The 51,641-nt window shown below is 73.6% G+C and carries 48 protein-coding genes; 18 read left to right on the top strand and 30 right to left on the bottom strand.

Features of this window, described 5'->3' with window-relative positions:
- Window positions 1-3,767 (bottom strand): type I polyketide synthase (locus ACZ7JZ_RS33695; protein ID WP_470946334.1); only part of this gene is annotated, 3,767 nt, incomplete at its 3' end.
- A 105-nt stretch (window positions 3,768-3,872) separates the two neighbouring features.
- The gene (locus tag ACZ7JZ_RS33690; protein ID WP_470946332.1) at window positions 3,873-5,084 is read right to left on the bottom strand and encodes a cytochrome P450; all 1,212 of its coding nucleotides are present in this window, start codon (window positions 5,082-5,084) and stop codon (window positions 3,873-3,875) included.
- Window positions 5,085-5,379: 295 nt separating this feature from the next.
- Between ACZ7JZ_RS33690 and ACZ7JZ_RS33685 the strand changes: the two genes are divergently transcribed.
- The 10 genes from ACZ7JZ_RS33685 (at window position 5,380) to ACZ7JZ_RS33640 (ending at window position 15,560) form a co-directional block, all read left to right on the top strand.
- Window positions 5,380-6,606, top strand: coding sequence for a macrolide family glycosyltransferase (locus ACZ7JZ_RS33685; RefSeq protein ID WP_470946330.1), 1,227 nt, complete (start codon window positions 5,380-5,382; stop codon window positions 6,604-6,606).
- Window positions 6,607-6,674: 68 nt separating this feature from the next.
- Window positions 6,675-7,958: a cytochrome P450 gene (locus tag ACZ7JZ_RS33680; RefSeq protein ID WP_470946327.1), complete on the top strand. Its 1,284-nt coding sequence runs from the start codon at window positions 6,675-6,677 to the stop codon at window positions 7,956-7,958.
- Window positions 7,959-8,011: 53 nt separating this feature from the next.
- On the top strand, window positions 8,012-8,458 hold the full coding sequence (locus ACZ7JZ_RS33675; RefSeq protein ID WP_470946325.1) for a sugar 3,4-ketoisomerase: 447 nt from the start codon (window positions 8,012-8,014) through the stop codon (window positions 8,456-8,458).
- Complete coding sequence (locus tag ACZ7JZ_RS33670; RefSeq protein WP_470946323.1) at window positions 8,455-9,594, top strand: DegT/DnrJ/EryC1/StrS family aminotransferase; 1,140 nt, start codon at window positions 8,455-8,457, stop codon at window positions 9,592-9,594. The genes ACZ7JZ_RS33675 and ACZ7JZ_RS33670 overlap by 4 nt, the downstream gene beginning before the upstream one ends.
- 76 nt (window positions 9,595-9,670) lie before the next feature.
- The gene (gene rfbA, locus ACZ7JZ_RS33665) at window positions 9,671-10,576 is read left to right on the top strand and encodes a glucose-1-phosphate thymidylyltransferase RfbA (protein WP_470946340.1); all 906 of its coding nucleotides are present in this window, start codon (window positions 9,671-9,673) and stop codon (window positions 10,574-10,576) included.
- Between the two features lie 64 nt (window positions 10,577-10,640).
- Complete coding sequence (rfbB, locus tag ACZ7JZ_RS33660; RefSeq protein ID WP_470946337.1) at window positions 10,641-11,699, top strand: dTDP-glucose 4,6-dehydratase; 1,059 nt, start codon at window positions 10,641-10,643, stop codon at window positions 11,697-11,699.
- The gene (locus ACZ7JZ_RS33655) at window positions 11,689-12,282 is read left to right on the top strand and encodes a dTDP-4-dehydrorhamnose 3,5-epimerase family protein (protein WP_470946320.1); all 594 of its coding nucleotides are present in this window, start codon (window positions 11,689-11,691) and stop codon (window positions 12,280-12,282) included. Before rfbB ends, ACZ7JZ_RS33655 begins: the two co-directional genes overlap by 11 nt.
- The gene (locus ACZ7JZ_RS33650; RefSeq protein ID WP_470946318.1) at window positions 12,279-13,064 is read left to right on the top strand and encodes a thioesterase II family protein; all 786 of its coding nucleotides are present in this window, start codon (window positions 12,279-12,281) and stop codon (window positions 13,062-13,064) included. Before ACZ7JZ_RS33655 ends, ACZ7JZ_RS33650 begins: the two co-directional genes overlap by 4 nt.
- A complete protein-coding gene (locus ACZ7JZ_RS33645) occupies window positions 13,054-14,481 on the top strand; it encodes an NDP-hexose 2,3-dehydratase family protein (protein ID WP_470946316.1) in 1,428 nt (475 codons plus the stop codon). Before ACZ7JZ_RS33650 ends, ACZ7JZ_RS33645 begins: the two co-directional genes overlap by 11 nt.
- A gap of 83 nt (window positions 14,482-14,564) precedes the next feature.
- Window positions 14,565-15,560 carry a Gfo/Idh/MocA family protein gene (locus ACZ7JZ_RS33640; protein WP_470946313.1) on the top strand — a complete coding sequence of 332 codons (996 nt, stop codon included), beginning with the start codon at window positions 14,565-14,567 and terminating at the stop codon, window positions 15,558-15,560.
- On the opposite strand, the gene abc-f is transcribed toward ACZ7JZ_RS33640, so the two are convergent.
- From abc-f to ACZ7JZ_RS33620, 4 genes are all read right to left on the bottom strand, one after another.
- Complete coding sequence (gene abc-f / locus ACZ7JZ_RS33635) at window positions 15,550-17,205, bottom strand: ribosomal protection-like ABC-F family protein (RefSeq protein ID WP_470946311.1); 1,656 nt, start codon at window positions 17,203-17,205, stop codon at window positions 15,550-15,552. The genes ACZ7JZ_RS33640 and abc-f overlap by 11 nt on opposite strands.
- A 30-nt stretch (window positions 17,206-17,235) precedes the next feature.
- Window positions 17,236-18,195, bottom strand: a complete 960-nt coding sequence (locus ACZ7JZ_RS33630) for an aromatase/cyclase (RefSeq protein ID WP_470946308.1) — start codon at window positions 18,193-18,195, stop codon at window positions 17,236-17,238.
- A gap of 37 nt (window positions 18,196-18,232) precedes the next feature.
- Complete coding sequence (fabG, locus tag ACZ7JZ_RS33625) at window positions 18,233-19,021, bottom strand: 3-oxoacyl-ACP reductase FabG (protein WP_470946305.1); 789 nt, start codon at window positions 19,019-19,021, stop codon at window positions 18,233-18,235.
- Between the two features lie 84 nt (window positions 19,022-19,105).
- Window positions 19,106-21,082 (bottom strand): AMP-binding protein, encoded by a 1,977-nt coding sequence (locus ACZ7JZ_RS33620; protein ID WP_470946304.1) that lies wholly within the window; start codon window positions 21,080-21,082, stop codon window positions 19,106-19,108.
- A 139-nt stretch (window positions 21,083-21,221) separates the two neighbouring features.
- Between ACZ7JZ_RS33620 and ACZ7JZ_RS33615 the strand changes: the two genes are divergently transcribed.
- The 3 genes from ACZ7JZ_RS33615 (at window position 21,222) to ACZ7JZ_RS33605 (ending at window position 23,662) form a co-directional block, all read left to right on the top strand.
- Window positions 21,222-21,680 carry a nuclear transport factor 2 family protein gene (locus ACZ7JZ_RS33615; protein WP_470946301.1) on the top strand — a complete coding sequence of 153 codons (459 nt, stop codon included), beginning with the start codon at window positions 21,222-21,224 and terminating at the stop codon, window positions 21,678-21,680.
- Window positions 21,681-21,798: 118 nt separating this feature from the next.
- Window positions 21,799-22,875, top strand: a complete 1,077-nt coding sequence (locus tag ACZ7JZ_RS33610) for a serine hydrolase domain-containing protein (RefSeq protein WP_470946300.1) — start codon at window positions 21,799-21,801, stop codon at window positions 22,873-22,875.
- A gap of 7 nt (window positions 22,876-22,882) precedes the next feature.
- Entirely contained in the window at window positions 22,883-23,662 is a 780-nt protein-coding gene (locus tag ACZ7JZ_RS33605; RefSeq protein ID WP_470946298.1) for an SDR family NAD(P)-dependent oxidoreductase, read from the top strand.
- 128 nt (window positions 23,663-23,790) lie between these two features.
- On the opposite strand, the gene ACZ7JZ_RS33600 is transcribed toward ACZ7JZ_RS33605, so the two are convergent.
- Window positions 23,791-24,663, bottom strand: a complete 873-nt coding sequence (locus ACZ7JZ_RS33600; RefSeq protein ID WP_470946296.1) for a class I SAM-dependent methyltransferase — start codon at window positions 24,661-24,663, stop codon at window positions 23,791-23,793.
- Window positions 24,664-24,922: 259 nt separating this feature from the next.
- Between ACZ7JZ_RS33600 and ACZ7JZ_RS33595 the strand changes: the two genes are divergently transcribed.
- The 3 genes from ACZ7JZ_RS33595 to ACZ7JZ_RS33585 are packed head-to-tail and all read left to right on the top strand — an operon-like array spanning window position 24,923 to window position 27,064.
- Window positions 24,923-25,327, top strand: coding sequence for a SnoaL/DnrD family polyketide biosynthesis methyl ester cyclase (locus tag ACZ7JZ_RS33595; protein WP_470946294.1), 405 nt, complete (start codon window positions 24,923-24,925; stop codon window positions 25,325-25,327).
- Complete coding sequence (locus tag ACZ7JZ_RS33590; protein ID WP_470946293.1) at window positions 25,297-26,169, top strand: NAD(P)H-binding protein; 873 nt, start codon at window positions 25,297-25,299, stop codon at window positions 26,167-26,169. The genes ACZ7JZ_RS33595 and ACZ7JZ_RS33590 overlap by 31 nt, the downstream gene beginning before the upstream one ends.
- 10 nt (window positions 26,170-26,179) lie before the next feature.
- Window positions 26,180-27,064, top strand: coding sequence for an NmrA/HSCARG family protein (locus tag ACZ7JZ_RS33585; protein ID WP_470946291.1), 885 nt, complete (start codon window positions 26,180-26,182; stop codon window positions 27,062-27,064).
- Between the two features lie 94 nt (window positions 27,065-27,158).
- Here the strand turns inward: ACZ7JZ_RS33585 and ACZ7JZ_RS33580 are convergent, their stop codons facing one another.
- From ACZ7JZ_RS33580 to ACZ7JZ_RS33560, 5 genes are all read right to left on the bottom strand, one after another.
- Complete coding sequence (locus tag ACZ7JZ_RS33580) at window positions 27,159-28,070, bottom strand: MBL fold metallo-hydrolase (RefSeq protein ID WP_470946289.1); 912 nt, start codon at window positions 28,068-28,070, stop codon at window positions 27,159-27,161.
- Window positions 28,067-28,525, bottom strand: coding sequence for an ester cyclase (locus ACZ7JZ_RS33575; RefSeq protein ID WP_470946287.1), 459 nt, complete (start codon window positions 28,523-28,525; stop codon window positions 28,067-28,069). The genes ACZ7JZ_RS33580 and ACZ7JZ_RS33575 overlap by 4 nt, the downstream gene beginning before the upstream one ends.
- Before the next feature lie 11 nt (window positions 28,526-28,536).
- A complete protein-coding gene (locus ACZ7JZ_RS33570; RefSeq protein ID WP_470946286.1) occupies window positions 28,537-29,601 on the bottom strand; it encodes a zinc-binding dehydrogenase in 1,065 nt (354 codons plus the stop codon).
- The gene (locus ACZ7JZ_RS33565; protein ID WP_470946284.1) at window positions 29,598-30,458 is read right to left on the bottom strand and encodes an NAD(P)H-binding protein; all 861 of its coding nucleotides are present in this window, start codon (window positions 30,456-30,458) and stop codon (window positions 29,598-29,600) included. The genes ACZ7JZ_RS33570 and ACZ7JZ_RS33565 overlap by 4 nt, the downstream gene beginning before the upstream one ends.
- A 113-nt stretch (window positions 30,459-30,571) precedes the next feature.
- On the bottom strand, window positions 30,572-31,363 hold the full coding sequence (locus tag ACZ7JZ_RS33560) for a TetR/AcrR family transcriptional regulator (protein ID WP_470946281.1): 792 nt from the start codon (window positions 31,361-31,363) through the stop codon (window positions 30,572-30,574).
- A 123-nt stretch (window positions 31,364-31,486) separates the two neighbouring features.
- Between ACZ7JZ_RS33560 and ACZ7JZ_RS33555 the strand changes: the two genes are divergently transcribed.
- The gene (locus ACZ7JZ_RS33555) at window positions 31,487-32,140 is read left to right on the top strand and encodes a DUF2269 family protein (protein WP_470946279.1); all 654 of its coding nucleotides are present in this window, start codon (window positions 31,487-31,489) and stop codon (window positions 32,138-32,140) included.
- Window positions 32,141-32,231: 91 nt separating this feature from the next.
- Here ACZ7JZ_RS33555 and ACZ7JZ_RS33550 read toward each other — a convergent pair whose 3' ends face one another.
- From ACZ7JZ_RS33550 to ACZ7JZ_RS33490, 13 genes are all read right to left on the bottom strand, one after another.
- A complete protein-coding gene (locus ACZ7JZ_RS33550; RefSeq protein WP_470946278.1) occupies window positions 32,232-32,936 on the bottom strand; it encodes a beta/alpha barrel domain-containing protein in 705 nt (234 codons plus the stop codon).
- A complete protein-coding gene (trpF, locus tag ACZ7JZ_RS33545; protein ID WP_470946276.1) occupies window positions 32,933-33,667 on the bottom strand; it encodes a phosphoribosylanthranilate isomerase in 735 nt (244 codons plus the stop codon). The genes ACZ7JZ_RS33550 and trpF overlap by 4 nt, the downstream gene beginning before the upstream one ends.
- Window positions 33,667-34,383 carry a transglutaminase-like domain-containing protein gene (locus ACZ7JZ_RS33540; RefSeq protein ID WP_470946273.1) on the bottom strand — a complete coding sequence of 239 codons (717 nt, stop codon included), beginning with the start codon at window positions 34,381-34,383 and terminating at the stop codon, window positions 33,667-33,669. Before ACZ7JZ_RS33540 ends, trpF begins: the two co-directional genes overlap by 1 nt.
- A gap of 40 nt (window positions 34,384-34,423) precedes the next feature.
- The gene (locus ACZ7JZ_RS33535; protein WP_470946271.1) at window positions 34,424-35,563 is read right to left on the bottom strand and encodes an acyl-CoA dehydrogenase family protein; all 1,140 of its coding nucleotides are present in this window, start codon (window positions 35,561-35,563) and stop codon (window positions 34,424-34,426) included.
- 46 nt (window positions 35,564-35,609) lie between these two features.
- Window positions 35,610-35,984 (bottom strand): ectoine synthase, encoded by a 375-nt coding sequence (locus ACZ7JZ_RS33530; protein WP_470946270.1) that lies wholly within the window; start codon window positions 35,982-35,984, stop codon window positions 35,610-35,612.
- Window positions 35,981-36,865: a tryptophan synthase subunit alpha gene (gene trpA / locus ACZ7JZ_RS33525; RefSeq protein WP_470946266.1), complete on the bottom strand. Its 885-nt coding sequence runs from the start codon at window positions 36,863-36,865 to the stop codon at window positions 35,981-35,983. The genes ACZ7JZ_RS33530 and trpA overlap by 4 nt, the downstream gene beginning before the upstream one ends.
- Window positions 36,858-37,907, bottom strand: coding sequence for an anthranilate phosphoribosyltransferase (locus tag ACZ7JZ_RS33520; RefSeq protein WP_470946264.1), 1,050 nt, complete (start codon window positions 37,905-37,907; stop codon window positions 36,858-36,860). The genes trpA and ACZ7JZ_RS33520 overlap by 8 nt, the downstream gene beginning before the upstream one ends.
- 2 nt (window positions 37,908-37,909) lie before the next feature.
- The gene (locus tag ACZ7JZ_RS33515; RefSeq protein ID WP_470946261.1) at window positions 37,910-38,176 is read right to left on the bottom strand and encodes a phosphopantetheine-binding protein; all 267 of its coding nucleotides are present in this window, start codon (window positions 38,174-38,176) and stop codon (window positions 37,910-37,912) included.
- Between the two features lies 1 nt (window position 38,177).
- Window positions 38,178-39,737 (bottom strand): AMP-binding protein, encoded by a 1,560-nt coding sequence (locus ACZ7JZ_RS33510; RefSeq protein ID WP_470946259.1) that lies wholly within the window; start codon window positions 39,735-39,737, stop codon window positions 38,178-38,180.
- Window positions 39,738-39,883: 146 nt separating this feature from the next.
- Window positions 39,884-41,236 (bottom strand): SWIM zinc finger family protein, encoded by a 1,353-nt coding sequence (locus ACZ7JZ_RS33505; RefSeq protein ID WP_470946256.1) that lies wholly within the window; start codon window positions 41,234-41,236, stop codon window positions 39,884-39,886.
- On the bottom strand, window positions 41,233-44,094 hold the full coding sequence (locus ACZ7JZ_RS33500; protein WP_470946253.1) for a DEAD/DEAH box helicase: 2,862 nt from the start codon (window positions 44,092-44,094) through the stop codon (window positions 41,233-41,235). Before ACZ7JZ_RS33500 ends, ACZ7JZ_RS33505 begins: the two co-directional genes overlap by 4 nt.
- Before the next feature lie 89 nt (window positions 44,095-44,183).
- Window positions 44,184-45,008 carry an ABC transporter permease gene (locus ACZ7JZ_RS33495; protein ID WP_470946251.1) on the bottom strand — a complete coding sequence of 275 codons (825 nt, stop codon included), beginning with the start codon at window positions 45,006-45,008 and terminating at the stop codon, window positions 44,184-44,186.
- Entirely contained in the window at window positions 45,005-46,000 is a 996-nt protein-coding gene (locus tag ACZ7JZ_RS33490) for an ATP-binding cassette domain-containing protein (protein WP_470946248.1), read from the bottom strand. The genes ACZ7JZ_RS33495 and ACZ7JZ_RS33490 overlap by 4 nt, the downstream gene beginning before the upstream one ends.
- A 193-nt stretch (window positions 46,001-46,193) precedes the next feature.
- Here ACZ7JZ_RS33490 and ACZ7JZ_RS33485 point away from each other — a divergent pair, with 193 nt between their 5' ends.
- Window positions 46,194-46,490 (top strand): antibiotic biosynthesis monooxygenase family protein, encoded by a 297-nt coding sequence (locus ACZ7JZ_RS33485; RefSeq protein ID WP_470946246.1) that lies wholly within the window; start codon window positions 46,194-46,196, stop codon window positions 46,488-46,490.
- 114 nt (window positions 46,491-46,604) lie between these two features.
- Here the strand turns inward: ACZ7JZ_RS33485 and ACZ7JZ_RS33480 are convergent, their stop codons facing one another.
- The 5 genes from ACZ7JZ_RS33480 to ACZ7JZ_RS33460 form a co-directional block, all read right to left on the bottom strand.
- Window positions 46,605-48,251, bottom strand: coding sequence for an FAD-binding oxidoreductase (locus ACZ7JZ_RS33480; protein WP_470946243.1), 1,647 nt, complete (start codon window positions 48,249-48,251; stop codon window positions 46,605-46,607).
- A 138-nt stretch (window positions 48,252-48,389) separates the two neighbouring features.
- Entirely contained in the window at window positions 48,390-48,665 is a 276-nt protein-coding gene (locus tag ACZ7JZ_RS33475) for an acyl carrier protein (protein WP_470946240.1), read from the bottom strand.
- A 58-nt stretch (window positions 48,666-48,723) separates the two neighbouring features.
- Complete coding sequence (locus tag ACZ7JZ_RS33470) at window positions 48,724-49,989, bottom strand: ketosynthase chain-length factor (protein ID WP_470946237.1); 1,266 nt, start codon at window positions 49,987-49,989, stop codon at window positions 48,724-48,726.
- Complete coding sequence (locus ACZ7JZ_RS33465; protein WP_470946235.1) at window positions 49,986-51,251, bottom strand: beta-ketoacyl-[acyl-carrier-protein] synthase family protein; 1,266 nt, start codon at window positions 51,249-51,251, stop codon at window positions 49,986-49,988. Before ACZ7JZ_RS33465 ends, ACZ7JZ_RS33470 begins: the two co-directional genes overlap by 4 nt.
- A gap of 225 nt (window positions 51,252-51,476) precedes the next feature.
- The coding region (locus tag ACZ7JZ_RS33460) for an adenosylhomocysteinase (protein ID WP_470946336.1) at window positions 51,477-51,641 on the bottom strand (165 nt) is incomplete at its 5' end.

Genomic DNA, 51,641 nt, shown 5'->3' with positions numbered 1-51,641 from the left:
ACGCCCTCCGCCCAGCCCGTACCGTCCGCACCCTCCGCGAACGCCTTGCACCGGCCGTCCGCCGCAAGCCCCCGCTGCTGCGAGAACTCCACGAACATCCCCGGGCTCGCCATCACCGAGGCACCGCCGGCCAGGGCGAGTTCGCACTCGCCCGAGCGGACGGCCTGGGCGGCGAGGTGCAGGGCCACGAGCGAGGAGGAGCAGGCGGTGTCGACCGTGACGGCGGGGCCTTCGAGGCCCAGCGCGTAGGAGATGCGGCCGGACATGACGCTGGCCGTGTTGCCGGTGAGGAGGTAGCCCTCGTAGCCCTGGGCGTTCTCGTAGAGGCGGGGGCCGTACTCCTGGGTCATGGCGCCGACGAAGACTCCGGTGCGGGAGCCCTTCAGCGAGGTAGCCGGGATACCCGCCCGCTCCAGCGCCTCCCACGAGGTCTCCAGCAGCAGCCGCTGCTGCGGATCCATCGCCACCGCCTCACGCGGCGAAATACCGAAGAACCCCGCGTCGAACTCGCCCGCACCGTGCAGGAAACCGCCCTCACGCACATACGAACGCCCCGGAACACCCGGCTCCGGATCAAACAGGCCCTCCACGTCCCAACCACGGTCACCCGGGAACGGAGACACCGCATCCGCCCCCGAGGACACCAGCTCCCACAAGCCCTCCGGCGAACCCACCCCGCCCGGGAAACGGCACGCCATCCCCACGATCGCGACGGCGTCCCCGTCCTGGTCGGGGGCCGAGGGCGCACGGCGGGCGGGCACCGCAGCCGGTGCCGGGGCGGCGGGCTGCGCGGCCGGGGCCGCGGCGGCGGCCTCGGCGGCCGCGTCGCGGATCAGGAGGGCGACGGCCAGCGGGGTCGGGCAGTCGTAGATCAGGGTGGTGGGCAGGCGCAGGCCGGTCGCGGCCCGCAGGCGGTTGCGCAGCTCGATGCCGTTGACGGACTCGAAGCCCTGCTGCTTGAAGGTCTTCTCGGGCTCGACGGAGTCGCCGGTGGCCTGGCCGCGGACGGCGGCGGCGTGGACGCGGACCAGTTCCAGCACGTAGTCGAGCTGTTCGTCCGCGGAGCGGCCGCGCAGTTCACGGCTGAGCAGGGTCTCGTCGGCGGCTGCGGGGGCCGGGGCCTGGTCGGCGGAGCCGTCGGCGGTAAGCCAGTGGCGGGTGCGCTGGAAGGCGTACGTGGGCAGGTCGGCCAGGCGGGCGCCGGTGCCCTCGAAGACGGTGGCCCAGTCGATGTCGACACCGCGGACGAACAGCTCGGCGGCGGAGGTCAGGAACCGCTCCAGCCCGCCCTCCTTGCGCCGCAGCGAACCGGCCGTGAGCACGTCGAGGCCGGCGGCCTCGGCGGTCTCCTGGATGCCGATGCCGAGGACGGGGTGCGCGCTGGACTCGACGAAGGTGGCGAACCCGTCGGCGAGGAGGCGGTGGGCCGTGTCCTCGAAGCGGACGGTCTGGCGGAGGTTGCGGTACCAGTACGAGGCGTCGAGCGTGGTGGTGTCGGCAAGTTCGCCGGTCACCGTGGAGTAGAAGGGGATCTCCGAGCGGCGCGGGGCGATCGGGGCGAGTACGTCCAGCAGCTCGGCCTCGATGCGCTCCACGTGCGCGGAGTGCGAGGCGTAGTCCACCGGCACCTGACGGGCCCGGACCTCCTCCGCCTGGTACGCGGCCACGATCTCCACGATCGCGTCCGCGTCACCCGCCACGACCGTGCTGGACGGCCCGTTGACCGCGGCCACGCTCAGCCGACCGGCCCACTCGGGGGCCGACAGCCGCTCCTCAACTGCCTTACGTGGAAGGGGAATTGAGGCCATCCCCCCGAGACCGGCGAGCTCCCGGCCGATGACCGCAGCCCGCAGGGCCACGACCCGGGCGGCGTCCTCAAGCGACAGCGCCCCCGAGACCGCAGCAGCCGCGATCTCGCCCTGCGAGTGGCCGACCACCGCATCGGGGACCACCCCGAGGGAGCGCCACAGCTCCGCAAGGGAGACCATCACGGCCCAGGTCACCGGCTGGACCACGTCCACACGGTCCAGCGAGCGGCCCTCCCGTACGACCTCCACAACGTCGAAGTCCACGAACGGAGCCAGCGCATCCGCGCACTCCCGCAGCCGCGCCGCGAAGACCGGCGAGGACTCCAGGAGCCCCGCGCCCATCCCGACCCACTGCGTGCCCTGCCCCGGGAACACCAGCGCGCGGCGGCCGGTCTCGCCCGCGACCCCGTGGACGGCGGAGCGCTCCAGTCGGGCCAGGAGCTCTTCGCGGTCGGCGGCGAGGACCACGGCGCGGTGGGCGAACACGGTACGGGCGGCGGCCTGGGTCCAGGCCGTGTCGAGGAGGTCCTGCTCGGGCGCGTCCTGGGGGCCGTGCTCGATGCGGGCGCTGAGCCGGGCGGCCTGGTCGCGCAGGCCCTCCGCGGTGCGGCCCGTGACGACGAGGGGCAGGACGGGCAGGGTGCGCGCGGGCTCCGGGTCCCGGTCGGTGCGGTCCGCGGCGGGGGCCTGCTCCAGGACCAGGTGGGCGTTGGTGCCGCCCATGCCGAAGGAGGAGACTCCGGCCCGGCGCGGCGGCTCGGCCCCGCCGGTCTGCTGCGGGTCCTGCGGGCCCCAGGGCTCCAGGGCGGTCTGGACGCCGAGGTTGAGCTCCCCGAAGGGGATGTCCGGGTTGGGGGTGGCGTAGTTGAGGCTGGGCGGGAGCTCGCCCTCGCGGACGGCGAGCGCGGCCTTGAGCAGGCCGACGATGCCGGCGGCGCCCTCGAGGTGGCCGATGTTGGTCTTGGCGGAGCCGACGGCGAGGGGGGCGGCGCCGGGGGTGCGGGCCGCGCCGAGCACGGCGCCGAGGGCGGCGGCCTCGACGGGGTCGCCGGCGCGGGTGCCGGTGCCGTGGAGTTCGACGTACCGGACGTCCCCGGGGCGGACCCCGGAGCGCTCGTAGGCCTCGCGGAGCACGGCCTCCTGGGCGGCCTGGTGCGGGGTGGTGAGGCTGGGGCCGCCGCCGTCGTTGTTGACGGCCCCGCCCTTGATGACGCAGTGGACGCGGTCGCCGTCGGCGAGGGCCTGCCGGAGCGGCTTGAGGACGACGGAGACGCCGCCCTCGCCGCGTACGTAGCCGTTGGCGCGGGCGTCGAAGGTGTGGCAGCGGCCGTCCGGGGAGAGGGCTCCCATCAGCTCCATGGTGGTGGTGCTGTGCGGGGCCAGGATGAGGTTGACGCCGGCGACGAGCGCGAGGTCGCTCTCGCCACTGCGCAGGCTCTCGCAGGCGAGGTGGACGGCGACGAGCGAGGAGGACTGGGCGGTGTCCACGGCCATGCTGGGGCCGCGGAGCCCGAGGTGGTACGAGAGCCGGTTGGCGGTCATGGCCCGGTGCAGGCCGGCGGCGCTGTAGCCGCCGGTGGCGCCCGCGCCGTGCGCGAGGGCGGCGTAGTCGTCGGAGGCCACGCCGACGTAGACGGCGGTGCGGGTGCCGGTGAGCCGGCCGGGGACGATCCCTGCGTGCTCCAGGGCCTCCCAGCCGAGTTCGAGTACGAGGCGCTGCTGGGGATCGGTGGCCGCGGCCTGGGCGGGGCTCATCCCGAAGAATTCGGCGTCGAATTCCCCGTGGTTTTCGAGGGCGGCGCGCCAGGTGCCGTCCTCCTGCCGGGTCACGGCGTTGCCGCCGCTGCGCAGGAGTTGCCAGAATTCCTCGGGCGTTTCGGCTCCGGGCAGTCGGCACGCCATTCCCACGACGGCTATGTCGTTGTCACCCACGCGCTGCTCACCGGTCTTGGGGGTCATTAATTCTCCATAGCCAGAGATGAGGTGCGGAAAATCCACAGCAGAAGTTTGAAGGGGCCGGACATTCCGGCCGGGCGGCCGCGGAGGGCCGGCCGCCGAGGTGCGTCACCAGGTGACGGGGAGCTCCACGAGTCCGCGGACGAGCATGTCGCGGTGCCAGTCGAGGTCCTCGGCGGGGCCGGCCAGGCGCAGTCCGGGCAGGCGGGTGGTGAGGGCCTCCAGGGCGCACTGGAGTTCGGCGCGGGCCAGCGGGGCGCCGAGGCAGAAGTGCGGCCCCTGGCCGAAGGCGAGGTGCTGGTTGGGCTCGCGGTCGAGGACGACGCCGGCGGCGTCCCCGAAGACGGCCTCGTCGCGGTTGGCGGAGGAGAGGGAGTAGACGACGGCCTCGCCGGCGCGGATGGTGACGCCGCCGATCTCGAGGTCCTCGGTGGCGACGCGGGTGGGGCCGACGCTGTTCCACAGCGGGACGACGCGCAGCAGTTCCTCGACGGCGGCGGGGACCAGCTCGGGGCGGGCGCACAGCTGTTCGTAGCGGCTGCGGTCCTGGAGGAGGACGAGGACGTGGCCGGCGATCTGGCTGGCGGTGGTCTCGTGGCCGCCGATGAGCATGCCGCCGGTGAGCATGAGCAGTTCGTTCTCGCTGAGCTGCTCGCCCTCGTCGTGGGCCTCGATGAGGGCGCTGAGGAGGTCGTCCTCGGGCTGGGCGCGCCGCTTGGCCACGTATCCGCGCAGGTAGTCGGCGTAGTCCTCGGCGGCCTGGCCGACCTGCTCCTCGGTGTAGCGGCTGGCGGACATCAGGGCCTCGGTGAAGGTCCGGAAGATGTGCTGGTCCTCGTGGGGGATGCCGAGCATCTCGCAGATCACCGAGGTGGGCAGGGGCAGGGCGAGCTTCTCGACGAGGTCGGCGGGGCCGCCGTCGGCGACGAGGTCGTCCACGAGGGCGTGGGTGATCTCGGCGATGCGGGGGCGCATGGCGGCGACGCGGCGGGCGGTGAAGGCGCGGGAGACGAGGCGGCGCAGCCGGGCGTGGGCCTCGGGGGGCATCCCCATCAGGCCGACGGAGTCGAGGCCGCGGGGGGCGGCGCGGGGCACGTCCTTGTCGGCGCCCGCGTGCATGCTGAGGCGGGGGTCGGCGGAGGCCTTCTTGACGTCCGCGTGCCGGGTCAGGAGCCACGCCTCGCCGCCGTAGGGCATGCGCACCCGCGCCACGGGCTCACCGGAGCGGAGCTCGGCGTACGCGGGGTCGAGCACGAGGTCTACTCGGTCGCCGAACGGATACGCCCGGACGGATCCGGCGGCGGCATGAGGGCAGGTCATGACTGAATCTCCTCTGTACGCGGACCCTGACACCCAACAGCAGCAGCGCACCGTTGCCACCGGCGCGTTTTTCGAGTGTGTCAAGTCGTCGCGAATTGGGCGGGAAATTCAAGTCGCGGTGTAGTGGCGTGCGAGCGGCGTACGACAGGGGGTTGAGCCCTGCGCTATGCCGCCGGTCCACACTGGAGAACTGCGGGCGACTGTGTCAAGTACACCCTTGCGCCGTACAAAGGGCTGCCCGTAATTTCCGTTGCATCGACAAGCCGTATCCATTTTGCCTCGAAAGGCTGCCTCGATGGCGCATATCGCCTTCTTCATCCTCCCCGCGGCCGGCCACGTCAATCCGACGCTGTCCGTCGCGCGTGAGCTCGTCGCTCGCGGCCACCGGGTCAGCTACGCCCTGTCCGAGAACTACGGCGAGCGGGTGCTCGCGGCGGGGGCGGAGTTCCTGTCGTACCCGATGGACCAGGACCGCTTCCTGGCCACGATGGTGCCGCAGCAGGACTCCGCGGAGTACACGGACCAGCAGGAGTTCGTGAACATGATGAAGTGGATGCTGGAGCTCACCCAGCAGACGCTTCCGGTGTTCGAGGAGCACTTCGGCGCGGAGGGCGACCGGCCCGACGTGTTCGTGTGCGACCCGTCCTCCTTCTGGAGCGGTGCGATCCTCGCGGCGAAGTGGGGCGTGCCGGTGATCCGCAGCACGCCGACGTACGTGGCCAACGAGCACTGGTCCCTGCACCCGCCGGTGGACACGGCGGAGGAGCAGCAGCAGGACCCGGAGACCGGGGAGCTGTTCGGGATCGTCGCCGGGCTGCTGGCGGAGCACGGTGTCGAGAAGAGCATCGGGGAGTTCGCGCAGGACGTGCACTCGGGTCCGGCGCTGGTGTACCTGCCGCGGGCGTTCCAGTACGCGGGCGAGACCTTCGGCGAGGAGGTCAACTTCGTCGGCCCGTGCACGAGCGACAACAGCTTCCACGGCGAGTGGGAGGCTCCGGGTACGGGCCGTCCGCTGGCGCTGGTCAGCCTGGGCACCCTGTACAACAAGCAGCCGGAGTTCTTCCGGGCCTGCGTGGACGCCTTCGCGGAGCTCGACTGGGACGTGGTGATCGCGCACGCCGGCGGGGTCGCGGAGGGCGGGCTCGGCGAGCTGCCGCCGAACGTGCAGGTGCACTCGTTCGTCCCGCAGGGCGCGGTGCTCAAGCACGCGTCGCTGATGATCAACCACGGCGGTACGAGCACCGTGCTCCAGGCCGTCTCCGAGGGCATCCCGGTGATCTCGGTCCCGCAGATGGCGGAGCTGCACGCGACCGCGACCCGGGTGGAGCAGCTGGGCGTGGGCGCGAAGATCCTGCGCAAGGACGTCTCCCCGGAGAAGGTCCGCGAGACGGTGCTCGCCCTGGCCGCCGACGGGTCCGTCGCCTCGAAGGTGGCGTGGCTGCGGCAGGAGATCGCGTCCGCGGGCGGCCCGGGTGCGGCCGCCGACGCGATCGAGCTGCTGCTGGTGCCGGCCGCCGCCTGAGCGGCGCGCGCCCGCCCCTGCCCCCGCCCCCCTGACTTCTTGCCGAACTCCAGCTGAGGAAGCCGAACATGACGACACAGATCGCCGAGGCCGCGGACTCCGCGGCCGTGGAAGCCATCGCCGAGGCCGAGGCCGCCGCGGCCGAAGCCGAGGAGGCGCCGCACCCGCTGGCGCAGCCCGCCGGGGCGGGCGCCGAGGAGCTGCTGGCCTGGTTCGCCCGCGGCCGCGCCGAGGCCCCGGTCTTCTACGACTCGACGCGCTACGCCTGGCAGGTGTTCACGTACGAGGACTACAACACGGTCTCGACGAACCCGCAGATCTTCTCCTCGGACTTCTCGCCGGTCTTCCCGGTGCCGGAGGAGCTGGCGCTCCTGATGGGTCCGGGCACCTTCGGCGGCATCGACCCGCCGAAGCACGGCCCGCTGCGCAAGCTGGTGAGCCAGGCGTTCACCCCGCGCCGGATGGCCGCGCTGGAGCCGCGCATCGAGGAGATCACCCGCACCCTGCTGGCGGACCTGGGCGACCGGACCGAGATCGACGCGGTCACGGACCTGGCGTACCCGCTGCCGGTGACGGTGATCGCCGAGCTGCTGGGCGTGCCGGCCTCGGACCAGGACCTGTTCCGCGAGTGGGTCGACGTCATCCTCAACAACGAGGGCATGGAGTACCCGAACCTCCCGGACGACTTCGCGGAGACGATGGGCCCGGCCATCAAGGAGTGGGCGGCGTACCTGTACGCGAAGATCGCGGAGAAGCGCGCGGAGCCCTCGGACGACCTGATGAGCGGGCTCATCGAGTCGGAGGTCGACGGCCGCCGCCTCACCGACGAGGAGATCGTCAACATCGTGGCGCTGCTGCTGACGGCGGGCCACATCTCCAGCGCCACGCTGCTGAGCAACCTGTTCATCGTGCTGGACCAGAACCCGCAGGCGCAGGCCGAGCTGCGGGCCGACCGCTCGCTGATCCCGGGTGCGGTCGAGGAGACCCTGCGCTACCGCAGCCCGTTCAACAACATCTTCCGCCTGGTGAAGGAGGACACCGAGATCCTCGGCGTCCCGATGAAGGCCGGCCAGATGGTGACGGCGTGGAGCGCCTCCGCCAACCGCGACGCGAACCAGTTCCCGGACCCGGACACCTTCGACATCCGCCGGACCGCGAACAAGCACATGGCCTTCGGCCACGGCATCCACCACTGCCTCGGCGCCTTCCTGGCGCGCATGGAGGCGAAGGTGTTCCTCAACCTGGCCTTCGACGCCTTCTCGTCGTTCAAGGTCGACCTCGACAAGGCGGAGTTCTACGAGGCGGATCAGCTGACCGCCCGTCATCTCCCCGTCTCCGTCGTCCGCGGCTGAACCAGCCGCGCCTGAGGCAGCGGCCGGACAGGGCAACCAGGGAGCGCGATCGCATGTCGGTGGGCATCACCACAGAACCGAAGGTCGGCAGGTTCAAACCCTGCACCTTCATCGAGTTGGAGCAGCACAACGACGCACGGGGCAACCTGTCCGTCGTCGAGTCCGAGTGGACGGCGGGCTTCCCGATCCAGCGGGTGTACTACCTGCACGACCTGGACACCGGCTCCTCCCGCGGCGGGCACGCCCACCGGGCGCTGGAGCAGCTCATCATCGCCGTCCACGGCAGTTTCACGATCACCGTGGACGACGGGGTCAACCAGGCCGAGTACCGGCTCGACGACGCCGGCAAGGGCCTGTACATAGGGCCGATGGTGTGGCGGAACCTGAGCGACTTCTCGGAGGGCGCGGTCAGCGTGGTCCTGGCCTCGCTGCACTACGACGAGGCGGACTACTACCGCGACTACGAGGAGTTCCTTCAGGACGCGAGGAGGGGACTGTGACGGCTCCGACCGTGGCGCGCGGTACCCGCGTACCCTTCCACGACCTGCGGGAACTGCACGCGCTGGACGGGGTGCAGGCCGAGATCGACGCCGCCGTGCTGCGGGTGTCGCGCTCGGGCCGCTACCTCCTGGGCCCCGAGCTGGAGGCCTTCGAGGAGGAGTACGCCCGGTACTGCGGCGGCGCGCACTGCGTCGGTGTGGGCAGCGGTCTGGACGCCCTGGAGCTGACCCTCCGGGCGCTGGGCGTCGGCGAGGGCGACGAGGTGGTCGTCCCCGGGCACACGTACATCGCGACCTGGCTCGCGGTTTCGGCCACCGGGGCCGTGCCGGTCCCGGTGGAGCCGGAGGCCGGCTCGTACCTGATCGACCCCGACCGCCTGGAGGCCGCGATCACCCCGCGGACGAGGGCCGTCATGCCCGTGCACACGTACGGGCACCCCGTGGACCTCGATGCGGTCGAGGCCGTCACCGCGCCCCGGGGCATCCCGGTGGTCGAGGACGCGGCCCAGGCGCACGGGGCCCGCTACAAGGGCGGCCGGATCGGCTCGCGGTACGCGGCCGCCTTCAGCTTCTACCCGGGCAAGAACCTGGGCGCGCTGGGCGACGGCGGGGCCGTGGTCACCTCCGATCCGGAGCTGGCCGCGCGGATCCGGCTGCTGCGCAACTACGGTTCCCGGGTGAAGTACCAGCACGACGTGCGGGGCACGAACTCGCGGCTGGACGAGATCCAGGCGGCGGCGCTGCGCGTGAAACTGCCGTACCTCGACGCCTGGAACGCCCGGCGCGACGAGATCGCCGCGCGGTACGCGCAGGGCCTGGCCGGGCTGCCGGGGGTCCGCGTGCCGTCCGTCCGGTCCTGGGCGGAGCCGGTGTGGCACCAGTACGTGCTGCGCACCGCGCACCGCGCGCAGCTCCAGCGGTCCCTGACCGCCGCCGGGGTGGAGAACCTGATCCACTACCCGGTCGCCGTCCACCGGTCCGGTGCCTACGCGGGCGCCGCCCTCCCGCCGCTGCCCCGCTCCGAGCGGCTGGCGGCCGAGGTGCTGAGCCTGCCGATGGGACCGCAGCTGACCGCGCAGGACGCGGAGGCCGTCATCGAGGCGGTCCGCAACGCCACGGAGGACTTCTGTGTCTGACGTACAGAACGTGTCGAACGTCCCGAAGATCCCGACCCTCACGGCCCTGGGCGGGGGCGGCACGGCCCGCCCCCCGATGAAGGGCATCATCCTGGCCGGCGGCAGCGGCACCCGGCTGCGCCCGCTGACGGGCGCCCTGTCGAAGCAGATGCTGCCGGTGTACGACAAGCCGATGATCTACTACCCGCTGTCGGTGCTGATGCTGGCGGGCATCCGCGACATCCAGATCATCTCCTCGAAGAACCACCTGGACATGTTCCGGGCCCTGTTCGGCGACGGCTCGCAGCTCGGCATCAGGCTGGACTACGCGCAGCAGGAGGAACCCCGCGGGATCGCGGAGGCCTTCCTGATCGGCGAGGAGCACATCGACGGCAGCCCGGTCGCGCTGATCCTCGGGGACAACGTCTTCCACGGCCCCGGCTTCTCGAAGCTGATCGCGCAGGCCGCGGCCCGCCTCGACGGCTGCGAGCTGTTCGGCTACCCCGTCAACGACCCGCAGCGCTACGGGGTCGGCGAGGTCGACGCCGAGGGCCGGCTGCTGTCCCTGGTGGAGAAGCCGGTCAAACCGCGCTCCAACCTCGCGGTGACCGGCCTGTACCTGTACGACAGCGACGTGGTGGACATCGCCCGCGGGCTGACCCCCTCGGCGCGCGGCGAGCTGGAGATCACCGACGTCAACCGGGAGTACCTGGCCCAGGGCCGGGCCCGGCTGAACACGCTGGGCCGCGGGTTCGCCTGGCTGGACATGGGCACCCACGACTCGCTGCTGCAGGCCGGGCAGTACGTGCAGCTGCTGGAGCAGCGGCAGGGCGAGCGGATCGCGTGCGTGGAGGAGATCGCCCTGCGGATGGGCTTCATCGGCCCGGAGCAGTGCTTCGCCCTCGGCAGCGACCTGGGCGCCTCCGGCTACGGCGACTACGTCCGGGAGATCGCCCGCCGGGCCGCCGCGGAGGGGCCGGCCGCCGACTCCCCGGCGGCCTGAGCCCCCGGCCGCCCGACCACCCGTACCCACCGCCCCGTACCCCTCTTGGAAAGGCCTGTTGGAGATGCGTGTCCTGGTGACCGGAGGTGCGGGCTTCATCGGCTCGCACTTCGTCAGAGAGCTGCTGTCCGGGGCCTATCCGGACCTCGGGGCGTCCGAGGTGGTGGTGCTGGACGCCCTCACCTACGCCGGCAACCGGGCCAATCTCGACCCGGTCCGCGAGCACCCCGGCCTGGAGTTCGTCCACGGGGACATCTGCGACGGGGAGCTGGTCGGGCGGCTGATGGCCGGCACCGGCCTGGTGGTGCACTTCGCGGCCGAATCGCACGTGGACCGCTCGATCGCCGACGCCTCGGAGTTCGTCCGCACCAACGTGCTCGGCACGCAGACCCTCCTCCAGGCGGCCGTCGCGGCCGGGGTGGGGCGGTTCGTGCACGTCTCCACGGACGAGGTGTACGGGTCCATCGACACGGGCTCCTGGCCCGAGGAGCACCCGCTGCTGCCGAACTCCCCGTACGCGGCCTCGAAGGCCTCCTCGGACCTGATCGCGCTGGCCTTCCACCGCACCCACGGGCTGGAGGTGTGCGTGACGCGCTGCTCCAACAACTACGGGCCGTACCAGTTCCCGGAGAAGGCCATCCCGCTGTTCACCACCAACCTGGTCGACGGCCTCGACGTGCCGCTGTACGGGGACGGGCTCAACAGCCGCGACTGGCTGCACGTGGACGACCACTGCCGGGGCATCGCCCTGGTCGCCGCGAAGGGCCGGCCCGGCGAGGTCTACAACATCGGCGGCGGCACCGAGCTGACCAACCGCGAGCTGACCGGGCGGCTGCTGGAGCTGTGCGGCCGCGACTGGTCGGCGGTGCGGGAGGTAGCCGACCGGGCCGCGCACGACCGCCGCTACTCGGTGGACATCTCGAAGATCTCCCGCGAGCTGGGCTACGAGCCGCAGGTCCCCTTCGCCGAGGGCCTGGCCGCCACGGTGGCCTGGTACCGGGACAACCGCGCCTGGTGGGAACCGCTGAAGGAGCGCGCCGCACTGCCTCAGCAGGCGCAGGCGCAGGAGCAGGCCGGACCGCAGGGTGCGGCAGCGCAGCCGGCAGGTGCCCGTGCGCATTGACGAGACCGCGGTCCCCGGCACGTACCGGCTGCTGCCGGAGCGGTTCGAGGACGAGCGCGGCTACTTCTACGAGGCCGCCAAGCACAGCGAGCTGACGGCGGCGACCGGGCTGCCCTTCGAGGTGCGCCAGGTCAACAACTCGGTGTCGCGGCGCGGGGTGCTGCGCGGGGTGCACTGCAACGACGTGCCGCCGGACGCGGGCAAGCTGGTGACCTGCATCCGGGGCTCGATCCTCGACGTGATGGTCGACCTGCGGGCCGGCTCGCCGACCTTCGGCAGGTACGCCGTCACCCGGCTGTCCGCGCAGGACGGGATCGCCCTCTACATGCCCGGCAGCATCGGGCACGCCTTCCTCGCCCTGGAGGACGGCACCTGCGTCAACTACCTGCTGTCCCGCGAGTACGTGCCCGGGGCGATGGTGGACCTCGACGCCCTGGACCCCGAGCTGGGCCTGCCGTGGGAGCTCGCGGAGCCGCCCGTACGCTCGGCCAAGGACGCCGCCGCGCCCTCCCTCGCCCAGGTCGTGGCCTCCGGCCGGCTGCCGCGGTACGCGCCCGCGGCCGGGGAGCTGGTCCGGTCGTGACCGCCACCGCCGCCGCCCCCTCCGCCCCCGCCGCGCCCGGCACCGCCGACGTGTGGCTGCGCCGCTACCGGCCCCTCGCGGACCCGTCCGCGCGGCTGGTGTGCTTCCCGCACGCCGGCGGTTCGGCCACCGCCTACCTGGGCTTCGCCACCGCCCTCGCCGCCGTCGGCATCGAGGTGCTCGCCGTCCAGTACCCGGGCCGGCAGGACCGCCGCGGGGAACCCTTCATCCGCAGCGTCGACGCCCTGGTGACGGCCGTGCTGCCGGAGCTGCGGCGGTGGACGGGCGGCCGGTTCGCCCTCTTCGGGCACAGCCTGGGCGCCACCCTCGCCTACGAGACCGCCCGCCGGCTGGACGCGTACGGGGAGCGGCCCGCGCACCTCTTCCTCTCGGGCCGCCGCGCACCGTCCGTACCGCGGACGGACACCGCCCACCTGCTGGACGACCGGGCGCTGATCGCCCGGATCGCCGCCCTCCAGGGCACCGATCCGGCCCTGCTCCAGGACGAGGAGCTGCTCCGGCTGGTGCTGCCCGCCCTGCGCAACGACTACGGGATGGCGGGCGCCTACCGGCACCGGCCCGGGGCCCCGCTCACCGTGCCGGTGACCGTGCTCACCGGGGACCGCGACCCGAACGTGTCCGTGGCCGACGCGCAGCGCTGGTCCGAGGAGGCCGCCGGCCCCGTCGGGCTGCACGTGCTGCCGGGCGGGCACTTCTTCCTCAACGAGCGCTCCGAATCCGTCTGCCACATCATCGAGGAGGCGCTGGACGATGCCCGCTGACACCGCGGCCCGGGCCGCAGAGCGCACGGACACCGCGCGCCGCCTGCTGCTGTCGGCCCGTACCCCCGACAGCGCGGCCATGCCCGTGGACCGGGTGCCGGGCTGGCTGGCCGACCAGGCCCGCGAGGGCGACTTCCGGGTCACCCGGGTGCCGTTCGCCTCGCTGCGGGGCTGGTACTTCGACGGGGACGGCGGCAACCTGCGCCACGAGTCGGGCCGGTTCTTCGCCGTGGAGGGCCTGCACGTGCACGCGGACGGGCTGCCGGAGCGCGGCTGGAAGCAGCCGATCATCGTGCAGCCCGAGGTCGGGATGCTGGGCATCGTGGCCCGGGAGATCGACGGCGTGCTGCACTTCCTGATGCAGGCCAAGATGGAGCCGGGCAATATCAACATGCTCCAGCTCTCCCCCACCGTGCAGGCCACGCGCAGCAACTTCACGGGGGCGCACCAGGGCCGCGGGGTCCCCTTCCTGGACCTGTTCCTGGAGCGGGGGCGGGCCCGGGTGCTGGTCGACACCCTCCAGTCCGAGCAGGCCGACTGGTTCCTCGCCAAACGCAACCGCAACATGATCGTCGAGATCGACGAGGACATCGAGACCGGCGAGGGCTTCCGTTGGCTGACCTTCGGCCAGCTGCTGCGGCTGCTGCGGCTGGACAACGTGGTCAACATGGACACCCGGTCGATCCTGGCGTGCCTGCCGACGGCGGGCGCGGAGCCGGAGGGCGTGGACTCCGATCCGCTGCTGCGCTCCTTCCACGACCTGTCGGCCCCGTCCGTCCACGGCACCGGCGAGGTGCTCAGCTGGCTCACCGGGATCCGGGCGCTGCGCGAGCTGAACCAGCGGCGGGTGCCGTTGAACGAGGTCGCGGAGGACGGCTGGGTGTGGACCGGCGAGGAGATCGGCCACGCCTCCGGGCGGCGCTTCCGGGTGATCGGGGCGGACATCTCGGCGAGCGCCCGCGAGGTGGCCTCCTGGACGCAGCCGCTGATCCAGCCGCAGGTGCCGGGGCTGATGGCCCTGGTCGTCAAGCGGATCAACGGGGTGCTGCACGCCCTGGTGCAGGCCCGCGTGGACGTCGGGCACCTGAACGTGGCCGAGCTGGCGCCGACGGTGCACTGCCGCCCCGCCGACCACACCGGGCCGGGCACGGAACCGTACCCGCCCTTCCTCGCCGATGTGCTGGCCGCCCCGAAGGCGCGGTTCCGCTACGACGCGGTGCAGTCCGAGGAGGGCGGCCGCTTCCACCACGCCGAGAACCGGTACGCGATCGTGGAGGTGCCCGGGGAGTTCCGCGAGGAGGTCCCCGAGGACTACGCCTGGCTGACCTTCGCCCAGCTCACCGAGCTGCTGGCGCACGGCAACTACCTCAACGTGGAGCTTCGCACCCTGGTCGTCTGCGCCCACACCCTGTACTGACCGGCCCCGCGCCGGCCGCGCACCGCCCCGCACGCCCCGCACGCCCCGCACCGCCCCGCACCGCCCCCGACACCGAGGACCTCATGCCCGCTCCCCTGCGCTTCGGCCTCCTCGGCTGCGGCGACATCGCCGCGCGCCGCACCCTGCCCGCGCTGCTGCGCACCCCCGGTGCGGAACTGGCCGCCGCGGCCGCGCGGGACCCCGCGCGGGCCGCGGCGTTCGCGGACCGGTTCGGGGGCACCGCCGCGCCCTCGTACGAGGAGCTGCTCGCCCGCCCGGACGTGGAGGCCGTGTACCTGTGCCTGCCCACGATGCTGCACGCGGAGTGGGCCGCGCGGGCGCTGCGGGCCGGCAAGCACGTGCTGGTGGAGAAGCCCCTGGCGACGAACGGCGCGGATGCGCAGGCCCTGTACGCGCTGGCGCGCGAGCGGGGACTCGTCCTGCTGGAGAACTTCATGTTCCTCCACCACGGCGCCCACCGGCAGGTCTCCGCCCTGCTGGAGGGCGGGGTGCTCGGCACGGTCCGCAACGTCTCCGCGGCCTTCACGATCCCGCCCCGCCCGGCCGGCGACACCCGCCTCGACCCGCAGGTCGGCGGCGGGGCCCTGCTCGACAACGGGGTCTACCCGCTGCGGGCCGCCCTGCGCTTCCTCGGCTGCGGGCTGACCGTGGCCGGGGCCGTCCTGCACACGAGCCCGGAGCACGGCGGCGTGGACCTGTCGGGGTCCGTGCTGCTGTCCGCCCCGCAGGGGGCCACCGCGCAGATCCGCTTCGGCATGGAGCACCACTACCGGTCCTGGTACGAGATCCAGGGCAGCGCCGGGACCCTGTCCGTGGACCACGTGTACACGACCGCGCCGGACCACGAGCCGGTGATCCGGCTGACCGTGGGGCTGGACTCCTCCGAGCTGCGGGTGCCGGCCGAGGACCACTTCGAGGCCGTCCTGCGCTTCTTCGCGGCGGCCGTGCGCGATCCGGACGCGCAGCAGCCCGCCCTGCCGCTCCTCGGTGAGGAGTCGCGGCGGCAGGCCGGGCTGCTGGACGGGATCCGCGCGGCGGCGGTGCGCGTCAGCCGGTGACGGGGGCCTCCGGGCCCATCTCCAGGTGGGAGCCGACGAAGGCGCGGCGCATCCGGCGGTCGTGGGTGACGATGACGACGGTCCCGGTGTAGTCGGTCAGGGCCTGCTCCAGCTCCTCGACGAGCAGCGGGGACAGGTGGTTGGTGGGCTCGTCGAGCAGCAGCAGGTCGACGGGCCGGGTGACCAGGCGGGCCAGGTCGATGCGGCGGCGCTGGCCCACGGACAGCGAGCCGACGGGCAGTTCGAGCTCCGACTCCCGGAACAGGCCCAGGGACAGCAGCTGCTCGGTGTACTCGTCGGCGTGGCCGGGGCGGCCCTCGGCGAACTCGGCCAGGACCGAGCGCTTCGGGTGCTTGGGCAGCTCGTCCTGGCGCAGCCAGCCGATCCGCTCGGCGCGCCGCACGGTGCCCGCGTCGGGCTCCAGGTCGCCGGCGAGCACCCGCAGGAGGGTGCTCTTGCCCGCCCCGTTGGGGCCGGTGATCAGCAGCCGCTCACCGTGGGCGAGGGACAGGGAGTCCAGGCTGAGGCGGCCGTCCACGCGCAGCCCGGACGCCTCGGTGATCGGGCCCTCGGGGACCGGTGCGGCCTCGTCGCCGACGGTGATGGCGGCGGTGAAGCGCAGCGGGTCCGGGGGCCGGGGCACCGGGTCGGCGTGCAGCCGGCTGAGGCGCTCGTTGGCGTTGCGGGCCTTGCTCGACGTGGAGGACGAGGAGGAGCGGGCCCGGTGGTGCTCCGAGCCGCTGAAGGCCCAGGGGCCCTTCTTGGCGATGGTCGCCAGCATCCGGCCCGCGTTGGCGGCGAGGGTCTCCTGCCGCTCGATCTCGGCGATGTGCTCCTCGTACTCCCGCTCCCAGCGGGCGCGGGCGGCGGCCTTGGCGGTCAGGTAGCCCTGGTAGCCGTTGCCGTACCGGTTGACCGTCTTGCGGTCGGGGTCGACCTCCAGGATGGCGGAGGTGACGGCCTCCAGGAAGGCGCGGTCGTGGGTGATGACCACGACGGTGCCGCGGTGGTCCTGGAGCCGCTTCTCCAGCCAGTCGACGGCCTGGTCGTCCAGGTCGTTGGTGGGCTCGTCGAGGAGGAGCAGCTCGGGGGCGGCGGCCAGGGTGGCGGCCAGGGCGAGCCGGGAGCGCTCGCCGCCGGAGAGGGTGTCGACGGGGCGCTCGCGGTCGAGTCCGGGCAGGCCGAGCCCGTGCAGGGCCGCGTCCGCCCGGGCGTCGGCCTCGTAGCCGCCGCGGTCCTCGAAAGCGGCGAGCAGGTCCCCGTACTCGGCCAGGAGCTGCGGATCGTCGTCCACCAGCGCGTCTTCGACCTCGTGGAGGCGCTTCTCCAGCTCGCGCAGGTCCGCGAAGGCGCGGTCCAGCACGTCCCGGACGGTGGCGCCTTCCGGCATGTCGAGGCGCTGCGGCAGGTAGCCGGTGCCGCCCGGGGCGGTGACCGTCACCTCCCCGTTGTCCGCCGCCTCGGCCCCGGCGATCAGCCGGAGCAGGGTGGATTTGCCGGAGCCGTTGTCACCGATGATGCCGGCCTTCTCACCGGGTTTGACGGTGAGGGACACCCGGTCGAGTACGACGTGGTCGTCGTACCGCTTGGTGACCTCCTCCAGCGTGAGCTGGGAATGCACCCGAGAGGCGGTGGGTGAGGACATTCGCATATGCATGCTCCTGGGTGGTGCGGGTCAGAGAGCGGGGACGGCGCTCTCCGCGAACTGCTTGGCGAGCTTGAGGGTGGCGGTGCTGTTGCGGCCGAGTGCCTCCCGTACGTACGTGCGTGCCCGAGCGGTGTCGGCGTCCTCGCCGAGGATCTTCTGAATGGGCTCCTCCCGCAAGACGACGCCGTGTTGGGAGGTGGCGGTGACCCCGCCGCCCTCGGCCGGCACGATCGTCCAGCGGCCGGTGTGCGCCGCCATCAGGGCGGGGGTGGCGGTCTGCTTGTAGACGATCCGCAGGTCGTCGGGGAAGCAGACGCGGACGGACTCGGTGGTGTGCACGGAGCCGTCGGCGGTGCGGGTGTCCATGGCCATGACCTGGACGCCCGGCTCGTCCTCGGTCAGGTCGAGGCGGTCGACGTGCGCGACGCGCTCGGGCCAGTCCTGCACGCGGTAGAGGAACTCGTAGACGAGCTCGGCCGGTGCGTCGATGTGGACGGAGTCCTCGAAGTCGAGGACGAGTTCGTCAAGTCCGCGCCAGCCGGCGGCCAGCTTGCGCAGGTTCTCCAGCTCGGCGCGGCTGTTGGTGTCGGTGGCGCGCTCGACCCACTCGACGTCCTCGGCCCGGTCGCCCGCGACGGTGAAGTCGTGCAGCAGGGTCAGCTTCGAGCGCTCCCCGCCGAGGTCCTCGACGATCCAGGTGCCGCCCATGGACTCCACGGGGGCCGCGGAGACCTCCTGGCGGAACTCGATGCGGCGCTGCTCCGGGTCGAGGACGCGGCGCGAGGTCCAGGACTTGACCTGGCCGTTGGCCGTGGCCCACATGCGCAGCCGCTCGGTGTTCCCGTCCCGCTCCAGCTGCTCGACGTGCACGTTGGGCGGGAAGTACAGGGGCCAGGTGGAGGTGTCCGCGATGAAGCCGTACACCACGTCGGCCGGGGCGTCGGTCTCCACCTCGTGCACCGTCCGGTGCACCTGCTGGTTCGCCATCGGAGTCTCTCTTCTCCCTAGGTCGCTGGGTTGGTGCTCAGAAGTTGCCGAGGCCGCCGCAGACGTTGAGCGCCTGGGAGGTGATGGAGGCCGCGTGGTCGGTGGTCAGGTAGCCGACGAGGCCCGCGACCTCCTCGGGGGTGGCGTAGCGGCCGAGGGGGATCTTCGCGGTGAACTTCTGCATGACCGCGTCCTCGGTGGTGTCGTAGGCGGCGGCGTAGCCGGCGCGCACGCGCTGGGCCATGGGGGTCTCGACGTACCCGGGGCAGACCGCGTTGACGGTGATGCCGGTGGGGGCGAGCTCGTTGCCGAGGGCCTTGGTGAAGCCGACGACCCCGTGCTTGGAGGCGGAGTACGGGGCGCCGAGGACGACGCCCTGCTTGCCGGCCGTGGAGGCGATGTTGATGATCCGCCCGTAGCCGGCGCCCTCCAGGCCGCCCTTCTTGAGGACCTCGCGGGTCAGCAGGAAGACGCTGTTGAGGTTGGTGTTGATGACGTCGTACCAGGTGTCGTCGTCGATGTCGGCGGTGACCCCGCCGCCGCTGCGGCCGGCGTTGTTGACCAGGACGCTGATCGGGCCGAAGGCGGCGACGGCGGCCGCGACCAGGGAGGTCACCGACTCGCGGTCGCGGACGTCGGCGGCCCGGCCGTCGGCCTCGATGCCTTCGGCGCGCAGCTCCGCCACCGTCTCGGCGACCTTCTCGGGCGTGCGGGCGCAGATGAACACCCGGTGCCCGCGGCTGCCCAGGTCGCGGGCCACGGCCAGGCCGATGCCGCTGGTCGCACCGGTGATCAGGGCCACCGGCTTCGTCGGTGCCGTCGTCATCGTTCATTCCTCCAGAGCGCAGTTGGTGTTCCGACCGTGTCCCCCGCCGCTCGATATCCGGCGGACGGCGGGTGGAGGCGGCCGTCAGGCGGCGACGGCGGCGGGGGCCTGGCCGGCGGCGGCCTCGTCGGCGACGGTCTCGTACAGGCCCGGCTCGGGGGTGGCGAGCGCGGCGAGGCCCTTGACGAGCTTCTGGAAGCCCTCGCTGGTGACGGCGGCGCGGTGGGCGGCGGCGTCCTCCCAGACGGCGAGCTCGACGAACACGTTGGGGGCGCCGACCAGGCGCAGGGTCTGGTGGCTGACGTAGCCGGGCTGGGCGCTCATGTAGGCGGTGACGCGGGCCTTGGCGGCGAGGAACTCGGTGATGTCGCCGTGGACGCTGAGCTTGTTGACGAAGGTGACCATGGTGGCTGCTCCTGTGGAAGGCGGGACGGGGGCGGAGGGGGCGGGGGCGCGGCCCTCGGCGGCTTCGGCGGCGGCGCGGGTGCGGATGCTCTGGCGCAGGGCGCCGCGGGCCGGTTTGCCGACCGGGGTGCGCGGGACGGCGTCGAGGAGTTCGGCGCGGCGGATCCGCTCGAAGTCGGCGAGGCGCTCGTTGGCGCGGGCGGTGACCTCGGCGAGCACGTCGCCGGGCTCCGCACCGCCGGTGTCGCGCAGGACGACCCCGGCCCAGGCGGCGGCGCCGTGCACGGGGTCGGGCCAGCCGACCACGATGCACTCGGCGACGCGCGGGTCGGCGCCGAGGACGCGTTCGACGGCGGTGGGCGAGACGAGTTCGTTGTCGTACTTGAAGACGTCGCCGAGCCGGTCGACGAGGTAGAGGACCCCGTCGGCGTCCACGCGGCCGATGTCGGAGGTGGAGAACCAGCCGTCGGCTCCGGCCGGGTGGCCGCTCTCGCCGAGGTAGCCGGCCATCAGCTGGGGGCCGCGCACCTGCACCTCGCCGACGGAGCCGGGGCCGAGCGGGCGCCGGGTCTCCGGGTCGACCACCCGGCAGCCGGTGCCGGGCACGGGGCTGCCGACGGAGCCGGGGCGCGGGTCGCGGGGGTCCTGGGAGTGCGTGAGGGGGGAGAGCTCGGCCATGCCGTAGCCCTGGACCACGGGGACGCCGAGCCGCTCGCGCAGGACCTGGGCGGCGTCCGGGTTCAGGGCGGTGCCGCCGGAGAGCACGGCCCGCAGGGCGGGGTGGGCGGGGACGCCGGCCAGGGTCTCGTGGTGCAGCCGGGGGTCGGCGGCCAGGGCGTGCAGGCGGGCGGGGAGCCCGTAGTAGTGGGTGGCTGCGACCTCCTCGGCGAGGGCCAGGGAGGCGACCGGGTCCGGGTGGGGGCACAGCACCTGGAAGGCCCCCGCGTACACGGCCGAGTTGAGGTGCATGACGTGGTAGAGCGGCAGGTGGTTGACGGTGACGGAGTCCTCGTCGAGCCCGTGGGCCGCGGCGGTCTGGGCGGCGTTGGCGACCAGGTTGCGGTGGGTGAGGCGGACGCCCCTGGGCTTGCCGGTCGTACCGGTCGTGAACTGGATGCAGGCGTCGGAGTCGAGGTCCGCGGGGGTGCGCGGTCCGGCCTGCTGCGGGTCGGGCACGGCGGTGGCCACGGCGTCGAGTACGAGGTCCAGGGGGACGGCGTCACCGGGGACGATGCCGTCCTCGGCGTCGGTGGCCACGACCAGGCCCAGGCGGGGCAGCCGGTCGGACATCTTGCACAGCAGCTCGGCGGTGCGGGTGGGCACGAAGGCCAGCTCGACCCCGGCGGTGGCCATCACGTGGGCCAGCCCGGCCTCTTTGACCAGCGGGTTGAGCAGGACGACGGTGTTCCCGCTGCGGACGGTGCCGTAGTAGGCGGCGGCGAAGGACGCGTCGAGGGTGTTCGCCACCCCGATCCGGGCCCCCGTGCGGCCCACCGAGCGCTCCAGGAAGCCGGCGATGCGGTCGGCGCGGGCGTCGAGTTCCGCGAAGGTGGTCGTGCCGCTGCCGTCGCGCAGGGCGGGGGCGTGCGGAGCACGTTCGGCGGCCCTGCGCAGCAGCCCGTCCAGCGGCAGTTCCGGATAGGCGAGTGTCGGCACGGCTCTGTTCCCCCTCGGCGGTCTCGGCCCCCGCTCGCCGGGGGCGCTGCCCATCGTCGGCGGCCGGGCTTGAGGAATCTTCGAAGGGGGCTCGATGGGAGGTGCGGACAGTGGCCGCAACACGAAGATCGGAGACCCCGTGACCATCCTGGCCGAGACCCCCACCGCCCGGTTCTCCCCCGCGGAGAGCGCCGTCCTGTACGCCGAGGTGCAGCAGTTCTACTCCCGCCAGATGCAGCTGCTCGACCTGAACCGGCCGCAGGAGTGGGCGCAGACCTTCACCGAGGACGCCACCTTCGACGTGCCGACGCTGCCCGAGCCGGTGCGCGGCCGTACGGGCCTGGTCGCCGCGACCTCGCGCAGCCACGCCCAGCTGGAGGAGTCCGGCGAGCGCCACCGCCACTTCATCGGGATGCTCGACGTGCGCCCGCAGGAGGACGGCACGGTGCACGTGCGCTCCTACGCCATCGTGTACGCCTCGACGGTCGGCAAGGACTCCCGGGTGCACCGGGTGTGCGTCTGCGAGGACGTGCTCGTGCGCGAGGACGGCGCCCTCCAGGTCGCGACCCGCCGGGTGACCCGCGACGACCTGGCCTGAGCGGCGTCGAGCTGCGCTCCACCGGCTCCCGGCCGCGCCGCTATCGCGGGCGGCAACGCTCCCCGTACAAGACCGACCGCGTACAAGAACCGACTGCAACCCATGGGGGTTTCCCGATATGACCCAGACGACGATCGCCCGGCCGGAGGTCTCGGCCCTTCAGACGGCCGTGCAGGGCGCCGCGGACCGGCTCGTCGAGCTCGGTGCCGGCGGCGTCCAGTTCCGGGTCACGCGGGGTGAGGAGTCCTTCGTGGTGACGTCCGGCATCGCCGAGCTGGGCACGGACCGCCCGGTCCCCGCGGACGGGCGCTTCCGGATCTCCTGCATCACCAAGCCGTTCGTCGCGGTCGTGGTGCTGCAGCTGGTCGCCGAGGGCAAGATCGACCTGGACCGCACGGTGGAGAGCTACCTGCCGGGCCTGCTGCCGTACGGCGAGAAGATCACGATCCGCAACCTCATGCAGCACACCAGCGGTCTGTACAACTACATGGACTCGTTCCAGAAGCCGGGCGACCGCTTCCTGCGCGACCGCTACAAGCACTACGAGCCCACCGACCTGATCGCCATCGCGGCCGCCAAGCCGCTGGAGTTCGAGCCGGGCACGAAGTTCGCGTACTGCAACACGAACTACTTCATCATCGGCCTCCTCATCCAGCTGGTCACCGGCCGCTCGTACCGCGAGGAGATCACCGAGCGCGTGCTCGAGCCGCTGTCGCTCACCGAGACGGTGCTGCCGGGCGACGACCCGAACATCCCGGAGCCGCACGCCCGCGGCTACATGCAGATCGGCGGCGAGCCGGTCGACGTCACGCTCATGAACCCGTCCGAGGCGGGTTGTGCGGGCGAGATCATCTCGACCACGAAGGACCTGGACACCTTCTTCGCCGGCCTGTTCAGCGGAAAGCTGCTGAACGAGGCGCAGTTCAAGGAGATGACCACCCCGCTGCCGCCCGAGATGATCGAGAACCTGCCGATGGGCATCGGCTACGGCCTCGGCATCATGAAGCTGGAGAACGACGACGACCTGGACCTGTGGGGCCACGGCGCCGGCATCCCCGGCTACGCCACCCTCGCGGCCACCACGCGCGACCTGAACGCCCGCGTGCAGCTGTCGTTCACGATCGGCGACAAGGACTTCGGTCCCGAGGCCGAGCAGGCCGTCATCCGCGGCATCAACACCGCCGTCTGCTTCTGAGGCCCCGGTGACGGATTCCGTGGAGGAGACGGTGGAAGCGGTGGAGAAGGCCGTCGTCGTCACCGGCGGCGGTACGGGGATCGGTGCGGCGACCGCCCGTGCGTTCGCCGACTCGGGCGCGCACGTGCTCGTCGTCGGGCGCAGCGAGGGGACCCTCAAGGAGACCGCCGACGGGTACGGGGACCGCATCCGGATCCTGGCCGCCGACATCTCCGATCCGGGTGCGCCGGACCTGGTCGTCGAGACGGCGCTGCGGGAGTTCGGGCGGCTCGACGTCCTCGTGAACAACGCGGCCGTGACCGGGTTCGTCGCCCTGGACGGGCTCGACCGGGACTCCGTGGCCGCCCAGCTCGGCACCAACCTGATCGCCCCGGTCTTCCTGGCGCAGCGCGCGCTGGACGCCCTGGAGGCCTCGGGCGGGGTCGTGGTGAACGTGAGCTCGGCGGGTTCGCTGGGCCGCCGTGCCTGGCCGGAGAACTCGGTGTACGGCATGGCGAAGGTGGCCATGGACTTCCTGACGCGCACCTGGGCCGTGGAGCTCGCGCCGCGCGGCATCCGCTCGGTGGGCATCGCGCCGGGCGTGGTGGACACGGGTGTCGGCGTGCGGGCCGGCATGCCGCAGGAGGCCTACGACGGCTTCCTCGCGCAGATGGCGGGGCGCATCCCCTCGGGCCGGGTCGGCCGGCCGGAGGACATCGCCTGGTGGATCGTCCAGCTGACGCGCCCGGAGGCGGCGTACGCCAACGGGACCGTGTTCGCCGTGGACGGTGCGCTGTCCGTCACCTGAGGCGCGCAGCAGTGCGCAGGGCCCGCCGGGGAGATCCGGCGGGCCCTGCGCGTTGCGGTGGCGGCACGTGCGGGCGGGCGGGTGCGGGCGCCGCGCCGGGCCGGCCGCCGGAGCGGCCGGCGGCGGGTTCAGCGGGCGACGGTGGCGGTGACGTAGCGGACCGGCACCTCGAAGCGGACCCGGCCGCCGTCGGTGCGCAGCGCGTCCAGGGCGGTGACGATGCGCTCGCGCAGGGCGGCGGCCTCGTCCTGGGGCAGGTGCTGCCACAGCAGGCGCATGCCCTGGGTGTGCGACCAGTCGACCCAGGCCTCGCCCGAGGGGGCGGTCTGGATGACCGGCTCGTCGGTGATCTGCACGTCGGTGAAGCCGGCCTTCTCCAGGGCGGCGGTGAGGTCCGCCGGGTCCTCCAGCCAGGAGTGCAGCTGCTTCTGGAGGTTCTCCGGGTGCCAGGCCTCGGGCAGGTGCTCCAGCAGCGACATCGGGATGAGCTCGGTGAACAGCGGCGGCAGGAAGGGGAAGGTGTCGCGGGTGAACACCGGGCTGGTGAAGCCGATGCGGCCGCCGTCGACGAGGAGGTCGGCGTAGCGGGCGAGGGCCGCGCGGGCGTCCGGCAGGAAGATCACGCTGTAGCTGCCGAGGACCAGGTCGAAGGAGCGGGCCGGCAGGTCGGGGTGCTCGCCGTCCATGACCTTGAGGTCCACGTTGGCGATGCCCTGGCGGGCGGCCTCCTTGCCGGCCTCCTCGATCATCGCCTCGGCGATGTCGATGCCGAGGGCGCTGCCCTCCCCGCCGATGAGGCGGGCGGCGGGCAGCAGGGTGGCGCCGAGTCCGCAGCCGACGTCGAGGACGCGCTCGCCCCTGCGGGGGCCGGCCAGTTCGACGAGGCGGCTGCCCATCGGGGTGAAGAACTCCACGTCCAGCCGGTCGTACGTGGCCGCGGCCCCGTTGAAGGCGGCGGTGACCTTGGTCTTGTACGTCGCGGTTGCGGTGTCGGTACTCAAGTCAGCTCCCTGGTAGTCCGGAGCTCGGGACGAGCATCCGGATCCCATCGTCGGCGCAGCGCCCGGTGGTCCGCTGGAGCGTCGATGGACGTCCGGTCGCGGTCGGTTAGCGGGAACTTCGGGCTCCGTTCGGGGATCGGTTTTCGGCCTTGCCCGGGGGAAAGGCGGCCGCCCAGGATGGCCGGGACGTCCGGGGCGACGCGCCGGAAGACCCCGTGGAGGGAATGGGATGAGCAGTCAATTTGAGACTGTGCGCCGAATGATCGAGGCGTACAACACCGGTAACACGGAGGACGTCGCGGAGTACATCCACCCCGAGTACCTCAACCCCGCGACGATGGAGCACATGGACCTGCGCGGTCCCGACTCCTTCGCGATGGCGGTCAAGTGGCTGAAGATGACCTTCTCCGAGGAGGCCCGCCTGGTCGAGGTCTCCCTGGAGGAGAACGGCGAGTGGGTGCGCGCCAACCTGGTGCTGTACGGCCGCCACGTCGGCGAGCTGGTCGGCATGCCGGCCACCGGCCGCGAGTTCTCCGGCGAGCAGATCCACCTGATCCGCCTCGTCGACGGCAAGATCCGCGACCACCGCGACTGGCCCGACTACCAGGGCACCTACCGTCAGCTCGGCTCCCCGTGGCCGACGCCCGAGGGCTGGAGGCCGTGACCGTGATCCTGGTGACCGGAGCTACGGGCAAGGTCGGCCGCGAGGCCGTCGAGCAGCTGGTGGCCCTGGGGCGCGACGTGCGCGCCCTGAGCCGCAAGCCCGAGGAGGCCGGCCTGCCGGAGTCCGTGGAGGTCGTGGCGGGCAGCCCCGGCGACGCGGACTCGCTGGCGGTGGCGCTCAAGGGCGTCGACGCCGCGCTGGTGGTGCTGTCCGGCGATGTCGCGGGCGAGGCCCGCACGTTCGCCGCCGCGGCCGCCGAGGCGGGCCTGGGCCGGATCGTCTTCCTGTCCTCGGCAGGTGTCGAGCACCCGCTGCCCCACGGCATCGCGGACGAGCACCGCGCCGCCGAGGAGGCGATCCGCGGGGTGGACGCCGAGTGGACGTTCCTGCGTCCCGGGCCGTTCCACGCGAACACCTCGTGGTGGATCAAGACCGTCCGCGAGGAGGGCCGGGTCCGCGACTGGATCGGCAACAACCCCGGTGCGCCGATCGACGAGTACGACATCTCGTCGGCCGCCGTCGCGGTGCTGACCCAGGACGGGCACGCGGGCAAGACGTACCTCCTGACCGGTCCGGAGGTGCTGACCTCCGAGGAGCAGGCGCGGATCCTGGGCGCGGCCATCGGCCGCGAGCTGGAGTTCTCCGTGGCCCCCCAGGCCGAGGTCGTCGAGGTCTTCGCCGGCATCACGGGCGACCGCGAGGCCGCGGTGACGAACGTGGCCGCGCTGCACAGCCCCGAGGTGCCCTGGTCGAAGGTCAGCCCCGTGGTCCGCGACCTGACCGGTCGCGAGCCGCGCCCGTACCGCGAGTGGGCAGCGGCCAACGCGCCGCTGTTCGGCTGAGGAGGCCCGCATGTCCGTAGAGAACCCGAAGTCCGGCCCGGTCCTGGTCATCGGCGCCACCGGCGCCCAGGGCGGCGCGACCGCCCGTGAGCTGGCCGCCCGCGGGGGCCGCGAGGTGCGGGCCCTGGTCCGCGACCCGCAGGCGCCGGCGGCGCAGGCGCTGGCGGAGCTCGGCATCACCCTGGTGCAGGGCGACCTGAACGACGAGGCCTCGCTGCGCGCCGCCATGGCGGGCGTGCACGGCGTCTTCAGCGTGCAGAACTTCATGACCCCGGCGGGTCTGGGCGGCGAGGTCCGCCAGGGCCGCGCGGTGGCCCGCGCGGCCCGCGACACGGGTGTGGCGCACGTGGTGTACAGCTCGGTGGGCGGGGCGGAGCGCCACAGCGGCGTGCCGCACTTCGACTCGAAGCGGCACATCGAGCGCTACCTCGACGAGCTCGGGGTGCCGAACACGGTGCTGCGGCCGACGTTCTTCATGGACAACTTCGCCGCGCACGGCCCGCAGGAGGTCGAGGGCACCCTCGTGGTCCAGCTCGGCCTGAAGCCGGACACGCTGGTGCAGTTCATCGCCGTCGAGGACATCGGCTGGTTCGCCGCCGAGGCCTTCGACAAGCCCGCCGAGTACCTCGGCCGGCAGGTGGAGATCGCGGGCGACGAGCTGACGGCCGCGGAGGTCGCGGGGGCCTTCGCGGCGCGTACGGGCAAGCCCGCCCGCTTCGAGGAGGTCCCCCTCGACGCGGTGGCCGGCAACCCGTACATCCCGAACGCACCCGAGATCGCCCTGATGTTCGAGTGGTTCCAGGACCACGGCTACCAGGCGGACATCACCGCCCTGCGCGCGGTGCACCCGGGCCTGAAGTCCTTCGAGGCCTTCCTCAAGGGCATCGAGGCCTGATCCCGCGTACGGAGGCACGGAAGAAGGGCCGGGCGCCATCCCCTCGGGGGTGGTGCCCGGCCCTTCCCGCTGTTGCTGCTGCTGCGGCCCGCGCTCAGGCGAGGGAGACGGGGTGGCGGCCGTGGTGGACGATCATCTCGTCGAACAGGGCGCCGATGTCGAGGGGCGAGCCCTCGGGGAGGCCGTGCTCCTCGGCGTAGCCGCGGTGCAGGTTCGGGACGATGCGCTCGGAGTCGAGGAGGTCCGCGTACGGGCCGAGGTCGGCCTCGCGGGCCAGGTCCAGGGGGCTCAGCCCGGCGGCGACGCCCTCCTTGGCGAGCTGCTGGATCCAGCGCAGGTAGGACTCGTTGGCGTCGAGGAGCTCCGGGCCGCCCACCGGGCCGTGCCCGGGTACGACGACGGTGGCGCGGAGGGCGCGCAGCCGGTCCAGGGCGCGCAGGGAGCCGGCCACCGAGCCCATCACGCAGAAGGGCGTGGCGCCGTTCATCACCAGGTCGCCGGTGAAGAGCACGCCCTGTTCGGGCAGCCAGACCACGGTGTCGTTGGTGGTGTGCGCGGCGGGGCCGATGTGGATCAGCTCGGCGCGGATGCCGCCCACGTGCAGGGTGGTGCGGTCGCGGAAGGTGAGCTCCGGGGGCGTGATCTCGATATCGCCCCAGCAGACGTCGGGCCACAGGCCGGTCAGGTGCAGTCCGGCCGCCTCGACCAGGGTGCGGGTCTGCTCGTGGCCGATGGTGAGGGCCTCGGGGAAGACGAAGTTGCCGAAGGTGTGGTCCCCGTGGAAGTGGGTGTTGACCACCGCGCGCGGCGGCCGCGGGGAGATCCGCAGGGCCGCCTCGCGCAGCTGCCGGGCGCGGGCCTCGGTGGCCGCGGTGTCCACGAGCGCACTGTGCCCGCCGTCGGCGATGATGCCCGCGTTGTTCAGGCACCAGCCGCCCTCGGGCTGGACGTACGCGTGGACCCCGTCGGCCACCTCGGCGACCACGGCTCCGGGCGTGGAGGTCACTGGCCGTCCGCCGGGATGAAGCCCAGCTCCTTCAGCATCGGGATGTAGTTGAACACGTCGTAATGCTCGATGATCTTGCCGTCGGCGTCGAAGCGGAGCTCCTCGAGCATCCACCAGGTGACCTTCTTGCCGGTCGGCGCCTTGCCCATGAACTCGCCGAGGTGGGTGGCGGTCACGGTGATGCGCAGGATGACGGTGTCACCCTCGGAGACGGCGCTCTTGACGTCGAGGTGCAGGTCGGGGAAGGCCGCGAGGCCGCCCTTCATCGCGCCGATCATCTGCTCGGTGTCGACCTGGCGGTCCTCGGAGAAGTGGCGGATCTCCGGGTGCCAGTGGGTGAGGATGCCGTCCAGCTCCCAGCGGTTCCAGGCGGCGGCGCAGTCGAGCGCGATCTGCTTGTTGCGCTCCTGGATCGTCAGCCCGGCGGCGGGGGTCTCGGTGAGCGTGGCGGTCATGGCGTTTCCTTTCAGGGGACGAGGACGTACTTGCCGACCGCGCGGCCGTCGAGGAGGGCGCGCAGGGCCGCGGCGGACTCGCCGAGCGGGAGGCGGCCGGCGATCTCGGGGCGCAGCACGCCCTGGGCCAGCAGCTCGTACATCGCTCCGAGGTCGGCGTTGAAGTCCTTGCCGGGCTTGACGTAGTACATCTTCATCCGCCGGCCGCCGGTGCGGCCGAAGAGACGGGCGAGTGCGTGGGTGAGGGTCCGGCGCAGGGCCGGGACGTGCGGGCGGAACCACTGGCCGGGCCGGTATCCGGCGACGGAGGAGTCGAAGGACACGAGGGTGCCGCCGGGGGCGAGCATGGCCCAGCCGTCGTCGAGGCCCTTGCCGCCGATGTGGTCGAACACGGCGGCGACGCCCTCGGGGGCGAGCGCGCGGACGGCCGACGGCAGGTCCGGGGTGCGGTAGTCGAGCGGCTCGGCGCCCAGGGCCCGTACGGCCTCGTGCTTGGCCGGGGAGGCGGTGCCGATGACGCGCAGTCCGCTGTGGACGGCGATCTGGGTGAGCAGGGTGCCCACGCCGCCGCTGGCCCCGTGCACGAGCACGGTGTCGCCGGGCCGGGCGCCGGCGAGGCGGTGGACCATCTGCCAGGCGGTGACCCCGTTGGTGACCAGGGAGACGGCCTCGGCCGCGTCCAGGGCCGCGGGGACCGCGGCGAGGGTCTTGGCGGGGACCTCGACGTAGCGCTGCCAGGTGCCGTAGCGCGGCATGGCGGCGACGCGGTCGCCGGGCTGCCAGTCCGTGACCCCCTCGCCGACCTCCGTCACGCGGCCGACGAGGTCGTAGCCGGGGACGAAGGGGAAGCGGGGCGGGAAGGGGTGCAGGTGCTGGAGCATCTGCACCTCGGCGAAGGAGACGCCGGCGGCCTCGACCTCGACGACGACCTTGCCGCGGCCCGCGGTGGGCCGGCCGGCGTCGGTGAGCTCGATGCGCTGCTCGGGCTCGCCGCTGCCGGTCATGGTGACCGACGGGTTGGCGGGGGCGGGGGCGGGGGTGCCGGTCTGCGCGGCGCTGCCCGTGGTGACGGTCATGCCGCGGCCCGTTCGGCCTGCGGCGCGAAGGCGGCGGCGTGGTCGGCGGCCCACTGCGCGAAGGTCAGGGCGGGGCGGCCGGTGACCTTCTCGACGGTGTCCACGGGCACCGGCGGGTTCTCGACGGCGTCGGCGAGGTAGCCGAGGACCATCTCGACCACGGGGGCCGGCATGAAGTGGCCCATCTGCTCGCGGGCCTGGTCGGGGGTGATCTCCTCGAAGGGGATCTCCCGGCCGGTGGCGGCGGCGATGGCCTTGACCTGGTCGGCCTGGGTGATGGCCTCGGGGCCGGTGAGGACGTACGCCTGACCGCCGTGGCCGTCCTCGAGGAGGGCGGTGGCGGCGACGGCGGCGACGTCCTTCTCGTGGATCAGGACGCGCGGGGCGTTGCCGTAGGGGGCGCGGACGACGCCCTCGCTCTGGATGGAGTAGCTCCACTTCCACAGGACGTTGGTGGCGAACTCGTCGGCGCGGACGAAGGTCCACTCGATGCCGGACTCCTCGACGGCCTTCTCCACGGTGCGGTGGTGCTCACCGCTGTGGTTGGTGCCGGACTCGTCGAGCACGGAGGAGGACGACAGCACCACGATGCGGCGCACGCCGGCCTCCTTGGCCGCGGCGACGACCTCCCGGGCGGTCTCGGGGACCGGGAAGAGGTAGAGCTTCTCCACGCCGCGCAGGGCGTCGACGACGGTCTGCGGCTGCGTCAGGTCCCCGGCGAAGACCTCCACCTGCGGGGGCAGGCCGGCCTTCTGCGGGTCGCGGGTCAGGGCCCGTACGGGCACCCCCGCGGTCACCAGCTGCGCCACCACGTGGCGTCCTACGGATCCCGTCGCACCTGTCACCAGAACTGTCACGCCTGCTCCACCCTCGTCACGCTCGGTCTCAGCCAGATGAGACTTCTCGGCCAGTTGTGGTGTCAGCGTCGGCGGCGTGCCTGGAGGGCTCCCGGAGAGCCGGTGGACCGGTTTCAGCGGGCGGCCGGCCGCCCCTCGACGTAGGTCTGGATCCCGTCGAGCACGCGCTGGAGCCCGAAGGCGAAGCCCCCGTCGGCGCCGAAGCCGGAGCCGGGCTCCTCGAAGACCCCGGACATCCACACCCGCGTGAGCGCGGGGTAGCGGGTGAAGGGGATGAGGCGCTCCAGCTCGGGGCCGGTGCGCTCGTACCACTCCTGGTGGCTCAGCCCGGTGCGGCGCTCGTCCTGCCCGGCGTCGGACTCGACCAGGGTGGCCCCGCGGACGTAGCCGTTGACGAGGTTGACCACGGCGAGCATGTCCCGCTCGTCGAGCCCGGTCTCCGAGACGGCCCGCAGCACCCCGTCCCAGACGGCGGTCTCGTGGGGGCCCATCAGCATCCGGGAGGAGACGAGGGGCGGCACCCAGGGGTGGCGGCGGGCGATGTCGAAGGCCCCGCGGGCGTACAGCTCCAGGGCCCCCCTCCAGCCTCCCTCGACCCCTTCGAGCGACGGTGATTCGGCGAGGACCTTGTCGAACATGCAGTTCACGAGCTCGGCACGGCCGGCGACGTAGGTGTAGAGCGACATCGTGGAGACCCCCAGCGGTTCGGCCACTTTGCGCATGGACAGGGCGCTGAGGCCCTCTTCGTCCGCCACCCGGATCGCGGTGTCCACGATCTGGTCAATGGTCAGTCCCTGCTTGGGTCCCCGGGCGGTCCGGGCGGGTCCCTGGTGGTCCCTCCAGAGCAGGGCGAGGGTCCGTCCGGGATCGGCCTTCGCATCCGTCCGACCGTCATTTTTGGCCATTCCCTTGACAACCCCTTCGCATCGGCGGCATTAGCTCTGTACTCTGTACGGAGTTTCACCTTACGGCATACAGAGTTTACGGGTCTATGCCCTCGCCGATGATCCCCCCAGTCCGCAGGAGGCATGAACTTGTCCGCACCGTCCCTTGAACGCCCGTCGGAGACCACTGCCGCACCGGCCCCCACCGCGAGAGGGAAGCAGGCGAAGGACCGGACCGAGAAGACCCGGAAGAAGTTCGAACTCAGCCGCCGTGCCCGCAAGCTGACGCTCGCGGTGCACGTCGTGACCTCGGTCGGCTGGGTCGGGCTCTCCCTGGGCATGGTCGTCCTGGCCGTCATGGGCTACACCACGGACGACCCGGCCGTCGCCAAGGGCGTCTACAAGGCCATGTACGTCTTCGACGACACCAGCGTCACGGTCTTCAGCATCTCGGCCGCCCTCAGCGGCATCCTGCTGTCCTGGGGCACGGCCTGGGGGTTCATGCTGCACTTCTGGATCATCGTGAAGTGGGTCATCACCCTGTTCATGACCTTCTTCGCGTGGTTCGTCATCCACCCGATCGTCATGAAGGCCACCGAGAACACGGCGAACGCGAAGGTCGCGGCCGCCGACCCCGGCTGGCCCGCCGAGTTCCTGCTGTGGAGCGTGCCCGGCCTGTTCGTGATCCTCACCGTCGCCGCCGTGGTCTCCGTCTACAAGCCGTGGGGCCGTACGGCCCGCGGCAAGCGCAACTCCCCGGCGGCCCGCCGCAAGGCGGCGGCTGCCGCCCGCGGCTGAGCCGCTCCCTTCGGCTCCCCGCCGATCCGGTGCCCCCGCCCGGGGGCACCCCCGAACTCCGGGCCGGTCACACCCCCGCGGCCGGTCCGGATCAGCCGCCCGCCGGCACCGGGCGCCGGGCCGCCTCGAAGTCCGCGCACCACTGCGCCGGACTCGCGGCCCGCAGCAGCCCGGTGCCGACGAGCAGCCCGGCGAAGCCGCCGTCGACGAGTGCGGCGGCGGCTCCGGGGCTCCCGATGCCGCTCGCGCTGACCGGGTACCGGGTGCCCGTGGCGCGTACGGCGTCCAGCAGGCCCGTACTGCGGGACAGGTCGCCCGCCCCCCGCTCCCGGGTCGCGATGTCCTTGTTGTTCACGGCCACCACGCACCGGTCGCCGTACCGCACGGCCGCGGCCTCGGCCGCGTCGGCCACCTCCACGAACGGGGTCAGCCCCAGGTCCAGGGCCTGCCCGGTCAGCCGCTCCAGCACGTCCGCCGAGAGCAGCCGGGCCGTCAGCAGCACCGCGGAGGCGCCCAGTTCGGCGGAGCGGCGCAGCTGGCCGCGGCTGGTGACGAAGTCCTTGCGCAGCAGCGGCAGCCGGGTCAGCGCGGCCACCTCGGCGAGCAGCGCCTCGGTGCCCCCGAACCAGCGGCCCGTGACCACGGAGATGCAGGGCGCGCCCGCGGCCTCGTAGGCGGCGACCACCTCCGCGACCGGGCGGCCGCCGAGCAGGTCCTCCCCCTCGGCGCTGCGGCACTTGACCTCCATGACCAGCGGCAGCCGCGCCCCGGCCAGGGCTTCGGTGAAGGCGCTCACGCCGCCTCCCCCGCCCGGTCCGGCGCGGTGTCCGCGGCCCGGCCCGCCCCGTCCCGCCGCCAGGCGGCGGCGACGGCCGCGGCCGGTGCGGCCTCGATGAGCCCGGCGGCGCCCCGGGCGGCCGTGTCCACGTCGATGCCGAGGAACCGCGGGTGGGCGACGACCTCGTCGAAGGCCCCGCGGTTGTCCGCGGCCAGCCCGCCGGCCAGCAGGAAGGGCAGTTCCGTACGGTCGGCCAGCGCGGTGACGGCGGCCGGGTCCAGGGTGCGGGCGGTGCTGCCCAGCCGGCCGCCGGGGCCGACGGCGTCGAAGAGGAAGAGGTCCGCGCCCGCCTTCTCGTAGCCGCGCACCAGGGCCGACTCCAGGCACCGGCCCTCGGCGTCCACGTGCAGCACCTTGACGATCCGCAGCCCCGCCGGCCCGGAGCGGCGGAGCCTGCGCACCACGGACGGCGGCTGGAAGCCGTGCAGCTGCACCCAGCGGACCCCGCCCGCGTCCATCGTGCGCAGCAGGTCCCCGGCGTCGTTCGAGAAGGTGACGAGCACGGGCTCGGTGCGGCCGCCGGACGCGGTGCGCACGGCGGCGGACAGCTGGGCCAGCCGCCCCGCGGGCAGCTCGGCGGAGCCGCCGGGCACGGCGTACCAGAGCCCGAGCAGATCGGCCCCGGCGGCGGCCGCGGCCGCGCCCTCGCCCTCGGTGACGGCCCCGCAGAACTTCACGAGCACGCCCACTACCCGGCCACCGCCTGCGGTACGGCGGCCCGCGCGGCCGCGTCCGTGCCGGCGGCCGCGTCCGCGACCAGCGAGCCCGCGGCGAAGGAGGCGGCGGCGGGGTCCGCGAAGAGCCCGGGGTGCGCGGCGCGCAGGTCGGCCAGCACCCGCTCGTAGGGCAGGTCGTCGAACTCCCCGTGGACGCGCAGGAACTCCATCTGGCGGCGGCCCTGCTCGTCGAAGGGGTGGTGGAGGCTGTCCGCGGTGCCGTCGAACTCCAGCGGCGCCATCCGGTAGAGCCGGCACAGCTTCTTGTTGAAGACCGGGGTGGCCTTCACCCAGCGCCCGTCCAGCTGGACGGAGGTCAGCCCGTGGTGGGTGAACACGTCCCCGCCGAGGAGCTGCTTGAGCTTCTCGGAGGCGAGGTGGTTGCGGACGTCCGTGAGGACGAGCCGGGCCGGGATGCCCAGGGAGCGCAGCGAGGCGGCGTACAGCACCGACTTGTGCAGGCACATGCCGGATCCGGTGCGCAGCACCTGGCTGGCGCGCAGTCCGCGGCGGGACAGGTCCGCGCCGTAGACCTCGTAGCGGATGCCGTCGCGCACGGCGTAGTAGAGGGCGGTGGCGGCCTCGCGCGGGGTGGGGTCGCCGGAGGGCAGGGCCCCGCGGACGAACGCGCGGACCTCCGGGGACTCGTGGTCGAGGAATTCGGTGGGGCGCAGGTCGTGCGGGTCCATGCGGGGGGTTCCTGTCGGCTTCGGTGGGGGTGCGGCCCGGTCAGAGGCCGAGCATCGAGGCGATGCGGTTGCGCTGGATCTCGGAGGTCCCCGAGTAGATGGTTCCGGCGACGGAGTTGCGCAGCTCCTTCTCGATGCCGTACTCGGCCATGTAGCCGTTGCCGCCGAAGATCTGGACGGCGGCCAGCGCGGAGGCGACGTTGGCCTCACTGGTGACGATCTTGGCGATGGCGATGTCCTCGGTGACGGTCTCGCCCGCCGCCATCTTCTCGGCGGTGCCGTAGAGCAGGGCGCGGGAGCTCTCCAGGCCGATGCGCATGTCCACGATCTTGTGGGAGACGGCCTGGTTGGACCCGATGGGCCGGCCGAACTGGGTGCGCTCCGAGGCGTACGCGATGCAGCGGTCGAGCCGGCTGCGCATCTCGCCCGCGTTGACCACGAAGGAGAGCAGGATCTCCCAGCGCATCACGTACTCCATGACCAGGTAGCCGCCGCCGACGCGGCCGAGCACCCGCTCCGCGGGGACGCGCACCCCGTCGAGGAACAGCTCGCACAGCGGCGAGGTGCGCAGACCCATCTTGGGGACGGGGGCGCCGAAGGACAGTCCGGGGGTGTCGCGCTCCACGAGGAAGGCGGTGTAGCCGAGCGGGCCGGGGCGGTCGCTGGTGCGGGCGTACACGGTGAACAGGCCGGCGACGGGCCCGTTGCTGACGAAGGTCTTGCTGCCGCTGAGGACCCAGCCGTCCCCGTCGCGGCGGGCCCGGGTGCGCATGGCCAGGGCGTCGGAGCCGCTGTCGGGCTCGCTGATGGCGTGCGCGGTGATCAGTTCGCCCGAGGCGATGCGGGGCAGGTACCGCTCCTTGAGCCCCGGTGGGCCGAAGCGCTGGAGCGGTACCCCCGTGCTGACGAGCTGGGTGCACGCGGAGAAGTTGAGTCCCGCGTCGCGGCACCCCTCGCCGAGGCCCTCGAGCACGTACATCGTCGTCAGGAGGTCCTGGCCCAGGCCGCCGTACTCCTCGTCGAAGGGCAGTCCGAGGATCCCGGTGGCGGCGAGGAGCTCCCACTTCCCCTTGGGGAAGGAAGCCGCCGCGTCGTCCTCGACGTGGCCGGCGCTGAGCTCGTCGAGGTAGGGGCCGAGGCCTTCGCGGAGGGCCTGCTGGTCACCGTTCCACTTGATCATCCGACTGCTCCTGTGCGTACGTGTGCGTGGCTCGGGCCGGGTCTGCTCAGTAGTGCGAGAACTCGGGCGAGTCGAGGGAGTGCCGCTCGTCGCCGCGCAGCGCCGGGGAGAAGACGCAGACCAGGCGCAGGTCCTCGTCGGGGCTGGCGACCAGCCAGTGCGCGTCGTGGTGGTCGAGGGCGTAGAGGGTGCCCGGGGTGATCGGGTGGGAGTTGCCGGCGGTGTCGATGACCTCGCCGCTGCCCTCGATGCAGTAGCAGGTCTCCAGGTGGTTGCGGTACTCCAGGCGGGAGCGGGTGCCGGCGCGCACCACGGTGTCCGTGACGGAGTAGCCGACGCCGTCGGCCTGGGTCAGGAACCGGCGGCTGAGCCCGTTGCCCCACTCCACGGTGGTGACGTCCTCGAGCTTGCGAACGATCATGATGCGTTTCCCTTCTGGGGCGTGGGGGAGCCGGGCGCGGTGGGGTCGCTGCGCAGCTCCCGGATGAAGGCCGCGAACTCCTCGACGGGGTCGCGGCGGTGGGCGAGGGCGTGTTCGATGCGGTCCACGCCCGCGCTTCCGACCACCACGGACTGGGCGCCGAGCTCTTCGAGCCGGGCGATGTCGGCGGCGGTGCGGACTCCGAATCCGACGGCGACGGGCGCGGCGCAGGCGCCCTGGAGCCGGTGGACGGCCTCGGTGAGCTTCTGCTCGTCCAGCGGGGCGGCGGTGCCGCTCCGGCCGTAGTGGGCCACGAGGTAGAGGTAGGCGCCGGCGTGCGCGGCGGCCTCGGCCTGTACGAGCGGTCCGGAGACCGCGTAGCAGGTGGTGACGACGGGCAGCCCGGCTGCGGCGGCGGCCTCGTAGTAGGGCTCGCGGAGCTTGGGCGGCAGCCCGTGCAGCAGCAGCCCGTCGCAGCCGGCGGCGGCCGTGCGGCGGGTGAACCCGTCCAGGGGGGTGCCCTTGACGGTGTGGCTCCAGTCGGCGAGCAGGGCGATGCGCAGCCGGCGCAGCGAGGGGCGGGCGGCGGCGACGGCCGTGAGGACGGCGTCGAGCGTCACGCCCTGGCTGAGGGCCCGGTTCGCGGACCGGCGGATGACCGGGCCGTCGGTGACCGAATCGGGGAAGGGCACGGCGAGTTCGAGGCAGTCGACCTCGCTCTCGTCGAGCATCGCCAGCAGCTCGGGCAGCAGGTCCAGCGGCGGGTCGCCGGCGTTGAGGAAGACGGCGAGCCCGGGGCGGCCGGGGCGGCGGTGCGCGAAGAACGGCGATACGCGGGGGCCGGCGGCCGCGAGGGCGGGCCGGTCGAGGGTCTCAGACAAGCGACACCGCCCGGGCGCGGAGCCGTTCGACGCGGGCGCGGGCCGAGCCGTCGCGGATCGCGGTCCGCGCGGCGGCGAGGGCCCCGTGCCAGTCGGAGGTGAGCCGGCCGGCCACGGCGAGCGCGGCGGCGTTGAGGCACACGGTCTCCTCGGCCACCGGGTCGCCCTCGCCGGACAGCAGCGCGAGGAAGTGCTCCACGACGGCCCCGCTGCCGCCGGCGGCCTGGCGCAGGTCCCCGAGGTGGCCGGGGCGCAGGCCCAGGGCGTGCGGCTGGAGGGTGAACTCGTCCTCGCCGTCGTACTCGTGGACGTGCACCCGGTTCTCGGCGAAGCCGACGAGTTCGTCGGCGCCGAGGTCGTTCGCACAGACCCACACGGTGCGGCCGGTGCGGCGCGCGGTGTGTTCGGCGGCCTGCCGGACGGCGGCCAGCATCCGCGGGTCGGAGACCCCGGTGAGCTGGGCGCTCGCGGGCATCCCGGACAGGAAGGGCCCCAGGACGTTGACGAACCGGCCGATGTCGCGCATCTCCAGGGGGATGATGCTGCGGGCGAGCCGGCCGAGCTCGGCCGGGTACACGAAGTGCCCGGCGAAGGCGATGCCCTCGCGCTCCAGCACCTCGTGCGTCTCCTCGTACGAGGAGGTCAGGCCGACCCCGAGGAGTTCGAGGAGGTCTACCGAGCCGTAGCCGCTGGTGTAGGCGCGCGAGCCGGTCTTGACGACCTTCGTGCCCATGGCGGCGGCGGTGAAGGCGGCCGCGGTGGAGATGTTGAAGGTGCGGGGGCCGCCGCCGGTGCCGACGATGTTGACGGTGTCGCGGAACTCCCCGGCCGCGGCGTCGCGCTGCGGGCGCCGCTCGTCGAAGGAGTCCAGGAGCGCCGTGAGGGTGGCGCGGTCGGGCATCGCGCTGGACAGGGAGGACAGCAGGGCCACCGCCTCGCCCCGGCGCAGCCCACCGTCGTGGAGCCGGTCCCAGAAGGACCGCCAGGTCTGGAGGTCGACCGGCTGGCTGCCGCCGATGAGCGCTACCAGGGCCTCGTGCATGGCTACGCCGCCTCCGCCCGCTGGGGGGAGACGCTCTCGACGAAGGCGCCGATGGCGGCGACCGAGCGGAAGGCGTCCGGGTCGAGGTCCACCTCGTCGGTGTCGATGTCGTAGGTCGACTCGATCCACGCGATGACCTTGAGCAGGCCGAGGCTGTCGATGACGCCCTCGTCCAGCAGGTCGAGTTCGGCGTCGAGCTCCTGGGGGGTGACGTCCGGCAGGAACTCCTCGACGACGAACCGCTTGACGGCGGTCAGGGTGTCTGGCATGTCAGTTCTCCTTGCTGGTACGGGCGCTGGAACCGGTCGGGGCGAGCCGTTCGCGGTCGACCTTCCCGGTGGAAGTCCTGGGCAGCGGCTCGTCGGTGATCCGCACGGTGGAGGGCACGGCGGCGCGCGGCAGCCCGCGGGCCAGGTGGCGGCGCAGCGCGAGGCTGTTGAGCCCGCTGTCCCCGGCCCGCCGCACGAAGGCGTGCAGCAGCCGGCCCGCCACCGGATCGGGCAGCGCCAGTACGGCGGCCTCGGTGACCTGGGGGTGCTCGAGGAGGACGTGCTCGACCTCCTGGGGGTTGATGCGCACCCCGCGGACCTTGACCTGGAAGTCGGTGCGCCCTTCGAGGGTGTGGACCCCGTCGGCGTCGCGGCGGACCAGGTCTCCGGTGCGGAACCAGCGGCGTCCGTCGCCGTCGCCGCCGCGCGGATCGGGGCCGAAGGGGCCGGGTGCGCCGGGGGCGGCGGGGCGCCCCAGGTAGCCGGGGGTCTGGAAGGGCGTGGACACGTACAGTTCGCCGGCGCCGGGGCCGTCGAGCACGGTGCCGTCGGCGGTGACGACGAGGGCGCCGACCCCGGGCAGGGGGCGGCCGAGGGGGGCGGGGACGGAGGTGTCGGCCACCTCGTGCAGGAAGCTGTCGTTGGTCTCCGTGCACCCGTACACGTTGGCGAGCCGGGCGGCGGGCAGCAGGGCGGGCAGGGCCTGGAGGACGGGCACGGGCATGGTGTCGCCGGTGAACACCGCGTGCCGTACGGAGGGCAGGGTGCGGGTCCCGGCCCCGCGGGCCGCGTCGGCGAGCAGCCGCCAGAACATGGGGACCGCCTGGACCAGTTCGGGCCGGTGGCGGACGGCGAGGTCCAGCAGGTACGGGCCCTGGAGGGCGCGGTCGGGGTCCACGAGGACCGCGCGGCCGCCGCGGGCGAGGGTGGTCCACACGTCCAGCAGGCAGAGGTCGAAGTTCAGGGGCGCGTAGTTGAGCACGGTGGTGCCGGGGCCGATGCCGAAGTGGCCGGCCGCCCAGTCGGTGAACGCGCCGATCGCGGCCGCGGTCAGCGGCACGATCTTGGGGAGTCCGGTGGAGCCGGAGGTGGTGAGCAGCAGGGCGGGCGCGGTGCCGGTGTCCGTGTCCGCGGCGGCCCGGGTGCCGGTTTCGGTGCCGGTGCCGGTGTCCGTACCGGCGGCCGCACCGGTCTGCGGGCCGGGCTCCGGGGGCAGCGGGAGCAGGACGTGCCGTACGCCGGCCTGCCCGTGCAGCCGCTCCAGGGCCTCCCGGCCCAGGGTCGCGGCCGGCAGCAGCACCGGACGGCGCTCCGCCATGCAGGCGAGGACCAGGGCCACGGTCCCGGGCGATTTCACGGCGGGGACGGCGACCGGTTCGCCGGGGGCGGCGGGCAGGGCCGCCAGGCGGCGGCGCTCCGCACTGACCAGGTCCAGGAGCTCCCCGTACGTGGTCTCGGCGTCCTGCCAGACCAGTGCCGGGGCCTGCGGCCGCGTCCGGGCGTGCGCGAGGAACGCATCGGCCGGTGTGGGCGCGTTCCGCCCGCTGTCTGCGCCTGCCATGCTCCCCGTCCCTCCGGCCGTTGCTTCTGCGACCGATGGTGGTTTTCGCACCTGGAGAACTGTTCGAGCCTCGGTGTACGGGGCCGTTGCAGGTGCGCGGACGGGGGGCGGGAAGGGCTGCGGACAGCGGGCGCAGGGCACCCGCCTCAGGCGTCGAGGAGCTCGCCGAGGGCCGTGACGGGGTCGAAGGACGGGCCGCCCGCCGGATGCCAGGCCTCCCCCTCGCGGCGGTAGGGGTGCCAGCGGCCGTCGCGGGCCAGGCGCAGCTGGAGCCCGTGCCCGGCGAAGGTCCAGCGGTTCTCCTCCACCACCGGCTCGGGCAGCTCGTCCGCCTCCCAGCCGGCGGCCAGCGCCGTGCGGGCCCGCGCCACCTCCTGCGGGGACGGGCTCCAGGGCTCCTCCAGTACGGCGAGGCCCTCCGCTCCGGCGAGCCGCCAGGCCGCGGCGGCCCGGGGGAGCTCGGCGGCCCGCCCGGTGGCGGCGCCGAGGCGGTCCGCGGTGCGCGGATCGGCGTAGGCGGCGATGCGCACGGCGTCCTGCCAGGGCGTGAGCGGGGCGGGCGGCCGCGCGGTGCGGCCCAGGGCGTACGCGAGCAGGGCGCGGGCCCGGTCCGCGGCGTCGTCCGCGAGGCGCTCCATGGGGTCCGTCTCGGGCTCCGCGAGCGGGTCCTCGGGGGCGGGCGGGGCCTCGGGCAGCGGGGGCGGAGCGGGCAGCGGCTGCGGGGGCCGGGCGTAGGCCTCGCGGGCGTCGGTGCCGGGGGCGCCGGGATCCGGTGCGGACTCCCCGCCCTCCGCGCCGTCCCCCTCCCCGGCGGCTCCGGCGGCTCCGGCGGCTCCGTCCTCGCCGTCTTCGTCCGCGCCGTCTCCTTCCTCGTCCTCGCCGAACCCGGCCATCGCCCCCATCAGGACGCTGGTCTTGAGCTCTTCGAGGGCCTCCTCCCGGTCCCGGCCGCGCATGAGCAGCAGCAGGAAGGGGTCCTCGTCCAGCAGCCAGGAGGCCTGGTAGCAGAGGGCGGCGGCGTGCTCGCAGGGGTGGTCGAAGGAGTCGCAGCCGCACTCGGGCTCCAGGTCGCCGTAGCCGGGCAGCAGGCCGACCCTGGCGTCCTCGGCGGCCTCCAGCAGGTCGGGCGGCAGCTCCCCGGCGAGCAGGGCCTCCAGTTCGGCGGGCCGGGCGGCGGTCTTCTCCCAGAGCAGGTCCCACTCGTCGTCTGCGAACACGGCGAGCGAGATCTCGACGGTGCAGGGGGCCTCCCCGCCGTCGTACACGGGCGCGGCGATCCGGCCCGGGCTGACCGTGATCGGCCCGAGCCGTCCTGAACGGGCCACCGCACGGCCCTTCTTGAGCGGTTCGGGGTCGAGGGAGGTGTCCTCCATCGCCCCGGTCCACGCCTTGGCCCACCAGGACTGCCCGCGGGCCCGGCCGCCCTTGCGGGCGGGGAAGGCGGGGAAGCCGCGCGCCTGGTCGCCCGCTCCGCCGCCGGGGTGGTCCTGCCCGCTCATTCCGCGCTCCTCAGCTCGACCAGGTTGGCCAGTTCGTCGTTGGTCAGCTCGGTCAGGGCGCCCTCGCCCGCTCCGAGCACGGCGTCCGCGAGCTCCTTCTTCGCCTGGAGCATGGCGGCGATCCGGTCCTCGATGGTGCCCTCGGCCACCATCCGGTGGACCTGGACCGGCCGGGTCTGGCCGATGCGGTACGCGCGGTCGGTGGCCTGCGCCTCGACGGCCGGGTTCCACCAGCGGTCGAAGTGCACGACGTGGTCGGCGCGGGTGAGGTTGAGCCCGGTGCCCGCCGCCTTCAGGGACAGCAGGAAGACCGGCACCTCGCCGTCCTGGAAGCGCTGGACGAGCTCCTCGCGGCGCGGTACGGGGGTGCCGCCGTGCAGGAGCTGCGCGGGGACGCCCCGGTCGGCCAGGTGCCGTTCGAGGAGCCGGGCCATGGCGACGTACTGGGTGAAGACGAGGACGGCGCCGTCCTCGGCGACGATGGTGTCGAGCAGTTCGTCCAGGAGCTCCAGCTTGCCGGAGCGGCCGGTGAGCTGGGCCCCGGCGTCCTCCTTGAGGAACTGGGCGGGGTGGTTGCAGATCTGCTTGAGGCCGGTGAGGAGTTTGAGGACGAGGCCGCGGCGGGCGATTCCCTCGCTGCCCTCGATCTCGCCCATGACCTCGCGGACGAGCTTCTCGTACAGGGCGGTCTGCTCGCGGGTGAGCGTGACCGGCCGGTCCGTCTCCGTCTTGGGCGGCAGTTCGGGCGCGATGCCCGGGTCGGTCTTGCGCCGGCGCAGCAGGAAGGGCCGGACCAGCTCGGCCAGCCGGTGGGCGGTGCCGGGCTGCGGGTCCGCCCCGTCGGCCGGCTCCCCCGCGCCGGCGCGCTCGGCCTCGATGGGCTTGGCCCAGCGGGTCCGGAAGCGGCCGTGGGTGCCCAGGAGGCCGGGGGTGGTCCAGTCGAGGACCGCCCACAGTTCGGAGAGGTTGTTCTCGACGGGAGTGCCGGTGAGGGCGATCCGCGCGTCGGCGGGGATCTCGCGCAGGGCCTTGGCGGTGCCGGAGAGCGGGTTCTTCACGTGCTGGGCCTCGTCGGCGACGGCCATGCCCCAGCGGTGGCCGCCGAGCCGCCCGGTGTCGAGCCGCATGGTGCCGTAGGTGGTCAGGACGAAGCCCGCGTCGGCTCCGTCCAGGCTGCGGCCGGGGCCGTGGAAGCGCCGTACCGGCGTGCCGGGGGCGAACCGGCGGACCTCGCGCTCCCAGTTGCCGAGCAGCGAGGCCGGGCAGACCACGAGGGTCGGGCCCCGGGTGTCGGCGTGCTCCTGGCGCAGCAGGTGGAGCGAGATCAGCTGGACGGTCTTGCCGAGGCCCATGTCGTCGGCGAGGCAGCCGCCGAGGCCGAGCGAGGTCATCCGGTCCAGCCAGCGCAGACCGCGCAGCTGGTAGTCGCGCAGGGTGGCGTCCAGGGCGGCGGGGGGCCGCAGGGGCTCGCTGCCGCCCTCCGGGTCGGACAGCCGCCGGCGCAGGGCGAGGAGCCAGTCGGTGGGGGCCACGGCCACCTGCTCGCGGCCGACCTCGGCGCGGCCGGTGAGGGCGGCGCCGAGGGCCTCGATCGCGGTGAGCGGGGCCAGTTCGGGTTCGCGCGCCTTGCGGGCGAGGGCGGCGGGGACCAGGAGCCAGCGGCCGCGCAGCCGGACCACGGGCCGGGGGGCCCCGGCGACCTGCCGGGCCTCCTCCGCGGTGAGGGGTTCCCCGTCGAGGGTGAGCCGCCAGCGGAAGTCGACGGTGGACTCCCCGCCGAGGAAGGACCGCATGTCCTCCGGCGGGGTGAGGGCGGCCCCGACCACGGCTTCCGCGGCGAGCCCGCGGGAGGTCTCCCCGGGCCAGTTCAGGTCGATGCCGTGGGCGCGCAGCCGGGCGGCGCCGTCGCCGAGGAGCTCGTTGATCTCGGCGTCGGAGAGGTCGAGGTCGGAGGGTACGGGCAGCAGCCGCGCGAGTGCGGGCCAGACGTCGGCGGCGCGCCGGACGGCCTGCGCGGTGTCGGCGGCGGCCCGGTAGCCGAAGGCGGCCCCGCCGCCGTCGAAGACGGTGCGGGCGGGGGCGGAGAGCGTGGGGTCGGCCAGGCTGTGCACCCAGGGCACGAGCCGCAGGACGGGGGGCCCGTCCCCGTCGGCGGCGAGTTCCAGGTGCAGGGACAGCCGTACGCCCGTGTCGAGGCCCGCCGAGACCTCCTCCGCCCAGGCCCTCAGCTGGGGCACGTGCTGCGGGGCGGCGGCGGCGAAGGCGGCGCGGCCGGAGGCGGCCTCGGCCGCGGGGCTGCGCGGCAGGGCGTCCGCGACCGCGTCGAGGAAGGCCCGTACGAGCCCCTCGGCGTCGGGGAGGCGGGGGGCGCCGGGGCCGGGCAGCGGCAGGGCGCGGGCCTCGGGCGGTACGGCGGCGGCCAGTTCGCGGATGCGCCGTACGTCGTCCAGGTCCAGGGGGCCGGCCCGCCAGGCGTCGTATCCGGCGGGCGAGACCCCGGGGAGCAGCCGGCGGCGGGCGGCCAGGTGGAGGGCCAGGGTGGTGGCGGCCCCCCAGAAGGCGGCCGCGGGGTGCGCCTGCGCGCCGGCCCCGGCGGCGTGCGCCAGGGCCGGCAGCGCGTCGGCGACCGGGAGCCGGAGCACGGGGACGGTGCGGGCGGCGGGCCCGCCGTCCCCGGCGGTGACGAGCACGGCTTCGGCGCGCTCCCCCGGCAGGCCGGGCAGTTCGGGCGGGGCGCTGCCGTCGGGCTGCCAGAACAGGAGGCGGCCGGTGCGGGCCGGGTCGTCCGGCTCGAAGACCACCGCGCACCGGGCGAGTCCGGCTTCCGGGAGGGGCGTTGTCGTCACTGCCTGTGCCATGGGTTCCGGTTGCTCCCCGTCGGTGCTGCTGTGCTTCGGTCGTTCAGGTGTCGGGTTCGGTCGTTCGGTGCGTGCGCGCCGGGACGCGGTCAGCGGCCGAGCCGCTGGTAGCGTCGCACGGCCAGCGGGAAGAAGATCGCACAGATCACGACCGGCCAGAGGATTCCGAGCAGGACGGCGTGCTCGGCGGCCCAGGAGCTGCCCTCCCAGCCGGGGTTGCCGAACAGCTCGCGGGTGGCGGTGCCGGTGGCCGAGAGCGGGTTCCACTCGGAGATCGCGGCGAGCCAGCCGGGCATGGTGTCGGGGGACACGAAGGCGTTCGACAGGAATCCGAGCGGCCACACGAGGGTCTGGACGGCGGTGACGGCGGCGGTGTCGGTGAAGACGAGGCCGAGGTAGATGCCGACCCACAGCAGCGAGAAGCGCAGCAGGAGCAGCAGGCCCACGGCGGCCAGGGCGTTGAGGACCCCCTCGTTGGCCCGCCAGCCGACGGCGAGCCCGCACAGGATCATGACGGCGAGGCCGAGGACGGAGTTGAGCATGTCGGCGATGCTGCGGCCGGTGACCACGGCGGCGGAGGAGGTGGGCATGGACCGGAAGCGGTCGGTGACGCCCCGGGAGGCGTCGGTGATCACGGCGAGCATGGTGACCTCGATGCCGAACACCATGGTCATGGCGAACATGCCGGGCACCAGGAACTCGCGGTAGTTGCCGCCGCCGGGCACCTGCATGGCCCCTCCGAAGAGGTAGCCGAACATCAGCACCATCATGATCGGGAAGAGCAGGCCGATGATGACGGGCGCGGGGTTGCGGGCCCAGTGGGCGAGCGAGCGCCCGGTCAGCACCCAGGAGTCGGACAGGGCCCAGCCGAGACCGCCCGTGCGGCCGTCCGACTGGGGGTTCGCGGTGGTCACACCGTCACCTCTTCCTTGGTCTCTTCGCTCTGTCCGGCGCGCTCACCGGTGAGGTGCAGGAACACCTCGTCGAGGGTGGGGCGGCGCAGCGCGATGTCCTCGACGTCCACGCCGGCCTCCTGGAGGGCCCGCGCTGCGCCGGTGAGGGCGGCGACGCGGTCCGAGACGGGGGCTCCGGCGCGCCGGTTGTCCTCGTCTGTCTCGACGGCCGCGCCGGTGACGGAGGCGAGGACGCCCGCCGCCGCCGCGAGGTCGCCCGCGTGGCGCACGGTCACGTCGATGCGGTCGCCGCCGATGGCGGACTTCAGCTGGTCGGGGGTGCCCTCCGCGATGACGCGGCCGCCCTCCTTGTGGGGGGAGGCGATGACGGAGATGCGGTCGGCCAGCTGGTCGGCCTCGTCGAGGTACTGGGTGGTCAGCAGGACGGTGGTGCCGTCGTGGACCAGGGAGCGGACGGCCTCCCAGACCTCGTTGCGGCTGCGCGGGTCCAGGCCCGTGGTGGGCTCGTCGAGGAAGAGCACCCGGGGGGCGAGGATCAGGCTGGCGGCCAGGTCGAGGCGCCGGCGCATCCCGCCCGAGTAGTCCTTGACCTGCTTGGTCCCGGTGTCGGCGAGGCCGAACTGCTCCAGCAGGGCGTCGGCGCGGGCGCCGGCCTCCTTCTTGCCGAGGTGGTAGAGCCGGCCGAACATGACCAGGTTCTGACGGCCGCTGAGCACCTCGTCCACGGCGGCGTACTGCCCGAGGAGGCCGATGCGCGAGCGGACCTGGGCGCTCTGGCGGGCCACGTCGAAGCCCGCGACCTCGGCCCGTCCGCTGTCGAAACCGGCGAGGGTGGCCAGGATGCGGACCGCGGTGGTCTTGCCGGCGCCGTTGTGCCCGAGGAGGCCGTGCACGGTGCCGGCGGGGACCTTGAGGTCGAAGCCGTTGAGGGCTGGGGCGTCGCCGTACCGCTTGCGCAGGTCCTCGGCGTGGATCGCGTACTCGGCTCCCATGGTGTCCTTCCTCGGGGCTTCGCTGGCCGTTCTGGGCGGGCCGGCCGCCGGGAACTTGCAGCAGGTGCAGGGACGTGGGCACGGCCTGCGAGGCAGTGTGGCCGGGGCGGCTCGGCTGCCGTTCGAGCACGGGTCGAGCCGGGCGCGGGACCTTCGCAGCGCGGACCGTCCGCACGAGTCCCGGAGGCAAGAAGTGGTCACGTTCGTCAACAGGTTCACCGTCACCGGCCCGCCGGAGGAGTTCGAGCGGCTCTTCGAGGAGACCTCGGCCTTCTTCGTCGCCCAGCCCGGTTTCGTCTCGCACCGCCTGGTGCGGCACGGCCAGGAGCCGGGCAGCTACGTCAACGTGGCCGAGTGGCAGGACGAGGAGTCCTTCCGCAGCGCGGTCACCCACCCGGAGTTCGCCCCGCACGCGGCCGCCCTGCGCGGGCTGAGCACGAGCGACCCGAACCTGTACCCCACCACGGTGCTGGAGCGCAGCGCGGGCTGACCCGCTCGGAGCGCACGGAGTGCGAAAGGGCAGGGCCGGGGCGTCTTCGCCCCGGCCCTGCCCTGTGTCGCCGTCTGCCGCCCTCGGGCCGGCGGTCCGCGGTTCCCGGTCCGGTCAGCGGCCGGCCGGGCGGATGCCGAGCGCGTGCCTGAACACGTCGCGCGGGTCGTAGGCGGACTTCACGGCCTGGAGCCGCGGGTAGTTGCCCTTGTAGTACAGCGTGTGCCACGGGACGCCCGAGGTGTTCCACTTCGGATCGGCCGTGTCCACGTCGGGGAAGTTGATGAAGCAGCCGTCGCCCTGCCCGTCCGGGACCGGGACCCCGCCCGTGCGCGCGTACACGTCGGCGTACAGGCGGCGCAGCCAGTCCAGGCTCGCCGCGTCCTGGGCCGGGTCCTGCCAGGTGTTCATGAACAGGGCCTTGAGGACCGAGTCGCGCTGCGCCGAGGCGGTGGCGCCGGGCGCGAGGGCGTTGACGCGGCCGCCGTACGACTGGATGGACACCGACGCCGTCTCGTGGGCGTGGTCGGTGCCGGACAGCCGGTCGAAGAGCACGTCGATCTGCTCGTCGGTGAACGAGCGGCGCAGGTAGGAGCACTTGATCTTCTGGCGGCCGGTCTCCGCGTCCTGCGCGTCGGCGAGCGAGTTGACCGAGGCCAGCCACGGCAGGGTCTCCGTGGGCATCACCCAGGGCTCCGCGGCCACGCCCGCGGTCAGGGCGTCGATGTGGTCCTGGAGCAGCTTCTCCGCGTTCGGAAGGGTCGCGTCGAGGTGCGTGAAGGCGATCGCGGCGAGCCCCTGGTCGTTCTGGTGCTGCCTGCCCAGCAGCACCAGGCCGCTGAACAGGCCCCGGTACGGGGAGTCGGGGCCGCTGTTGCGCTCGTGCCAGCGGCCGTGGTTGCCGACCAGGGTCCGGAAGGCGGCCTTGTCGAGCCCGTCCCGCGGGAACATCACGGTGGACGTGAGGACGCTGCCGGGCGGGCGGGGCAGCAGGTGCTGCGGGTCGCTGCCGGTCGCGCCGGGGCTGCGGAACCAGTAGCGGGTGACGACGCCGAAGTTGCCGCCGCCGCCACCGGTGTGCGCCCACCACAGCTCGCGGTTCGGATCGCCGGCCTCGCGGGTGGCGATGACGGCGCGGGCCCGGCCGGCGGCGTCCACCACGACGACCTCGACGGCGTACAGGTGGTCGGAGGAGATGCCGTGGCGGCGGGAGAGCGGACCGTAGCCGCCGCCCAGGATGTGCCCGCCGAAGGCGACGGAGGCGCTGGCACCGCCGGGGATGGTGACGCCCCAGCCGTAGTAGAGGGTGCGGTAGACGTCGGCGAGGCGGGCGCCGGCACCGATCTCGAAGGCGCGGCGGCCCGCGTCGTAGCGGATGGTGTTCAGCTCGGCGAGGTCGAGCACGACCTCGGCCCCGTCGCCCACGAAGTTCTCGTAGCAGTGCCCGCCGCTGCGCACCGCGATCCGCTTGCCCGCGCGGACGGCGCCGCCGACCACGGAGACGGCCTGCGCCGTCGAGGAGACCACGTGGAAGGAGTCCGGGCGGACGGTGAAGCGCTTGTTCGCGCCGCGTACGGCGAGGTCCTCGTAGCGCGGATCGGCCTTCCCGACCGTGACGGGGCTGAACCCGGCGCCCGCCTCGGCGCGGCGGGCGTGGGCCGGGGTTGCGGAGACGGCGGTGAGGCCGGCTCCCGCGGCGGCCGTGGCCGTGGCCGCGGCCACCGTGCTCGTGACGAACCGTCGGCGGCTTGGATCAGTCATCGTGAACCTCTCGTACGGGGGGGGCGGCCGCGGGCGGCGACGGCCGGGGCTGGGGAAGGCCGGGGCGGATCAGGCGGCGGGGGCGTGCGCGTGCATGCGGGCGCCTGCGTGCAGGCGGGTGGCGGGGCGGTACGGGTCTCAGGCGGCGAGGCGCTCGGAGGCCTGCTCCTCGATGGCCCGGTTGACGACGGCCAGGTACTGGCGGGGGGTCTCGGCCTCGTCGATCGCCTCCTCGTCGAGGGTCACGTCGAAGTCGCGCTCGATGCGGCCGGTGGTCTGGAGCACGGCCAGGGAGTCGTAGCCGAGGTCCGCGAAGGCGGTGTCCAGGACGTCGCCGTCGAGGTCCACGCCCTCGCCTTCGCCGGCGCACTCGCGCAGCAGGGTGGTCAGGTCGCCGATTTCAAGCCGGTCCACGGTGGTACCTCTTTCTGTGCTGATGGGGAAAATGCGGGGGTGCTGCGCCGGGCGCCGCCTAGGCGGCGCGGACGACGGCGGCGGAGTTGAAGCCGCCGCGGCCGCGGGCGAGCACGAGGGCGGTCCGCAGGACGGCGCCGGTGCGCGGGGACCCGGTGACCAGGTCGACGGGGCAGTCGGCGGCGGGCGCCCGGGTGCCGGTGGTCGGGGGGATCACCTGGTCGCGCAGGGAGAGCAGGGCGGCGGCGAGGTCGAGGGCGGCGCCGCCCGCGGAGAGCCGGCCGGTCATGGTCTTGGGCGCGGTGACGGGTACGCCGCCGGGGCCGAACAGCTCGGCGAGCGCCGCCGCCTCGGCGCGGTCGGCGGTGCGGCTGCCCGCTGCGTCGGCGAAGACCACGTCGACGTCCCCGGGGACCAGCCCGGCGTCGGCGAGGGCGAGCCGGGCGGCGTCGGCGAGGCGCGGGGCACCGCCGGAGCCGGGCGCCGGGTCGAAGGTGGCGGCGTACCCGGCGACGGATCCGTAGACGCGGGCGCCGCGGGCGCGGGCCGCCCCGGCGTCCTCCAGGATGAGCAGCGCGCCGCCCTCGCCCACGACGTGGCCGGCCGCGTCCTCGGCGAAGGGCAGGTAGGCGCGGGCCGGGTCGGTGCCGGTGCTGAGGTCGCCGGCGGCGGTGTACGCGGCCCAGCCCCAGGGGCAGACCGCGGACTCGAGGCCGCCGGTGATGACGACCGAGGCGCCCCTGCGCAGCTGGCGGCGGGCGTGCGCGACGGCGTCGAGGCCGCCGGCCTGCTCGGAGACGATGACGCCGCTGGCGCCGCGCAGTCCGTGCTTGATGGAGATCTGGCCGGAGTTGACGGCGTAGAACCAGGCGAAGGACTGGTACGCGCTGACGTGCTGGCCGCCCTTGCTCCACAGGGCCTCCAGCTCGCGCTGGCCGAACTCGAAGCCGCCGGCGGAGCTGGCGGTGACCACTCCGGCCGCGTACTCGGGCAGTTCGGCGGGGTCGACCCCGGCGTCGTCCAGGGCCTCCTTGGCGGCGGCGAGGGAGAGCCGGGTGACGCGGTCGGTCTGCGGGAGCAGGCGGCTGGAGACGTGGTCCTCGTCGACGAACCCGGGGACCTCGCCGGCCAGGGTGGCGGGGTAGCGGGAGGCGTCGAAGCGGGTGACGGGGGCGATGCCGGTCTCGCCGCGCAGGGTGGCGGCCCACCAGGCCGCGGTGCCGAGCCCGTTGGGGGCGGCGACGCCGATGCCGGTCACGACGGCCGGGGCGGTGCGGCCCGCGGGTCGGGCGGCCGGCTGCTCGCGGGTGATGGTGGTGGTCATGCCGCTTCCCCCAGAGACGGACGGGTGAGGATCATGGCGCTCTGGAAGCCGCCGAACCCGCTGCCGACGGTGAGCACCGTGTCGGTGCGCTGCTCCCGGGCCGTCAGCGGGGTGTAGTCGAGGTCGCAGGCCGGGTCGGGCTCGTGCAGGTTGGCGGTCGGCGGCACGGTGTTGTGCTCGATCGCCAGGGCGCTCGCGGCCACTTCCAGGGAGCCGATCGCCCCGAGGGAGTGTCCGATCATCGACTTGATGGAGCTGACGGGCACCTCGTAGGCACGGGCGCCGAGGCTGAGCTTGAAGGCCTCGGTCTCGTGCTTGTCGTTCTGCTTGGTCCCCGAGCCGTGCGCGTTGATGTAGTCGACGGCGGAGGGGTCGAGCCGGGCCTCGTCCAGGGCGGCGCGGATGGCCTCGGCCATCTCCTTGCCGTCGGGGCGCAGGCCGGTCATGTGGAAGGCGTTGCTGCGGGAGGCGAACCCGGCGATCTCGGCGTAGACGTGGGCGCCGCGGCGGCGGGCGTGCTCGTACTCCTCGATGACGAGGACGGCCGACCCCTCGCCGAGCACGAAGCCGTTGCGGGTGCGGTCGAAGGGCCGCGAGGCGGTCTCCGGCTCGTCGTTGCGCGGGGAGGTGGCGCGGATGGCGTCGAAGCAGGCCACGGAGATCGGGGAGATCGGCGCTTCGGTGGCGCCGGTGACCATGACGTCGGCGGAGCCCTCGCGGATCAGTTCCACGGCATGGCCGATGGAGTCCAGGCCGGAGGTGCAGCCGGTGGAGACCATCGAGACGGGGCCCTGCGCGCCGGCGGCCCAGGCCACCTCGGCGGCCATGGAGCTGGGCACGAAGTAGTCGAAGAGGTGGGGGACCGCGAGCTCGTGGTCGACCAGCCAGTGGGCGCCGCTCTCGCTGACCTTCGCGTACTCGACGTCGAGGCCGGTGGTGCAGCCGACGGCGCTGCCGAGGGTGACGCCGGTGCGCAGCGGGTCGATCCCGCCGGCGAGCCCGCTGTCGGAGAGGGCCTCGCGGGCACTGGCGACGGCGAACTGGGCGGCGCGGTCGAGGCGGCGGGCCTCCTCGTCGGTGAATCCGTGCGCCTGCGGGTCGAAGTCGACTTCGGCGGCGATCCGGGAGCGGAACTGCGACGCGTCGAACAGGCTGATCGCGCGGGTGGCGGTGCGTCCGGCCGTCAGGAGCGACCAGAACTCCTTGGTGCCCACTCCGCCGGGGGCGACCACGCCGATACCGGTGATGACTACGCGCCTCATCGGTTGTGCCTCACAGTTGTCTCCTCCGGGGTGGCGGTGGCGGCTCGCCCGCGGCCGGGTGGCCGGATCATGGGGGTGCCAATCGGGTTCGAGACTCGCCGACCTGCCTAGAGGTGCACTCGAAGTTCGGACGTCCGGCCGACATGCGGCGGGCGGCCACCGGAAGGCGGCCGCCCGTGTGCGCTGCACTGCTCCTGGGCCCCGGGGGCGGGGCTGCGGGCGGGATCAGTAGCGGTAGTGGTCCGGCTTGTACGGGCCCTCGACGGGGACGCCGATGTAGTCGGCCTGCTCCTGGCGGAGCGTGGTCAGCTTCACGCCCAGGGCGTCGAGGTGCAGACGCGCCACCTTCTCGTCCAGGTGCTTGGGCAGCGTGTACACGCCCACCGGGTA

The sequence above is a fragment of the Streptomyces sp. NPDC038213 genome (assembly GCF_055600495.1).
Note: the sequence above shows the minus strand (reverse complement) of the source record. Positions and strands in the feature narration are given on the sequence as shown.

What these genes read in the sequence shown, in the direction of transcription:
- ACZ7JZ_RS33515 (WP_470946261.1), bottom strand. Translation starts at nt 38,176, where the DNA reads ATGCCAGACACCCTGACCGCCGTCAAGCGGTTCGTCGTCGAGGAGTTC.
- ACZ7JZ_RS33610 (WP_470946300.1), top strand. Translation starts at nt 21,799, where the DNA reads ATGACCCAGACGACGATCGCCCGGCCGGAGGTCTCGGCCCTTCAGACG.
- rfbA (WP_470946340.1), top strand. Translation starts at nt 9,671, where the DNA reads ATGAAGGGCATCATCCTGGCCGGCGGCAGCGGCACCCGGCTGCGCCCG.
- fabG (WP_470946305.1), bottom strand. Translation starts at nt 19,021, where the DNA reads ATGACGACGGCACCGACGAAGCCGGTGGCCCTGATCACCGGTGCGACC.
- ACZ7JZ_RS33490 (WP_470946248.1), bottom strand. Translation starts at nt 46,000, where the DNA reads ATGGGAGCCGAGTACGCGATCCACGCCGAGGACCTGCGCAAGCGGTAC.
- ACZ7JZ_RS33505 (WP_470946256.1), bottom strand. Translation starts at nt 41,236, where the DNA reads ATGAGCGGGCAGGACCACCCCGGCGGCGGAGCGGGCGACCAGGCGCGC.
- ACZ7JZ_RS33640 (WP_470946313.1), top strand. Translation starts at nt 14,565, where the DNA reads ATGCCCGCTCCCCTGCGCTTCGGCCTCCTCGGCTGCGGCGACATCGCC.
- ACZ7JZ_RS33510 (WP_470946259.1), bottom strand. Translation starts at nt 39,737, where the DNA reads ATGGCAGGCGCAGACAGCGGGCGGAACGCGCCCACACCGGCCGATGCG.
- ACZ7JZ_RS33595 (WP_470946294.1), top strand. Translation starts at nt 24,923, where the DNA reads ATGATCGAGGCGTACAACACCGGTAACACGGAGGACGTCGCGGAGTAC.
- ACZ7JZ_RS33470 (WP_470946237.1), bottom strand. Translation starts at nt 49,989, where the DNA reads ATGACCACCACCATCACCCGCGAGCAGCCGGCCGCCCGACCCGCGGGC.
- ACZ7JZ_RS33685 (WP_470946330.1), top strand. Translation starts at nt 5,380, where the DNA reads ATGGCGCATATCGCCTTCTTCATCCTCCCCGCGGCCGGCCACGTCAAT.
- ACZ7JZ_RS33630 (WP_470946308.1), bottom strand. Translation starts at nt 18,195, where the DNA reads ATGGCGAACCAGCAGGTGCACCGGACGGTGCACGAGGTGGAGACCGAC.
- ACZ7JZ_RS33690 (WP_470946332.1), bottom strand. Translation starts at nt 5,084, where the DNA reads ATGACCTGCCCTCATGCCGCCGCCGGATCCGTCCGGGCGTATCCGTTC.
- ACZ7JZ_RS33535 (WP_470946271.1), bottom strand. Translation starts at nt 35,563, where the DNA reads ATGATCAAGTGGAACGGTGACCAGCAGGCCCTCCGCGAAGGCCTCGGC.
- ACZ7JZ_RS33555 (WP_470946279.1), top strand. Translation starts at nt 31,487, where the DNA reads ATGAACTTGTCCGCACCGTCCCTTGAACGCCCGTCGGAGACCACTGCC.
- abc-f (WP_470946311.1), bottom strand. Translation starts at nt 17,205, where the DNA reads ATGTCCTCACCCACCGCCTCTCGGGTGCATTCCCAGCTCACGCTGGAG.
- ACZ7JZ_RS33575 (WP_470946287.1), bottom strand. Translation starts at nt 28,525, where the DNA reads ATGACCGCCACGCTCACCGAGACCCCCGCCGCCGGGCTGACGATCCAG.
- ACZ7JZ_RS33540 (WP_470946273.1), bottom strand. Translation starts at nt 34,383, where the DNA reads ATGGACCCGCACGACCTGCGCCCCACCGAATTCCTCGACCACGAGTCC.
- ACZ7JZ_RS33645 (WP_470946316.1), top strand. Translation starts at nt 13,054, where the DNA reads ATGCCCGCTGACACCGCGGCCCGGGCCGCAGAGCGCACGGACACCGCG.
- ACZ7JZ_RS33480 (WP_470946243.1), bottom strand. Translation starts at nt 48,251, where the DNA reads ATGACTGATCCAAGCCGCCGACGGTTCGTCACGAGCACGGTGGCCGCG.
- ACZ7JZ_RS33585 (WP_470946291.1), top strand. Translation starts at nt 26,180, where the DNA reads ATGTCCGTAGAGAACCCGAAGTCCGGCCCGGTCCTGGTCATCGGCGCC.
- ACZ7JZ_RS33465 (WP_470946235.1), bottom strand. Translation starts at nt 51,251, where the DNA reads ATGAGGCGCGTAGTCATCACCGGTATCGGCGTGGTCGCCCCCGGCGGA.
- ACZ7JZ_RS33570 (WP_470946286.1), bottom strand. Translation starts at nt 29,601, where the DNA reads ATGACCGTCACCACGGGCAGCGCCGCGCAGACCGGCACCCCCGCCCCC.
- ACZ7JZ_RS33680 (WP_470946327.1), top strand. Translation starts at nt 6,675, where the DNA reads ATGACGACACAGATCGCCGAGGCCGCGGACTCCGCGGCCGTGGAAGCC.
- rfbB (WP_470946337.1), top strand. Translation starts at nt 10,641, where the DNA reads ATGCGTGTCCTGGTGACCGGAGGTGCGGGCTTCATCGGCTCGCACTTC.
- ACZ7JZ_RS33560 (WP_470946281.1), bottom strand. Translation starts at nt 31,363, where the DNA reads ATGGCCAAAAATGACGGTCGGACGGATGCGAAGGCCGATCCCGGACGG.
- ACZ7JZ_RS33675 (WP_470946325.1), top strand. Translation starts at nt 8,012, where the DNA reads ATGTCGGTGGGCATCACCACAGAACCGAAGGTCGGCAGGTTCAAACCC.
- ACZ7JZ_RS33520 (WP_470946264.1), bottom strand. Translation starts at nt 37,907, where the DNA reads ATGCACGAGGCCCTGGTAGCGCTCATCGGCGGCAGCCAGCCGGTCGAC.
- ACZ7JZ_RS33500 (WP_470946253.1), bottom strand. Translation starts at nt 44,094, where the DNA reads ATGGCACAGGCAGTGACGACAACGCCCCTCCCGGAAGCCGGACTCGCC.
- ACZ7JZ_RS33530 (WP_470946270.1), bottom strand. Translation starts at nt 35,984, where the DNA reads ATGATCGTTCGCAAGCTCGAGGACGTCACCACCGTGGAGTGGGGCAAC.